At 66.7% G+C, this 54,275-nt stretch carries 61 protein-coding genes and 3 tRNA genes (2 of these 64 cut by a window edge); 28 read left to right on the top strand and 36 right to left on the bottom strand.

From position 1 onward, the window contains the following. The 4 genes from Q322_RS0102760 to Q322_RS0102745 all read right to left on the bottom strand — a co-directional run. Positions 1-608: the 5' portion of an AI-2E family transporter gene (locus tag Q322_RS0102760; RefSeq protein ID WP_029475708.1), read on the bottom strand. It extends 520 nt beyond the left edge of the window; only the first 608 of its 1,128 coding nucleotides appear in the window; the start codon lies at positions 606-608; its stop codon lies off the left edge, out of view. Positions 609-913: 305 nt separating this feature from the next. After that, complete coding sequence (locus Q322_RS0102755) at positions 914-2,059, bottom strand: RodZ domain-containing protein (RefSeq protein WP_051668051.1); 1,146 nt, start codon at positions 2,057-2,059, stop codon at positions 914-916. A gap of 18 nt (positions 2,060-2,077) precedes the next feature. Continuing rightward, the gene (locus tag Q322_RS0102750) at positions 2,078-2,992 is read right to left on the bottom strand and encodes an ABC transporter permease (protein ID WP_029475704.1); all 915 of its coding nucleotides are present in this window, start codon (positions 2,990-2,992) and stop codon (positions 2,078-2,080) included. After that, positions 2,992-4,971, bottom strand: coding sequence for an ABC transporter permease (locus tag Q322_RS0102745; RefSeq protein WP_029475702.1), 1,980 nt, complete (start codon positions 4,969-4,971; stop codon positions 2,992-2,994). The genes Q322_RS0102750 and Q322_RS0102745 overlap by 1 nt, the downstream gene beginning before the upstream one ends. 113 nt (positions 4,972-5,084) lie before the next feature. On the opposite strand from Q322_RS0102745, the gene ndk reads away from it, so the two are divergent. Both ndk and Q322_RS0102735 read left to right on the top strand, forming a co-directional pair. Beyond that, the gene (ndk, locus tag Q322_RS0102740; RefSeq protein WP_029475700.1) at positions 5,085-5,501 is read left to right on the top strand and encodes a nucleoside-diphosphate kinase; all 417 of its coding nucleotides are present in this window, start codon (positions 5,085-5,087) and stop codon (positions 5,499-5,501) included. Positions 5,502-5,943: 442 nt separating this feature from the next. Continuing rightward, positions 5,944-7,011 carry a GGDEF domain-containing protein gene (locus Q322_RS0102735; RefSeq protein WP_245593112.1) on the top strand — a complete coding sequence of 356 codons (1,068 nt, stop codon included), beginning with the start codon at positions 5,944-5,946 and terminating at the stop codon, positions 7,009-7,011. Here the strand turns inward: Q322_RS0102735 and Q322_RS0102730 are convergent, their stop codons facing one another. The 3 genes from Q322_RS0102730 to Q322_RS21495 all read right to left on the bottom strand — a co-directional run bounded on the left by Q322_RS0102730 (position 7,012) and on the right by Q322_RS21495 (position 11,090). Beyond that, positions 7,012-7,401, bottom strand: a complete 390-nt coding sequence (locus Q322_RS0102730) for a VOC family protein (RefSeq protein ID WP_029475695.1) — start codon at positions 7,399-7,401, stop codon at positions 7,012-7,014. Between the two features lie 285 nt (positions 7,402-7,686). Continuing rightward, positions 7,687-8,445, bottom strand: a complete 759-nt coding sequence (locus Q322_RS0102725; protein WP_029475693.1) for a delta-60 repeat domain-containing protein — start codon at positions 8,443-8,445, stop codon at positions 7,687-7,689. Between the two features lie 275 nt (positions 8,446-8,720). Then, the gene (locus tag Q322_RS21495; protein WP_051668049.1) at positions 8,721-11,090 is read right to left on the bottom strand and encodes an NPCBM/NEW2 domain-containing protein; all 2,370 of its coding nucleotides are present in this window, start codon (positions 11,088-11,090) and stop codon (positions 8,721-8,723) included. A 207-nt stretch (positions 11,091-11,297) separates the two neighbouring features. Here Q322_RS21495 and Q322_RS0102715 point away from each other — a divergent pair, with 207 nt between their 5' ends. Both Q322_RS0102715 and Q322_RS0102710 read left to right on the top strand, forming a co-directional pair. Next, a complete protein-coding gene (locus Q322_RS0102715) occupies positions 11,298-12,317 on the top strand; it encodes an aldo/keto reductase (RefSeq protein WP_029475689.1) in 1,020 nt (339 codons plus the stop codon). A 71-nt stretch (positions 12,318-12,388) separates the two neighbouring features. After that, entirely contained in the window at positions 12,389-13,135 is a 747-nt protein-coding gene (locus tag Q322_RS0102710) for a chlorite dismutase family protein (RefSeq protein WP_029475688.1), read from the top strand. Between the two features lie 9 nt (positions 13,136-13,144). On the opposite strand, the gene Q322_RS0102705 is transcribed toward Q322_RS0102710, so the two are convergent. The 12 genes from Q322_RS0102705 to Q322_RS0102650 form a co-directional block, all read right to left on the bottom strand. Continuing rightward, the gene (locus Q322_RS0102705) at positions 13,145-14,029 is read right to left on the bottom strand and encodes a DUF2268 domain-containing putative Zn-dependent protease (RefSeq protein WP_029475686.1); all 885 of its coding nucleotides are present in this window, start codon (positions 14,027-14,029) and stop codon (positions 13,145-13,147) included. Between the two features lie 9 nt (positions 14,030-14,038). Next, positions 14,039-14,707 carry a response regulator gene (locus Q322_RS0102700; RefSeq protein WP_029475684.1) on the bottom strand — a complete coding sequence of 223 codons (669 nt, stop codon included), beginning with the start codon at positions 14,705-14,707 and terminating at the stop codon, positions 14,039-14,041. A gap of 22 nt (positions 14,708-14,729) precedes the next feature. Beyond that, positions 14,730-15,752 carry a DUF4097 family beta strand repeat-containing protein gene (locus tag Q322_RS0102695; protein ID WP_029475682.1) on the bottom strand — a complete coding sequence of 341 codons (1,023 nt, stop codon included), beginning with the start codon at positions 15,750-15,752 and terminating at the stop codon, positions 14,730-14,732. Then, the gene (locus Q322_RS0102690; RefSeq protein WP_029475681.1) at positions 15,749-17,497 is read right to left on the bottom strand and encodes a sensor histidine kinase; all 1,749 of its coding nucleotides are present in this window, start codon (positions 17,495-17,497) and stop codon (positions 15,749-15,751) included. The genes Q322_RS0102695 and Q322_RS0102690 overlap by 4 nt, the downstream gene beginning before the upstream one ends. A gap of 59 nt (positions 17,498-17,556) precedes the next feature. Next, positions 17,557-18,246 (bottom strand): alpha/beta fold hydrolase, encoded by a 690-nt coding sequence (locus tag Q322_RS20540; protein ID WP_034417373.1) that lies wholly within the window; start codon positions 18,244-18,246, stop codon positions 17,557-17,559. Positions 18,247-18,283: 37 nt separating this feature from the next. Then, on the bottom strand, positions 18,284-19,021 hold the full coding sequence (gene lepB, locus Q322_RS0102680) for a signal peptidase I (protein ID WP_029475677.1): 738 nt from the start codon (positions 19,019-19,021) through the stop codon (positions 18,284-18,286). Next, positions 19,018-19,350: a hypothetical protein gene (locus Q322_RS0102675; RefSeq protein WP_156952848.1), complete on the bottom strand. Its 333-nt coding sequence runs from the start codon at positions 19,348-19,350 to the stop codon at positions 19,018-19,020. Before Q322_RS0102675 ends, lepB begins: the two co-directional genes overlap by 4 nt. 14 nt (positions 19,351-19,364) lie before the next feature. Next, positions 19,365-19,682 (bottom strand): PadR family transcriptional regulator, encoded by a 318-nt coding sequence (locus Q322_RS0102670; RefSeq protein WP_029475673.1) that lies wholly within the window; start codon positions 19,680-19,682, stop codon positions 19,365-19,367. Positions 19,683-19,784: 102 nt separating this feature from the next. Further along, positions 19,785-20,570 (bottom strand): BON domain-containing protein, encoded by a 786-nt coding sequence (locus tag Q322_RS0102665; RefSeq protein WP_029475671.1) that lies wholly within the window; start codon positions 20,568-20,570, stop codon positions 19,785-19,787. Positions 20,571-20,715: 145 nt separating this feature from the next. After that, entirely contained in the window at positions 20,716-21,438 is a 723-nt protein-coding gene (locus Q322_RS0102660) for a 2'-5' RNA ligase family protein (protein WP_034417368.1), read from the bottom strand. A 2-nt stretch (positions 21,439-21,440) separates the two neighbouring features. Next, positions 21,441-22,925 (bottom strand): aspartate aminotransferase family protein, encoded by a 1,485-nt coding sequence (locus Q322_RS0102655; protein ID WP_029475667.1) that lies wholly within the window; start codon positions 22,923-22,925, stop codon positions 21,441-21,443. 34 nt (positions 22,926-22,959) lie between these two features. Further along, positions 22,960-23,244, bottom strand: coding sequence for a rhodanese-like domain-containing protein (locus tag Q322_RS0102650; RefSeq protein ID WP_029475665.1), 285 nt, complete (start codon positions 23,242-23,244; stop codon positions 22,960-22,962). Between the two features lie 71 nt (positions 23,245-23,315). On the opposite strand from Q322_RS0102650, the gene Q322_RS0102645 reads away from it, so the two are divergent. Further along, entirely contained in the window at positions 23,316-23,645 is a 330-nt protein-coding gene (locus Q322_RS0102645; protein ID WP_245593111.1) for a rhodanese-like domain-containing protein, read from the top strand. A 14-nt stretch (positions 23,646-23,659) separates the two neighbouring features. Then, on the top strand, positions 23,660-24,022 hold the full coding sequence (locus Q322_RS0102640) for a metal-sulfur cluster assembly factor (protein ID WP_051668056.1): 363 nt from the start codon (positions 23,660-23,662) through the stop codon (positions 24,020-24,022). A gap of 425 nt (positions 24,023-24,447) precedes the next feature. On the opposite strand, the gene Q322_RS0102635 is transcribed toward Q322_RS0102640, so the two are convergent. Together Q322_RS0102635 and Q322_RS0102630 are read right to left on the bottom strand one after the other, a co-directional pair. Next, a complete protein-coding gene (locus Q322_RS0102635; protein ID WP_029475658.1) occupies positions 24,448-25,122 on the bottom strand; it encodes a zinc metallopeptidase in 675 nt (224 codons plus the stop codon). Between the two features lie 191 nt (positions 25,123-25,313). Beyond that, positions 25,314-25,589 carry a stage V sporulation protein S gene (locus Q322_RS0102630; RefSeq protein ID WP_029475655.1) on the bottom strand — a complete coding sequence of 92 codons (276 nt, stop codon included), beginning with the start codon at positions 25,587-25,589 and terminating at the stop codon, positions 25,314-25,316. Positions 25,590-25,760: 171 nt separating this feature from the next. Between Q322_RS0102630 and Q322_RS20535 the strand changes: the two genes are divergently transcribed. Continuing rightward, a complete protein-coding gene (locus Q322_RS20535) occupies positions 25,761-26,294 on the top strand; it encodes a hypothetical protein (protein ID WP_051668048.1) in 534 nt (177 codons plus the stop codon). Here the strand turns inward: Q322_RS20535 and Q322_RS0102620 are convergent. Together Q322_RS0102620 and map are read right to left on the bottom strand one after the other, a co-directional pair. After that, complete coding sequence (locus tag Q322_RS0102620) at positions 26,291-26,962, bottom strand: pentapeptide repeat-containing protein (RefSeq protein WP_156952846.1); 672 nt, start codon at positions 26,960-26,962, stop codon at positions 26,291-26,293. The genes Q322_RS20535 and Q322_RS0102620 overlap by 4 nt on opposite strands. Then, positions 26,959-27,720 carry a type I methionyl aminopeptidase gene (gene map / locus Q322_RS0102615; RefSeq protein WP_029475651.1) on the bottom strand — a complete coding sequence of 254 codons (762 nt, stop codon included), beginning with the start codon at positions 27,718-27,720 and terminating at the stop codon, positions 26,959-26,961. The genes Q322_RS0102620 and map overlap by 4 nt, the downstream gene beginning before the upstream one ends. A gap of 201 nt (positions 27,721-27,921) precedes the next feature. Between map and Q322_RS0102610 the strand changes: the two genes are divergently transcribed. Further along, positions 27,922-28,773: a M55 family metallopeptidase gene (locus tag Q322_RS0102610; RefSeq protein WP_029475649.1), complete on the top strand. Its 852-nt coding sequence runs from the start codon at positions 27,922-27,924 to the stop codon at positions 28,771-28,773. Positions 28,774-28,846: 73 nt separating this feature from the next. After that, positions 28,847-29,266: a hypothetical protein gene (locus Q322_RS0102605; RefSeq protein ID WP_029475647.1), complete on the top strand. Its 420-nt coding sequence runs from the start codon at positions 28,847-28,849 to the stop codon at positions 29,264-29,266. Positions 29,267-29,291: 25 nt separating this feature from the next. Here the strand turns inward: Q322_RS0102605 and Q322_RS0102600 are convergent, their stop codons facing one another. Then, entirely contained in the window at positions 29,292-30,239 is a 948-nt protein-coding gene (locus Q322_RS0102600) for a histone deacetylase family protein (RefSeq protein ID WP_034417361.1), read from the bottom strand. 25 nt (positions 30,240-30,264) lie between these two features. On the opposite strand from Q322_RS0102600, the gene Q322_RS0102595 reads away from it, so the two are divergent. Genes Q322_RS0102595 through Q322_RS0102585 form a run of 3 tightly spaced genes read left to right on the top strand, consistent with a single transcriptional unit; the run spans position 30,265 to position 32,690 of the window. After that, entirely contained in the window at positions 30,265-31,278 is a 1,014-nt protein-coding gene (locus Q322_RS0102595) for an NAD(P)H-dependent flavin oxidoreductase (protein WP_029475643.1), read from the top strand. Next, positions 31,275-31,781, top strand: coding sequence for a GNAT family N-acetyltransferase (locus Q322_RS0102590; protein WP_029475641.1), 507 nt, complete (start codon positions 31,275-31,277; stop codon positions 31,779-31,781). The genes Q322_RS0102595 and Q322_RS0102590 overlap by 4 nt, the downstream gene beginning before the upstream one ends. A 33-nt stretch (positions 31,782-31,814) precedes the next feature. Then, entirely contained in the window at positions 31,815-32,690 is an 876-nt protein-coding gene (locus Q322_RS0102585) for a glycoside hydrolase family 16 protein (RefSeq protein WP_034417356.1), read from the top strand. Here Q322_RS0102585 and Q322_RS0102580 read toward each other — a convergent pair. After that, a complete protein-coding gene (locus tag Q322_RS0102580; RefSeq protein ID WP_029475638.1) occupies positions 32,680-33,060 on the bottom strand; it encodes an ACT domain-containing protein in 381 nt (126 codons plus the stop codon). The two genes, Q322_RS0102585 and Q322_RS0102580, sit on opposite strands and share 11 nt — an antisense overlap. Before the next feature lie 269 nt (positions 33,061-33,329). On the opposite strand from Q322_RS0102580, the gene Q322_RS0102575 reads away from it, so the two are divergent. After that, positions 33,330-34,349, top strand: a complete 1,020-nt coding sequence (locus Q322_RS0102575) for a S1C family serine protease (RefSeq protein ID WP_245593110.1) — start codon at positions 33,330-33,332, stop codon at positions 34,347-34,349. Positions 34,350-34,417: 68 nt separating this feature from the next. Continuing rightward, a complete protein-coding gene (locus Q322_RS0102570; protein WP_029475634.1) occupies positions 34,418-35,002 on the top strand; it encodes a helix-turn-helix transcriptional regulator in 585 nt (194 codons plus the stop codon). Between the two features lie 75 nt (positions 35,003-35,077). Here the strand turns inward: Q322_RS0102570 and Q322_RS0102565 are convergent, their stop codons facing one another. Continuing rightward, positions 35,078-36,088, bottom strand: a complete 1,011-nt coding sequence (locus Q322_RS0102565; protein ID WP_029475632.1) for an aldo/keto reductase — start codon at positions 36,086-36,088, stop codon at positions 35,078-35,080. 78 nt (positions 36,089-36,166) lie between these two features. Here Q322_RS0102565 and Q322_RS0102560 point away from each other — a divergent pair, with 78 nt between their 5' ends. Beyond that, positions 36,167-36,892 carry a metallophosphoesterase family protein gene (locus Q322_RS0102560; protein ID WP_029475630.1) on the top strand — a complete coding sequence of 242 codons (726 nt, stop codon included), beginning with the start codon at positions 36,167-36,169 and terminating at the stop codon, positions 36,890-36,892. On the opposite strand, the gene Q322_RS0102555 is transcribed toward Q322_RS0102560, so the two are convergent. The 3 genes from Q322_RS0102555 to Q322_RS0102545 form a co-directional block, all read right to left on the bottom strand. Next, complete coding sequence (locus tag Q322_RS0102555; RefSeq protein WP_029475628.1) at positions 36,889-37,608, bottom strand: metallophosphoesterase; 720 nt, start codon at positions 37,606-37,608, stop codon at positions 36,889-36,891. The two genes, Q322_RS0102560 and Q322_RS0102555, sit on opposite strands and share 4 nt — an antisense overlap. Before the next feature lie 62 nt (positions 37,609-37,670). Next, a tRNA-Pro gene (locus tag Q322_RS0102550) sits at positions 37,671-37,747 on the bottom strand. A 112-nt stretch (positions 37,748-37,859) separates the two neighbouring features. Then, positions 37,860-38,408 carry a regulatory protein RecX gene (locus Q322_RS0102545; protein ID WP_029475626.1) on the bottom strand — a complete coding sequence of 183 codons (549 nt, stop codon included), beginning with the start codon at positions 38,406-38,408 and terminating at the stop codon, positions 37,860-37,862. A gap of 201 nt (positions 38,409-38,609) precedes the next feature. Between Q322_RS0102545 and rpsT the strand changes: the two genes are divergently transcribed. Continuing rightward, complete coding sequence (gene rpsT, locus Q322_RS0102540; RefSeq protein WP_029475624.1) at positions 38,610-38,897, top strand: 30S ribosomal protein S20; 288 nt, start codon at positions 38,610-38,612, stop codon at positions 38,895-38,897. A gap of 191 nt (positions 38,898-39,088) precedes the next feature. Here the strand turns inward: rpsT and Q322_RS0102535 are convergent, their stop codons facing one another. From Q322_RS0102535 to Q322_RS24370, 3 genes are all read right to left on the bottom strand, one after another. Then, complete coding sequence (locus Q322_RS0102535) at positions 39,089-39,454, bottom strand: hypothetical protein (RefSeq protein WP_029475622.1); 366 nt, start codon at positions 39,452-39,454, stop codon at positions 39,089-39,091. Between the two features lie 89 nt (positions 39,455-39,543). Next, on the bottom strand, positions 39,544-40,902 hold the full coding sequence (pdxR, locus tag Q322_RS0102530; RefSeq protein WP_342667651.1) for a MocR-like pyridoxine biosynthesis transcription factor PdxR: 1,359 nt from the start codon (positions 40,900-40,902) through the stop codon (positions 39,544-39,546). A 77-nt stretch (positions 40,903-40,979) separates the two neighbouring features. Continuing rightward, positions 40,980-41,306: a hypothetical protein gene (locus Q322_RS24370; protein WP_029475618.1), complete on the bottom strand. Its 327-nt coding sequence runs from the start codon at positions 41,304-41,306 to the stop codon at positions 40,980-40,982. A 134-nt stretch (positions 41,307-41,440) separates the two neighbouring features. On the opposite strand from Q322_RS24370, the gene Q322_RS0102520 reads away from it, so the two are divergent. The 9 genes from Q322_RS0102520 to Q322_RS0102480 all read left to right on the top strand — a co-directional run bounded on the left by Q322_RS0102520 (position 41,441) and on the right by Q322_RS0102480 (position 48,447). After that, the gene (locus Q322_RS0102520; protein ID WP_029475616.1) at positions 41,441-42,625 is read left to right on the top strand and encodes a class I SAM-dependent rRNA methyltransferase; all 1,185 of its coding nucleotides are present in this window, start codon (positions 41,441-41,443) and stop codon (positions 42,623-42,625) included. A 30-nt stretch (positions 42,626-42,655) separates the two neighbouring features. After that, positions 42,656-43,327, top strand: coding sequence for a TrmB family transcriptional regulator (locus Q322_RS0102515; protein ID WP_029475614.1), 672 nt, complete (start codon positions 42,656-42,658; stop codon positions 43,325-43,327). Positions 43,328-43,418: 91 nt separating this feature from the next. Beyond that, positions 43,419-43,494 (top strand) — tRNA-Ala (locus Q322_RS0102510). Positions 43,495-43,547: 53 nt separating this feature from the next. After that, a tRNA-Met gene (locus Q322_RS0102505) sits at positions 43,548-43,624 on the top strand. A 157-nt stretch (positions 43,625-43,781) separates the two neighbouring features. After that, positions 43,782-44,687, top strand: a complete 906-nt coding sequence (locus Q322_RS0102500; protein ID WP_029475612.1) for a tyrosine-type recombinase/integrase — start codon at positions 43,782-43,784, stop codon at positions 44,685-44,687. Beyond that, positions 44,684-45,124, top strand: a complete 441-nt coding sequence (locus Q322_RS0102495; RefSeq protein WP_029475610.1) for a hypothetical protein — start codon at positions 44,684-44,686, stop codon at positions 45,122-45,124. Before Q322_RS0102500 ends, Q322_RS0102495 begins: the two co-directional genes overlap by 4 nt. 44 nt (positions 45,125-45,168) lie before the next feature. Next, positions 45,169-45,585 carry a hypothetical protein gene (locus Q322_RS0102490; RefSeq protein ID WP_029475608.1) on the top strand — a complete coding sequence of 139 codons (417 nt, stop codon included), beginning with the start codon at positions 45,169-45,171 and terminating at the stop codon, positions 45,583-45,585. A gap of 417 nt (positions 45,586-46,002) precedes the next feature. Beyond that, positions 46,003-46,557, top strand: coding sequence for a PDDEXK-like family protein (locus Q322_RS20530; RefSeq protein ID WP_034417350.1), 555 nt, complete (start codon positions 46,003-46,005; stop codon positions 46,555-46,557). 786 nt (positions 46,558-47,343) lie between these two features. Beyond that, positions 47,344-48,447, top strand: a complete 1,104-nt coding sequence (locus Q322_RS0102480; RefSeq protein ID WP_084147742.1) for an AAA family ATPase — start codon at positions 47,344-47,346, stop codon at positions 48,445-48,447. Positions 48,448-48,872: 425 nt separating this feature from the next. On the opposite strand, the gene Q322_RS23010 is transcribed toward Q322_RS0102480, so the two are convergent. Beyond that, the gene (locus Q322_RS23010; RefSeq protein WP_156952844.1) at positions 48,873-49,442 is read right to left on the bottom strand and encodes a hypothetical protein; all 570 of its coding nucleotides are present in this window, start codon (positions 49,440-49,442) and stop codon (positions 48,873-48,875) included. Between the two features lie 82 nt (positions 49,443-49,524). Between Q322_RS23010 and Q322_RS0102465 the strand changes: the two genes are divergently transcribed. The 3 genes from Q322_RS0102465 (at position 49,525) to Q322_RS0102450 (ending at position 50,840) form a co-directional block, all read left to right on the top strand. Continuing rightward, positions 49,525-49,848, top strand: a complete 324-nt coding sequence (locus Q322_RS0102465) for a hypothetical protein (RefSeq protein WP_029475603.1) — start codon at positions 49,525-49,527, stop codon at positions 49,846-49,848. Between the two features lie 241 nt (positions 49,849-50,089). Then, positions 50,090-50,650, top strand: coding sequence for a hypothetical protein (locus Q322_RS0102455; RefSeq protein ID WP_029475601.1), 561 nt, complete (start codon positions 50,090-50,092; stop codon positions 50,648-50,650). Position 50,651: 1 nt separating this feature from the next. Further along, positions 50,652-50,840, top strand: a complete 189-nt coding sequence (locus Q322_RS0102450; protein ID WP_029475600.1) for a hypothetical protein — start codon at positions 50,652-50,654, stop codon at positions 50,838-50,840. A gap of 161 nt (positions 50,841-51,001) precedes the next feature. Here Q322_RS0102450 and Q322_RS0102445 read toward each other — a convergent pair whose 3' ends face one another. From Q322_RS0102445 to Q322_RS0102435, 3 genes are all read right to left on the bottom strand, one after another. Then, entirely contained in the window at positions 51,002-51,187 is a 186-nt protein-coding gene (locus tag Q322_RS0102445; protein ID WP_029475597.1) for a hypothetical protein, read from the bottom strand. A 120-nt stretch (positions 51,188-51,307) separates the two neighbouring features. Next, positions 51,308-51,754, bottom strand: coding sequence for a cupin domain-containing protein (locus Q322_RS0102440; protein ID WP_034417342.1), 447 nt, complete (start codon positions 51,752-51,754; stop codon positions 51,308-51,310). 1,061 nt (positions 51,755-52,815) lie between these two features. Beyond that, a protein-coding gene (locus Q322_RS0102435) for a hypothetical protein (protein WP_156952843.1) crosses the window boundary here: on the bottom strand, positions 52,816-54,275 show its 3' portion. Its footprint extends 619 nt past the window's final position; 1,460 of the gene's 2,079 nt are visible here — the last part of the coding sequence; its start codon lies beyond the right edge, outside the window; it ends in the stop codon at positions 52,816-52,818.

Raw genomic sequence — 54,275 nt, 5'->3', positions numbered from 1 at the left:
GCGTTGACCCGGCTGTAATCGGCCATCAGGTAGATGCTGAGCAGCAAGATCAGCAGGACCTGACCCACCACGCCGCCCACCTGTAACAGACTGCTGAACAGTGTTCCCGTCGAATTCAGGGCGTTGCGGAGCAGCGGGACCAGATTGTCGCCCAGGTTCTGGAAGTAGTCCTGCGCCGCCGTGATGATCTGCTCGCGGGCGTTGGCCAGGCCGCCCACGCCCCGGTCCGTGAGCCAGGCCGCCAGACGGTCCAGAATGTCGCCCAGCGTGCCAATCTGGTCCGGCAATCTCTGCACCAACATGATCAGTTGCCCCGATACGGTGACCAGCAGCAGTCCCACCAGCGCGAACAGCCCGAAAAAGAGGAGCACCACGAAGAACACGCCCAGCCCGCGCGCGACCCGCCCGCGTTGCAGCCAGTTGAGCAGCGGATTGGCCAGGTAGGCGATCAGAAAGGCCACCAGAAAATCCACGATCACGGTATGAATCTGTCCCGCCAGTCGGTACGCCAGGTAGGCCAGCAGCACGAAAGCAGCGGCCCGCACCCAGGGATAGCGCCACAGGTACTGGAAGGCATTGGGCGGCGGGGCGTGCGGCGGCGAATCGATTGGCCCGCTGATCGGCGGCACCGGCGCGGGCGGCGCGGCGGCGGGCGGGGCCGCGTCCTGACCCACGACAGGCGAGATCAGAACCGATGGTCCGCTTGCGGGCTGGCCAGGACCGGCAGGGTCAGGGGGAGGAGTGTTGGAATTCACTGCCATTCACTGTACGTTACCCGGCGCTTGAGCAGAACCCGCAAGGCTGGTCCCGCTCCAGGAGAACTGTCCCGTCAGCACCGGCACGTTAGCACTGGCCCGTTAGCTCTGGCCCATCAGAACTGGCCCCCCAGAACTGCCCCGTCAGCGATGTGGCGCTAGAACTGCCGGGTCACCACCTCCCCGGCCTCGCCCAGCGCCTGTTCCGGGCCGCCGCCCACGCTGACCCGCACCGCTCCCGCGTTTCCGGCCCGGACGCTCACGCTCGGCGGGTACTTCAGGACACTACCCACTGGGGGCAGGCCCTCGTACAGCACCTGTCCCTCCTTATCGGTCACTCGCACCCACGACTGCGCCGCGAAGCGGACAGCCACTTCATTGGCGGCGAAGGGCGTGGGAACGGCAGAAGCGGTGGGCGTGGCGGGCACGGCAGGGGGCAACGGCAACGGCGTCAGCGTCTTGACCCCGGTGTTCAGGTCCGTCAGGACGCTGGGCTGCCGGGTTCTGGGCTGCTGGGTTCCAGGCTGCCCGCTTCCAGACAGCGGAGCGCTGGCGGGCAGGGTGGCCCGCAGGTTGCGGCTCTGGCCCAGGTTGATGGTCTGGCGTAGGGGGGTGCGGCCCGCCGCCTCCACGCGCAGCTCGGCCCGGGCGCGGGCGTCCACCGGGAACGACCGCACCGGTGCCTGCCCCAGGTTGCGGTTGTCGAGATAAACCACCGCGCCGTTCGGCAGGCTCTTGACGCTCAGGCGCACGGTGCCCTGCAAGATGGTGCCCTGCGGGATGACCGGCGGGGGAACGGCGGGCGGTGTTGCCGAAGGTGTGGACACAGGCGCGGCTGGCGTGGCCACCGCCGGGGCCAGGCGGCGCAGCAGCAGCGCGGCGACCGCCACCAGCAACACCAGCAGGACCACGATCAATGTGGTGCGCACCGGCCCCAGCGTCGGCGCGTCCTCCTGCTCCCGGACTGCGGCGGGCGCGGCCCTGGGCAGCTGCCCAGGGCCGGGGCGGGCCAGGCGGTCAAACTCGGCCAGCAGCGGGGCGGGGTCCAGCCCCAGTTCGCGGGCGTAGGTCCGCAGATACGCCCGGGCGAAGGTGGCCTCGGGCAGGCCGCCGAGCTGGCCGTCTTCCAGGGGCTGACTGTCTTCCAGCGCCTGAAGGTAGTCGCGGCGGAGGGCGGTGGTCTGGGCCAGCTCGCGCAGGGTCAGCCCACGCGCCTCGCGTGCCAGGCGCAGGGCCGTGCCGAATGCGGCGCGTTCCCGGCCCGGCGGAGCGGCGCGGTCTGGCGGCAGGGCAGACAGGTCCATCCTCAAGCCCTATGGGTCCTACCCGTCATAGGGCCGCCCCAGCGCCCTGGGCGCGCGGCTGCGCCCGGTAAAGATCAGCGCCAGAATGGTGATCAGGTACGGCAGCGCCTGCACCAGCGTCGGCGGCAGCAGGTCACCGCCGCCCAGCGCGATGGACAGCGCCTGAAGAAAGCCGAACAGCACGGTTGCGCCCAGCACTCCCAGCGGCTTCCACTGCCCGAAGATCAGCGCGGCCAGCGCGATGAAGCCGCCCCCCGCGCTGATGTTGCGGACATAGGAATCCAGGTTGCCAATGCTCAGGAACACACCCGCCGTCCCCGCCAGCACGCCGGAGAGGATCACGGCGGTGTAGCGCATGCGCCTGACGTTGATGCCCATGCTGGCCGCCGCGCCGGGCTGCTCCCCGGTGGCGCGCAGGCGCAGGCCAAACGGCGTGCGGTACAGCACGTACCAGGTAACCGCCACCGCCAGGAACGCGAAATACACCGGGGGCGAGAAACGCAGCTCGCCCACGCCCCACAGCGGCAGCGCGTTGGCCACTTTGGGACTCTCGGTGGAGCTGTCATACAGCGCGGTCAGGATAACCGGGGGCACCCCGGCTGCCAGCAGGTTGATGGCCGTGCCGCTGATCACCTGATCGGCGCGGTACTTGATGCTGACCACCGCATGAATCCAGGCGATCAGCCCGCCGATCAGCGCCCCGCCCACCCAGCCCGCCCATGGCGCGGCGGATCCCAGCGCGGGTTGCAGCAGCAGGGTGGTCACCGCCCCGCCCAGCGCGCCAAAGATGATCAGCCCATCCAGCGCGATGTTCACCACGCCGCTGCGCTCGCTGAACAGCCCGCCCAGGGCCGTGAGCAGCAGCGGCACCAGGCTGCGAATAAAGGTGGCCAAAAAGGCCGCCGTGATCAGTTGCGCCAGCAGCCCGTCCATTATTTGCCCCCTTCGCGGGTGTTCTCTTCGCTGCTCTGTCCGACGTTGGGGTTGGGCGTCCCGGCCTGCTGCGCCGCTACGCCGGGCGAGAGCCTGCCGCCCTCGTCGGTCCCGGTTCTGTCGGTGGCGGCCACCAGTTGCGGCGGCGGCGGGTCCACCAGTCGTCGGCTCAGAAAGCCCCCAGCGGCGATGAACAGCACGATCAGTGCCTTGAGCACGGTCACAATGTCCTTGTTCACGGCCTCCAATTGCTGGTCCACGTCCACGCCGCCGGTGTCCACCGTCCCGAACAGCAGGCTGGCCAGCACCACCCCGGTGGGCGTGTTCTGCCCCATCAGGGCCACGGCGATGCCGTCGAAGCCCACGTTGACGGGCATGTTGCCCTTCAGGCGGTACTCGTCCAGCGCGCCGCCGTTGACGTAATGCGTGCCTGCCAGACCGGCGAACATCCCCGCCAGCGTCATGGCCAGGATGGTCCCACGCGCCACGCTGATGCCGCCGTATTCCGCGGCGCGGGGAGACAGGCCCACCGCCCGCAGCGCGTAGCCGGTGGCCGTGCGCCACATCAGCGTGCCGAACAGCGCCACGCAGACCAGCGCGATTAAAAAAGACGCGTTGAGCTGGCTGCCGTTCACGTTCGCCGGAAGTCCGATGCGCCACGTCAGCGCGCCCGCCACGACGGCGATCACGACGGCGATCAGCCCACCGTTCTTGACGGCTCTGAGCAGAAACCGCGCGATCAGCAGGGCGATCAGCGCCACCACGATCCCGATGCTCAGGACGTAGCCGCCGCCCACCGGGCCGACGTTGAACAGGTCCAGCAGGGTGGGGAGTTGGGCGGTGGGTTGCAGTTCCTGGCTCTTGGCCTCGAAGCCGGGGGCCTTGAAGGGCAGGGGGTACTCCTTGCCCAGAAACGCGAAGGTCTCACTGCCGATCATGAAGATGAACACCGCCGAGGCCACGTAATTGAGCATGATAGTGTTGATGACCTCGCTGGAGCCGAAGCGGGCTTTCAGCAGGCCCGGAATCGCGCCCCACAGCGCCCCCCCCGCCGCCGCCGCCAGCACCGACAGCGGCAGCAGCGCCCAGCCCAGGCTGGGGGGGCCGTACACGCCCATCAACATCGCGCCGATGGCCCCCATGGTCAGTTGCCCCGGCGCGCCGATGTTGAACAGCCCGGTGCGGAAGGCGAAGGCCACACTCAGGCCGGTAAAGATCAGCGGAGTGGCCAGCTTGAGACTGGACAGCAGCGGCGACAGGCGGGTGACCGGCGCAAACAGCGTGGAGTACACGAAATACACCACGTCGCTCTTGGCCAGCCAGCCCTGCCACAAAGTTAATGCTTGGTCCGTGGGATTCACGCTGGGCTGCACCATCAGCACCACCACCGCGCCCACCAGCACCGCCAGCGTGATGGCCGAGACCGGCACCAGCAGCCCGCGCAGACGGTTGAACCGGTCCATCACCCAGGGCCGCGCGCTCAGACCCGCTCCTGCCGCGATCAGCCCGGCCAGCAGGGGCAGAAACAACCCCAGGTTCATGCCGCCGCCGTCGTAGAAGTTGCGCAGTTGCCGCCGCGTTCCAGCGCGCAGGCTGGTGTCGGCGGCCACCCGCTCGATCTGGGCGGCCAGCCCATTGTCCAGCACCAGCACGGCGGTCACCGCCAGCACGGTGGCCAGCAGGCCAGTGATCCAGAACCAGCCCGCGCGCCGCACGGCCCCGATCAGGGTCACGGCGATCATGGCCAGCGTGGCCCAGCCCAGCGCCAGCGCGTTGCCGGGATCGGCCTGCGGGGCCTGCTGGTTGTTGGCGAGGTTCAGCACCGAGCCGCTCAGGTGCAGCAGCACGGCGTCGGCGCTGAAGCCCCGGCCCAGCGCGGCCAGCGGAAACAGCAGCATGCCAGCGGCGGCCACCGCGCACGCAATCAGCGCGACGCGCGACGCATCCCCGGATGGACGAGATTGGGTGTTGTGGGTCACGCGGGTATTGTACGGGCCAAAAACAGCTACGGGGTTCACGCCCCATGCCTGCCCGCGCCCGTAGAAACCGGAGCGCGGCGGACCCCCGCCTTTTTGCTATGCTCGCTGGCGCTATGGAACGGACTTTTGCAATGATCAAACCCGACGGCGTGCGCCGTGGCCTGACCCCCGAACTCCTCGCCCGCATCGCCCGCAAGGGCTACCGCGTGGTGGGCCTCAAGCAGATGGTGATCTCGCGCCAGACCGCCGAGACGCACTACAGCGAACACAGGGAGCGCCCCTTCTTCGGCGAACTGGTGGACTTCATCACCGGCGGCCCCGTGGTGGCCATGGCGCTGGAAGGCAACGAGGCCGTCGCGGGCTGGCGGGCCATGATGGGGGCCACCAACCCGGCCAACGCCGCCCCCGGCACCATCCGCGCCGACTTTGCCACCACCACCGGCGAGAACGTGACCCACGGCAGCGACAGCGCCGAGAGCGCTGAGCGCGAACTGGGCCTGTTCTTCGCGGCGGGCGAACTGCTGGACTGAGGTCAGGCCATCAGGAGAGCCGCCGGAACCACAGGCTTTCGGCGGCTCGATCTTTGTTTGATCCGGCTTGGCTCGATCCGGCTTGGCTCGATTCAGTCACGTCACTTTCGGCTCGGACCGCGCCAGGCAGCGCCAGAGGCGTTTCAGCCGAAGCAGCCAGACACTTTCTGCGTGTCGGACGCTCCAGCCAACTTCAGATCAACCCACCGGGCTGGGGGCCGTTCTGCCCTGGCCCGCGTGGTTGAACTGATTCAGGGCCGGGCCACAGCAGTCGCCTGCGACCGTGCCGATGGCCGCCCATCTGCTCACCCTGCCCGCCGCGCGCTGGGTATGGTCCGGCGTTCCTGACGGGCCGGGGCGACCACGCGGGCCACAGTGCCGCATAGGGGACAGGAAGCTGAGGCCAGAGCCACGCGCCGGCCCTGCAACCTTCTTGTTATGCTTGACCACACAAACTGCCCCCAGGGTCATGGTCAGCCGCGAAAGCACACTTCAACACCGTCTGCTCAGGAGTCAGCAGTACGCGCTGTACGCTGCCAGCCTGACCTACGTCGTGTACCTGCTGCTGGGGGCGCTGGTCGATCCGCCCGTCTCCCTTGCACAGGCTGTCCAGACGCCGAGGTTCGGGCTCACGCTGCTGACTGGCCTCGCCTGTCTGGCCGTGTGGCGGTGGCCGCAGGAGATCCGCACGGTATATCTGGTGGCCTACGGCGGCTGCCTGCTGGCCCTGGCCCTGGAAATCCCGCGCCTGCTGGACACCGATCTGAGCGTGCTGCAACTGTTCTTGTGGCAGAGCGTCAACGTGCTGGTCTCCTTTCTGCTGCTTGGATCGCGCTGGGGGCTGGGGGTCAACGTGCTGAGCCTGCTGACCATCCTGGTTTCGCTGACGCTGCGCGGACCGCTCACGGGGGCGCAACTGGCCGATTGGCTGACGGTCTGCATGATCCTGGCGATTACCGCCTACGTCTCGTATCTGGTCATGACCTTTATCGAGGGCAACCTGCTGACCCACGAGCAGGACCAGGGCAGGCTCCGGGCGGCCCGGCAGGACGCCCTGACTGCGGTCTACGGGCGCGGCGCAATCGAGGAGGAACTGGAACGGGCGATGGACGATTCCCGGAAAAATAACACCCCCATGAGCGTGATCGTGACCGATATTGACCACTTCAAGAGCGTCAACGATCAGCACGGCCACGCCACTGGCGACGACGTGCTGCGGGCAGTCGCCAAACGGCTCAGGCGCACGGTGGGCGGCGGCGGCCTGGTGGGCCGCTGGGGCGGCGAGGAATTTATCGTGCTGCTGCCGGAGCTGGCCAGACCCGAGGCCCTGATCATCGCCGAACGGCTGCGCCGGGAAATCAGCGATCAGCCGCTGGCGGACCTGAACATCACCGCCAGTTTCGGAGTGGCGTCCTACCAGGGCACTAACGACACCCCCAACCAACTGTTCGGGCGCGCCGATCAGGCAATGTACCAGGCCAAGAACGGGGGCCGCAACGCGGTGCGCTGATCAGCCCGTTCCAGGATCCAGCACGACGGTTTCCAGCAGTTCTACCTGCCGCCCGTCCGGGTCCAGCACAAAGGCCATGTCGCGCCCGCCGGGGCTGGGGGCCAGGTCCCGGCTGACCACCATCCCCGCCGCCCGCAACTGCGGCAGCAGGGCGCGCAGGCCCGTCACGTGCAGCGCGATATGTTCGGCCCAGTGGGGGTGCGGGCGCGGCGACTCGCCCGCAATCTGGAAAAACTGGAGGCGGCCCCCCCCACTTTCACCCAGGCGCACCACGCCGCGCCGGTGGCCTTCCGGGGTGGTCAGGTTCTTCTCGGTCACGCCGCCCAGCCGCCCGTAGAAGGCCAGTGCGGCGTCCAGATCGGCAGTGACGAACGACACATGCTTGAGCATGCGCGCAGCCTAGAGCAATCGAGACCAGAGAGGCGGACCGTTCAACCTGCCTCTCCACCCGAAAAGCGGGCCAGAACGTGCCAGACCAAAAAAATCCGCCCTCTCGGACGGTGATGGGCTAAATATAGCGTGGGATGCAGCGGGTGTCAAATCCTTGCATCGGGCGTTAAGAACAGCGTGTGGAACGTGGTAATTACCGCCGAGATCAGCGTCGAGAATGCATACAGCTCTGGTGGCGGCCCCTGTGGAATGGCCGCCACCCGAGCAAAACCGATCTTCGGAGCGTCAGGGGAACAGGCGCACGGTCCTCTCGCCCTCCACACCCGTAGGCGTGAACTGCGCCGTCGTGGCGATGATCTTGTGCCCGGCGTCCTGGGTCAGGGCGATCAGCGGGCCGGACCCGATCTGCACGTTGCCCTGCGGCGCGGCCCCGAAGGTCAGGTCCTGGCCCAGATCTGCACTGAAGCGCGCGACGTAGGTGGTGTCGCCCGCGTAGCTGCCCAGCACGACGCTGCCGTCCGGCTGGGGCAGCAGGCCGGTGATGACCGTCTGGTACAGTTGTGCGCCTTGCGGCACCCTGGGCTGAAACCGGACGCCTGCCCCAACCACGCCGTCCGGACTGAACCGCTGGAGCAGGGCACTGGCGAAAAAGCGCCCGGTGCCGCCGCCAAGAATGATGGTGCCGTCCCTCTCCAGGGCCACCGAGTGGAAGGTGCTGCGCTCTCCCAGGCCGCCCAGGCCGATTCCGCCCCGCGCGAAGGCCGGGTCCAGAGCGCCCGTCTCGAGGTAGCGCGCCACTACGGCACTGTAGCGGTTGGCGTCGTACTGGGCCTCACCGGCCACCACAATCTTGCCGTCCGGTTGCAAGGCCAGGCCGTACAGCTTGTCCGTGGAAGCGTCGCCGCCCGCCAACAGCGCATTCAGCGGGGTGGTGACGACGCCGCCGCTGCCGAAGGTGTGGTCCGGCGTGCCATTGCCCGGCGAATAGGCGACCAGCAACAGGGCAACGGGGCCGAGCAGCAGCGGAAAAAGGGAAATCGACATCAAGATTCTCCAGCCGAACGAGAAGGCGTGACAGCGCTACGCCGAGCTGTCAGGCGGACTTCCAGGTGCAGAATCGTATCTCCAGAAAAGATGAAGAAACAGCGATTAAAGTTGGAGACGCCTGAGCCTGGGGGCGGTCCACAGCCTGTAGAGGAACTGTTTTGAACAGCAAACGCATCGCCTCACTCTCGCCGGCTCATGACAGCAAAGAACCGTCCGGGAAAGCCACCCGGACGGTTCGTCAATGAAGCAATTTGTAAAGTCAATCCGGCGCGTCAGCGGAACAGACGGTAGGTGCCCTGGCCCTGCACGCCGTCAATGGTTCGTGAAGCGGTGGTCGCAACGATCTTGCCGTCGGCGCTCTTGATCAGCGAGATGATTGAGCCTGTGCCGACGCGGACATTGCCACCGGGAAAGAGGCCGAACGAGGTGTCCTGCACCAGTGCAGAGGAGAAACGGGCAATATAGGTGTTGGCGCTGTTCAGGCCAACAGAGTGGCCGCCCACGATCACGCCGCCGCCGTCCTGTAAAGCCAGGGTATCCACGATGGTCTGGGAGAACTCCGGCTCCTCGGCGGGGTTGAACTGGAATTTGACGCTCGGCCCACCGGTTCCATCCGAACTGAACTTCTGGAGGAACGGAGAGGTGAAAAACCGCGCGTCTGCCCCACCCGCGACGATCTGCCCGTCCGGCTGGACAGCGACAGTGCGGAAGACGGCGTACCCGCTGTCGCCGCCCAGCGCAATACCGTCGCCGGAAAACGAGGAGTCGAGCTGCCCGGTAGGCAGGTAGCGGGCCAGAATCGCGGGGCCGGAGCCGGCATTTTCGGACAGCCCCGCCGCCACGATCTTGCCGTCGGACTGAAGGGCAAGGCCGTAGATGTCGTCATTCTGGTAGGAAGAGGAGCTGAAAGCGGGCAGGGTCTCCAGCGCGGTGAAGACCTTGCCGCCTTGCCCGAACCCAGAGTCAGGCACCCCGCTGCTTTGCAAACGGACCAATGCAAAGTCCAGGGCCGTGGACTGCGAGACAGGGGAGGCAAACGACCGCACAGCGTACCCTCCCAGCACAATCTTGCCGTCCGGTTGAACCACCACGTCCCTGGCTGCCGAGCCAGTCTCCGGGCTGGAGGGTGAGCCGGCCTCGCTCAGCGGCAACCAGACCACGCCGCCCACGCCGAAACTGGGGTCTAGCGTCAGGTTGGGCAGGTAGCGCGCGGCGGCCATCTCGCCGCTGATCTGGCCCACCACGACCAGCCTGCCGTCGGCCTGCCGGGCCAGGGCATGGGCGACGCCGTTCGGCATCCCCGCACCCTGGGCCAGCACCGCGCCGGAGGGCGACAGACGCGTGATCTTGAAATTGCTGTCCAGCACGGCCACCGCGCCGCCGTCCTCGGCCACCACGTCCACGCCGCCCGCGTTGGCACGGCCCCCGCTGCCGAAGCTGGGATCAAGGGTGCCGGGCTGCCTGTCCTGCGCGGGCAGGATGCAGGTCAACTGGGGATCGGCCCAGTCGGCGTGATCGAAGTTCATGTTGTCGCCCGCGTCGCTGACTTGCAACCTGAGTATCCTGACGTCCTTCACATTGACCGTGATGCTCCTGGCCGCCTCGCCGCCGCGCACCACGCCGCTGTTGTACAGTTCCCGGCCATCCAGAAATTGTGGATCGTCTTCCAGCACCCGGAACACCACGCTGCCCCGCTTTCCTACCTCGTCGTCGATGCCCACTTTGGCCGTGAGGGTGACGCATTTGCCGTCCAGGTCATATTTAATTTCAGAGCGGGTGGTGGACGAGGAATGCACGCCCAGCCCCCTGGCAAAGACCTGCCCGCCGATGGTCAGCGGCCTGCCGTCGAACTGGCTCTGCTCGCCGTTACTCTTATCAAACTCCACCGGACCCCAGCCGTTGCGGGCCGAGACGTAGGGCAGGTCGCTCAGGAACACGTTGCCCACCGGCTGGGCCGCCGCGCAGTACACCGCCGCCTCGCCCCAGTCGGCGTGATCGTAATAGTTGTTGTCGCCGCCTGAGACCGACAATCTCAATTCCCTGACTCCGGCCACGCTGACGTCCACCGGAAGGCTCAGGTCAGAGCCGCGCCGCACCCCGCTGTCAAACAGCAGCCTGCCGTCCCCGAAGACCTTGAACTGCGCGCTGCCCAGCTTGCGGACCTCCTCATCGATGCCTACGAACGCGCTGAAGGTGTTGCATTGCCCACCCAGCGCGTACCTGATCTCGGAGTTGGCGTGGACGCCCAGCCCCTTGGCAAAGACGCGCCCGCCGACCCTGAGTGTGGTGCCGTCCCGGACATCCTGCTCGCCGTTGCTGCGGTCCCGCTCCACCGGCCCCCAGCCATTGGTGGCCGAGGTCCATTGCAGGTCCGACAGGTAGTTCTGGCCAGCGTTCAGCGCCTGTGCGTTCAGACCGGACGCGGCGCTGGGCGAGGCCCAGTCGTAGGTGCGCCCGTCTGCGTAGGGATTGGCACCGGGGGCGTCCAGCCGATCACTCCAGGGGTACTGCTGGCCGTTCGCGTAAGGGCTGCCAGCGGGCAGATTCTCGCTGCTGCCCTGCGTGGGGGCGGGCGTCTGCGAGCAGGCGGCCAGCAGGAGGGCGGTGCAGCCCAGCGTCAAGGGAAAGAACTTTCCAGTCATAGGTCTCCAGGTCAAGCGGGCGATATACGAAATTTCCAAACATGGATGCGAAGTAGATGCCGCAGTATGACACCGCTCTTACATTTAGAATGATTAAACATAAAGCTGATGTTCATGAGACTGGCCCTGAAGTTCGTGCGCCCTCGCCCGGCCTGACCGCTCGTTCGGGGTCATCCTTCCCCCGCACACAGTGGAAGAGTGCAGGGCATGGAATACCGCGAGTTAAAAGGAACGAACCTGACGGTCAGCGCTGTGGGCTTTGGCGTGTGGACGGTGGGCACGACGTGGTGGGGCGTCAAGGACGAGGGCGTGGGCAAGCGGCTGCTGCGCGAGGCCTACGACTCGGGCGTGACCTTTTTCGACAATGCCGACACCTACGCCTCGGGCCGCGCCGAGGAAATGCAGCGCGAAGCCCTGGGCGACGTGCGCGAGAAGATCGTGATCGGAACCAAGTTCGGCTACGACATCTATAACAATCCGGACCGTCCGGGGCAGCAGGAACGCCCACACGACTGGTCTCCCGCCTACCTCCGCAGGGCGCTGGAGGGCAGCCTGAAACGGCTGGGGACCGACTACATCGACTTCTACCAGCTCCACAATCCGCGCGTGGACGCCATTCAGAACGATGACCTGTGGGCCGAGCTGGATAAATTGAAAGGCGAGGGCCTGATCCGCGCTTACGGCACGGCGCTGGGGCCAGCTTTAAACGAGCGGCAGATCGAAGAAGGGATCGCCACCGTGCGGGACCGCCGTGCGCCCACCCAGATCATCTACAACCTGCTGGAACAGGTGCTGGGCGAGGCGATTCTGCCGGTGGCCGGGGAGGCGGGCGTGAGCATCGTGGCCCGCGTGCCGCACGCCTCCGGGCTGCTGGAGGGTTACATGACCAAAGACACCGAGTTCGAGCCGGGCGATCACCGCAACTGGCGCATGACCACCAACGCGAAGAAAAAGGCGTGGATGGAAGACGGCCTCAAGAAGGTGGAGGACTTGCAGCAGTTTGTCGGTGGCCGCACCATCGGTCAACTCGCCATTCAGTTCGCGCTGCACTCGAAGGTGATGGCAAGCATCCTGCCCAACATTTACGACGAAAAGGGACTGAAAGAATATGTCGCTGCCTTCGATGCCAGACCGCTGGGGAACGACGAATACGACGCCATCCAGACCCTCTACCGCGACAACTTTGGCCTGACCCACGACTTGCGCGGGCAGGAGGTGGCAAGGTGAGCGAGCAAAAGCCCGAGCAGACGCCTGCCACGCCGCCCACCGGACGCCCCGCAGCCAGTGGCCGCCCCAAGATGATGGTAGACCTGGACCCCAGCGGGCAGGTCACCGGGCGCGAGGGGGACCGCAGCAACCGCCAGTTCATGAATTACGCCTTCTTCAAGCTGGACCCAGCGTTTCGCCGATTGCCGCAGGCCGAGCGCGACGAGATCCGGGCCGAGTTTCAGGCCGCCGCCGAGGGCTGGGTCAGTGACGCCCCCGCCGAGAAGGGCCTGATCCTGCGCCCGTACTCCCTCGTGGGCGTGCGCGGCGACGTGGATTTCATGCTGTGGCGCATCGCCTTCGACGTGCGCGACTTTCAGGAAGCGCAGGCCCGCCTCAACCGCACCCGCCTGATGGGCTACCTGACGCAGCCGTACAACTTCGTGTCCATGAACAAGCGCAGCCAGTACGTTAACCGCGTGGAGGGCAGCGGCCACGGCCTGGAAGTGCTGCCGGGGCAGGGGCAGTTTCTGTTCATCTACCCCTTCATGAAAACGCGGGCGTGGTACGACCTGACGCCGCACAGCCGTCAGGGCATGATGGACGAGCATATCCACGCCTCCGCGCCGTTCAAGGGCGTGCGGATCAACACTTCTTACAGCTACGGCATCGACGATCAGGAATTCGTGGTCAGTTTCGACAGCGACTACCCGCAGGAATTCGTCGATCTGGTCCACCGCCTGCGCTACACCGAGGCCAGCATGTACACCTTGCAGGACACGCCGATGTTTACGTGCGTGAAAAAGGAACTGGCGGGGGTTCTCGGGGATTTGGGGTAAAAACCATCCTCAGTCGAAGTAGCCGCTCAGACGCGTAAACTCCTCGGGTTCCCGCAGGGCGAAATCGAGCAAATCGTAGATTAAATCGGGCTTGTCGCGGTGCTGCTCGTGATAAGCACGCATGATCCGCCCACCGATGAAATAGCCCAGGTCGGCGGGTTCGTCTTTGGCTTGGTTGCCTTGATAGAGCCAGCCCTCTGGCCCGACACTCGAAGCGATATCACACAGGAAACGCGCTTTCAGCTCTTCCTCATAGGCCAAGCCGTACCCACAGATTCGGCGGTTGATGACCTCACCGCTGACCAGTTCGCCCAGGTATTCCGCCGCCCCTTCAGCCAGGCAGTACAGCAGCAAAGTGCGCCTGTGTTCCGGCACCGAGTCATGGGGCTGAAACGTGTGGATCAGTTCATGGGCGGCAATGGCGGGCAAAATATCTGGAGGCATCAGAACTGAACGCTCCCAGGCGTTCAGTTCGGTGGTTGCAGTTTTTGGGCCAGCGCAGAAAAACTCCAGGCCGATTACAGCGAATGTCCGCCCCTCTTCGTGGCCCATCGTGCCGCCGCTGTTCAGCGCCCCGATCACGACAAAAATGTCGTTGCTTAGATAGCCTGGAAGCACTTCGGCCAGCCGCTCCGAAAGATGTTCCAGCCGGGAATGCAGAGCGCCAGCCGTTGCCAGTGAGCATTCACGGATGCTGGCGTAAAAAGCCCGGCGCGAGCGCAACACGGCGAGAAGCTCGGCGGCGGAAGCAATCCGCTCCAGTACAAAGGCGCGTAAGCCTGGGCTGCCTGGGTCCAGATAGAGGCGTTGAATTTGCGCCTCAGCATCTGGCGCGTCAATCTGGTCAAATGCCTGCCAGAATCGAGGAACGTCTTCGGTAATGAGCGACGACATATCTCCAGATTAGCCCTCCACACCATCCAGCCTGGCAATTCTATGCTTCAGGGCATACAGCGCCGCCTGCGTCCGGCTCTCCAGTGCCAGCTTACTCAGCAACCGGGACACATGCGTCTTCACGGTGGCCTCGCTGACGCCCTGATCGGCGGCGATGTCGCGGTTGCTGTGGCCGCGCGCAATCAGTTGCAGCACGATGGTTTCCTTGGGGGTCAGGGTCTCGCGCATCTCCGCGCTGCGGAAGTCGCGGACCAGGCGGCGGGCGGCCTCGGGGTGCAGCCGGACTTCCCCGCGTGCAGCGGCGTGGATGGCGTCGGCCAGGGTATCGCTGGAGGCGTCCTTGAGCATGTAGGAAATCGCCCCGGCCTCGATTGCGCCGTTGACCTTGTGTTCCTCCAGCGTGCTGGTCAGGGCAATGACTTCCGTATCGGGCAGGGCGCGGCGCAGCGCTTTGGTGGCGGTGATGCCGTCCATCACGGGCATCATCAGGTCCATGACCACCACGTCGGGGGTCAGGCGCTGCGCCTCGGCCAGGGCCTCCTCGCCGTTGCCCGCCTCGCCCACCACCTCGATATTGGGGTCCAGGCCCAGGAACAGGCGCAGGCCCTGGCGCACGACGGCGTGGTCATCGACGAGCAGAACGCGGACGCTGGGGTGGGCTGGAGTGGGGTTGGACATGGGTGGGCCTCCTGGGGGCAGGTTACTCAGAGAGAAATTCGAGGGCGAAATTGTCGCCCGGCGCGTCGATGAACACGTCCAGCTCGGGGGCATCGGCGGATGGCTGACCGGCGGGGAGGGTCAGGGTGTCGCGGTCCGTGAACCGGACCCGCAATTTGAGGCCGGGGGCGGCGCGCAACGTCACCTCGCCGCTCTGGGTGCGGATGTCCAGGTTGCCGCGCGTGCCCGCTGGGGCCGTGGCCGTCACTTCGCCGCTGGCCGTGGTCAAGGTGCCCCGCGAGAAGGTGGCGGGCAGGGTCAGAGTCACGTTGCCGCCCGTGGTCCCGGCTCCCAGCGTGCCGGTCCTGGCCCCGGCCAGATTCAGTCTCAGGTCACCGCTGACCGTGTTGACGCGCACGGCCTCGGGGGCCGCGCCGGGTGGGGCGGTCACGGCGATGTCGCCAGAGGTACTGACCAGGGCAAACGGTCCACCGGCCCGTGCGGGCAGCGTGACACTCAGATCACCGCTGACGCTGCGGACATTCAGCGCCCGCAGGCGCAGCGGTGAGAGGTCCAGCGTCTGGTTGCCGCCCACCGTGCGCGCGCTCAGGGTCAGGGGAATGCTGCGGGTGGCCTTCAGGTCAATGACGTGCTGCACCGGTTCGGGGTAGGCGACGGTGACGCCGGGCCGCTCCAGCGACTGCACCCGCAGGGTCAGGCCAAAGTCAAGCTGGTTGCCCGCACGGCTGACGCTGACCTGCACCGGATTGCGCAGGCGGTGCGTGACCTGTCCCCCCACCGCCAAGGCGCTTCCGGCGGGCAGCGGCCCCAGAGTCAGGTTGGTGCGGTCCCCGTCGATCTTCAGAGTAGCGCTGCGTGCCAGATCGCCCGGCTGTGGGCCGTCGAGCGCCACGCGGACCGGCGTGGTCTCGGCTCCCATGCCGGGCGTCGGCCTGACCGTCGCCCCTTGCCAGGTCAGCAGCGCGCCAGCAGCAGCGATCAGCAGACCCAGCGCCATCCGCGACAGCACCGAGGTCAGGGGCCGGCTGCCGGGGCTGACGGTCACGCCTCCACCCTGGCAGATTTGGCAAGCGAGGGCCGCGCGGCGGGCAGGCACAGGGTGACGGCGGTTCCCTCTCCGGCAGAGCTACGGACCTCCAGCGTGCCGCCCGCCCCCGCTGCCCGCTCGCGCATGCTGCGCTGGCCCAGCGTGCCGCGCCCGGCTGCCGCCGTGTCGAAGCCGCGCCCGTCGTCGCGGATGGTCACGGTCACGGCTGGCCCGTCCTGCGCTACCTCCAGCCAGACGTTGCGGGCGCGGGCGTGCTTGACAATGTTGTGCAGCGCCTCCTGGGCCACGCGGTAGGCGGCAGCCTGGGCGTCAGGCGTCAGCAGTGGCTCGTGGTCCAGACGGGCGTGAACGCTCAGACCGTGACGGGCCTCCAGCGCGTGGGCGTGCTGAGCCAGGGCGGCCACCAGTCCGCCCTCCTCCAGCGCGTCGGGGCGCAGGCTGAACAGCAGGGCCTTCATCTCCGAGACGCCGCCCTCGGCCAGCCGGATGGTGTAGTCCAGGCTGGCGCGGGTGCGCTCGGTGTCCTTTTCCAGGGTGGCGCGGGCGGTCTTTGCGCCCAGTGAAATGCCGTACAGCGCCTGGGCCACGCTGTCATGCAGCTCGCGGGCCAGGCGGGCGCGTTCCTGCTCTCCGGCCCGCGCCCCGGCTCGCTCGATCAGTTGCGCGGCGTGCTGGGCGGTCCCGGCGTGATCGGCGATGCTCAGGAGAAAGGCCAGCTCGTCCGCGCCGGGGCGCACCCCTGCCGGATACAGGGCGCGCAGGGTGCCGCCCTGAAGCTGCCCGCCCTCCAGCGCCCCCGCCGAGGCAGGCAGCGTGACGGGCAGCGTTGCCAGCGCGCCCCCGCCCTGAATGATCCGCACGTCCGCCTCGCCCTGGGACGGCAGGCGGTCCAGCGGGCCAGACAGCCCTGGACCCTGTGGGCCGCTCAGCGCGCGCAGACTTCCGTCCGGCGCGGTCAGCGCCACCGAGCGCGCCGTGCTGGCGGCCCGCGCCTGGGCGGTCAGGTCCGCCAGCGTCGCCTCCAGATCGTCGCCCAGGGCCACCCGTCCGGCGGCGCGGCGCAGGGCCACCACCTCGCGCCGCGCGGCCTCGTAACCGGGATCGCGCGACAGCAGGGCCACGGTCAGGCGGGTCCACATCCGGCCCATCAGGTTCAGCACACCCGCCAGGATCAGCAGGCCGCCCAGTCCCAGGCCTACCAGGCCCACCACGGCCAGCGGGCCGGGCAGCAGCGTCAGTTCGCCCCAGACCACCGGGAACATATCGGGATACTGCGCCCACACCGGCGACAGCAGGCCCAGCACGGTCAGCCCCAGCAGCGTGCCCAGCACCAGCCAGCAGATCAGCGCCAGCGGCAACTGGATCACATGGAACAGCAGCGTACGATAGGTCATGGGGTCGGCCAGCGTGCCGCGCAGCCACGCCAGCGTGCCCCGGTACACGGGCGGCAGGGGCGGCGGCGCGTAAGTCACGCCCAGCACCCCGGCCAGCGCCCGCTGCACGTCGCCCAGGCCGCCCACCAGCCACAGCGAACCCAGCAAAAAGGCCGCGCCCACCAGAAAGGCCAGCGTGAGCAAGCCGCCCAGCACACCGCCGGTGATCAGCCCCGCCGTGAATGCGCCCATCGGCAGCGCCAGCAGGATGTACAGCGCCGCGCGGTAGGTGTGGGGGTCCAGCAGATCGGACAGCACGCCCCCGCGCCGTCCACCCTGAATTCGCTGTGGCCTCATCCGCACCATCATGCGACGAGGGTACGCCGGGCGGGCCACAAGGGCGTCCGCCGAAAGGGGGAAGCACCCGGTCAGAACGTCAGAATTCCCCGCAGCGCCTGTTCCAGCTCCGGCGCGTGCGTCAGCCAGGCGTGGTGTGGTGCGCCGGGCAACTCGCGCCATTCGGCAGCGGGCAGCAGCGAGGCCAGTTGCGCGGCAGGCCAGCCAGGGCGGATGTCGGCCCCAGAGTGCAGGAACGTCGTCTTTACCGGCAGCCGCAAGAGATGGAGCAGCAGATCGGGCAACTTGATCCAGCGCCGCCAGTCGGCCAGCAGGGCGCGGTGGACTTCGGGACTGTATGGAATGTCCAGCGGCAGCTCTGCATCCTTGCTGGCCTCGTAGGCAGCCTTCCAGTCCTGGTCATGCTGAATGCCGGTTCCAGCGAAACTGATCAAGTGGGAAACTCGTTCAGGGTGCGCCAGCGCGTAGGCCAACCCCAGGGCCGCGCCCCAGGAATGGCCCAGCACGCCCCACTGCTCCAGGCCCAGCGCCTCACGCACGGTTTCCAGATCGGCAATGGCCGCATCCAGACCATGCGCGCCGCCTCCGCTCTGTCCGGTTCCCCGCGCGGCCAGCAACAGGCCCTCAACATCGGGCAGCAGCTTCGCCACTGGCTTCAGATAAGGGTCATACCCTGGCCCGCCAGACAGCAGCAACAGCGGCGGCCCCGCGTTCAGGCGGGTCAGGTGAAGGGGGATGCCGTCGGCAGCGGGGATGAACATGATTGCAGCATGAGGCAGAGCGCCGAGACTGGATGGTTCAGGGCAGCAGCAAACGCGGATTCCATTCCTTCGGGCCGCCAAATTTCACGCGCTGTTCGGGACGCGGTCCAGAGTCGCAGGGTGGGATAGAATCCGTGTGGCGAATCAGCGGCCAGACGCTTGCCACCGCGCGGGCCGAGATGTCCTGCACGTCCACCGGCCCGAACACGCGGCTGTCCAGGCTGCCGCCAGGGCTGCGGTTGTCGCCCATCACGAAGTAGTGATTCGGCGGGACCATCACCTCGGTCAGATCTGTCCGAGACGGTGAGGCCGCGACGCTGGTGGCGAGGGAGCTGTCGGTGTCGGGGCAAAAAGCATTCCAGTAGGTGTGGGTGGCCGTCTCTGCCAGCGGCTGGCCGTTGACCCGGACCTGTCCGGCGCGGACGCTGACCGTATCGCCCGGCACGCCCACCACACGCTTGACCAGAGACGGGCGGTAGCGCCACGGCAGCGGTAGCCCCCGGTAGGTGTTGCGCCATTCGTACGCCGCCTCGCGCGGCGGTTTGAAGACCACGATGTCGCCCCGGCGGTATTCACCCAGACCCAGCCAACGCAGCCCCAGCCGGTGCGCCCAGCCCTCGGCGGTGGGCAACAGCAGGCGTTCGCCGTGGCGCAGCGCGGGCAGCATGCTGGCCCCGTCCACCCCCACCGAACTCGCGCCAAACTGTGTGATCAGCAGCGCAAAGACGGCGGGCGAACCCCACCCGCGCCACAGCCCCAGCAGCCGGGTGTTCATGGCCGCAGCTCCTGAGCGCTGGACGTGGCGTGCGTTTCCGCGCCCACTGCGTAGGCCACCCCGCCCAGCGCCAGACCGACGAGCAGGAGGCGGAGCGCCGCTCCCAGCGTGTATACCCGCGCCAGATTCAGGGCCAGCCACCACGGCGAACCCTGTGCGCGCAGGGCGGCGGCCCAGGCGTCCGCCTCCACTAGACCGTCCAGGTGGGCATCGAGCATGGTCTGGTACAGGTTGGCATGCAGTTCGGCCCGCACGGTCCGGCGTACCTGTCGGGGCAGCAGGCAAACAGCGTGGTCCAGGTAAGTTTCAACGGAACGCGGCGTCTTCACCACAGCGTCCTGATTTACCACAGCGTCCTGAGCGCGCGGTCAAACGCGGCGTAGCCCTCGCGGCGGCGGATCAACTCGGCGCGGCCCGCCTCGGTCAGCAGGTAGGTCCTGACCGGCGGCCCGCCGCGCGCGGGCTGGGTCCCTGCCGCACTCAGGAATCCGGCGCGTTCCAGACGGTGCAAAGCCGGGTACAGGCTCCCGGCGTTCAGCCGAATCTGCCCCCCGGTCAGCGCGTCCACCCGCTTGGCGATGTCCTGCCCGTAGCCGCCATCGCGCTCCAGCACGCTCAGCAGGATCAGCTCCAGGTTGCCCTTGAAGAGATTCACGTCCATCACTCCACCTCCACTCTCAGTCTCTGATATCAGGAAATGATAATGATGGGAAAAAAGAATGGCCGCCCCCGGTTCAGGGGCGGCCTCCTGTGCGAGCGCGGCTCAGCCGGGAATGCGAATCTGCTGGCCCACCTTGATCAGATCGGGGTCGCTGATGTTGTTGTAGTGGGCGATTTTCTTGTACTCGGTCACGTCGCCGTAATACTTCTGGGCAATCGCGCCCAGGGTGTCGCCGGGCTTGACGGTGTACACGGTGTCGCCGGTGGACTGGTCCTTTTCCTGGCTCAGTTCCTTGGCCCCCGCCGCCACGCGCAGGCCGCTGATGTCCACCCCGGACACGCCGTCCACCTCGCGGGCCAGCTTCTCGGCCAGACGCTGCTCGTGGTCGCTGTCCACCACGCCGCGCAGGATCACGCTCTTGCCGCTTTGCAGCACGTCGATGGGATCGTCCTTCAGCTCGCCGTTGCTGCGGATGGCCTTGTGAACGGCCTTGGCGATCTTGCTGCGGTCCTCCATCTCCTTGATTTCCGCCTCAAGGCCCGGTGCGGCGGACGCAGGCTTGCCCCCCGGGCTGGCCGGAATCTCTGCGGTGCCGCTGGCCGGGCCTGAGGTAAACGAGTTGTCCGAGGCACTGGGGCCAGCGTCCTGGGGAGCCGCCTGCTGGGGCGCTTCCTGGGCGATCAGACCGCCCGTGTCCACCGACTTGACGCCGTTGATCCCCTCGGCGACCACCTTGACCAGGCTGCCATACCGGTCATTGGGGACCATGCCGGTGACCGTGACGTTGCCACCCTTTTCCTGAACTTGCAAGCCCAGGTCTTTCAGGCGGGGCTGCTCGCTCAGGGCGTCCTTGACTCTATCCGCTGTACTTTTTCCAAAAGGCCACATGGCAGGACCCTAGCGCGGGTTACACTTCTGGTGTTAACAGCCACACCTCCCTAAAGGATTGCTCAGGATTTCGGTGGGAGGAGGCCGCGAGATGAACGGCGGAATTTGATGCGCCAGCACGCTTTAAGGCTATGTCATTCTACGTTCACCGCATGAGGTCAAACCCGGCCAGCGGGATACATTCGACGCCGGACTGACTGCGCCGGTACCTCACCAGACTCAGGCGGGAGAGGCGGGCCGAACCGGTGGACAACGTGCGCCGTTCAGCCAGCCAGTCGGAGACCGCCCCGGACTGCCCCAGTGGACCGCCGAACACCACCAGACTGCTGTGTGTGGTGCGCCGCACTTCCTCAGCTTCCGGGCCGTGGTGAAGTCCTTTTTCGGCGAGCTGACGGTGAAGTTCACGGCGGAACTCACGCAGACCGCCCATGGCGTACCCCTGCGCGATGATGCCCGTGTGGTTGCCGTTCAGGCCCGCGTAAGTCACCTCAAACGGCCCGGAGCGTCGGCACAGTTGGCCTAGCAGGTCTCGGTAGACCCCCACGCGGGCACCATGCTCGCCCACCTCGGCCCTGTAGAACTCGCAGGCGCGAATGGTGGTGTGCAGATTGCTGGCGTCATAGAAGGTGTGGTTCTCGCCGCATAGAGGCCGTACCTCATCCACGAGCGCCAGCAAGCTGGACGCAAAATCAGCATCGAAGCCGGCGATGACGCTGATGCCCCAGCGGGTGCTGCCCGCGTCCGCATCAGGCACGGGATCGGCCACCACACCATTGCGCGCGATCTCCGGCTGACCGGTGGCCCACATCCGGTCATAGCCCGCCTGAACAGCTTCAAAGTCGGGCGCTTGGACGGGCAGCGCATTCATGTTCACCCGTCGCTGGGCGTGCGTTTCTTGGGCTTGCTGGCGGCAAATTTGGCGAGTTTGGCGATCAATACGGGCGGCGTGCCGGTCAGCAGTTCCCGCGACACCGGGCGGCGCTTTGCGAAGGCGTCCACCCGGTCAAACATGGTGCCGAACAGGTCACGGGGCATGTCCAGCGCGGGGGTCAGGCGCACCGTGCGCTTGCTGCTCAGGCTCAGGTTTGCCATCACGCCGCCCCTGTGCAGCTCACGCAGGGCCAGCAGGGCGGTGGCCTCGAAGACCAGTTCCTTGAGGACGCCGGGCAGCGGCACACCCAGCAGCGGCTGGAACTGCATCGCCAGCAGCAAGCCCTGGCCGCGCACCTCTTGCAGCAGGCGGGGATACTGGAGCTGGGTGGCGCGCAGCCGTTCCAGCCCCACCCGGCCCAGTTCCAGACTGCGGGCGGGCAGGTCATTCTCGATCAGGTATTCCAGCGACTTTAATCCCACCGCCATCGCCAGCGCGCCGCCGCCGAAGGTGTTGCTGTGGCGCTTGCTGCTCAGGCCGCCCAGCATCTTTTTGTAGATGTCGTGACGGGCAATCGTCGCGCCCACCGCCGTCAGGCCGCCGCCCAGCGGCTTGGCCAGGGTGATGATGTCGGGGTCCAGCCCCTGAGATGCCGATTCGAACCAGTGGCCGGTGCGCCCCAGCCCGGTCTGAATCTCGTCCGCGATGACCACGATGCCGTGCCCCCGGCAGTATTCGCCCAGACCGCTCAGGAAACCTGGCGGGGGAATATTGACGCCGCCCTCGCCCTGAATGGGTTCCACGATCACGCAGGTGATCTTGTCCGGGCCGACACGCCGGACCAGCGCCTTGAGCGCGTCCAGATCGCCGTATGGCACGGTCAGCGCCCCCGGCACCAGCGGGCGGAAGATGTCCTGGTATTCCGGGTTGGGCGTCAGGCTCAGGCTGCCCAGTGTCTTGCCGTGATAGGCGCTGCCGAAGGAGATCTGGAACTGGGAGGCGGGCCGGAACGCCTTGGCAAACTTGAGCGCGCCCTCCACCGCCTCGGTGCCGCTGGAGCAGAAAAAGACCTGGGAATCGGCGTGGCTGGGCAATTCGCGGGCCACCAGGCGAATCAGGTTGGCTTCCAGGGCCGCGCGCCACGGGGCGCTGGACTGCTGCGGCAGGCCCATCGAACGGTTGTGATCGAGGAACTCGTGCAGAAACCCGGTCAACACCGGGGGCATCTCGCCAAAGGGGGTGGCGGCGTACCCGCTGGCGTTGATGCGGCGCACGCCGTCCTCGTCCTCCAGCTCCCAGGGCGTCACCCGCGCAAACGGCCCGGCCACGCCCAGGATGCCCAGTCCGTACAGCAGCTCGGCATTGCCGTATTCCAGCTCCAGCCGCCGGGTGTCCAGGGCGCTCAGGCGGTCGTGCAACACATCGTCGGCAGAGATGAAACCGGGGGGCAGTTGATGGGACTGGGTTGGAGAGGGCGCAGACATGGAAGTCAGTGTAGAGGGTGAGCGGGAAGGACACTCAACCGCTTCCCACTTCCCGCAGCAGGGCCGGAACACCGCCCGGATAGGCTTCAACTGCCAGCCCATCGGCCCGCAGATACTTCGCCGCCAGCCCGGAGCGCACGCCGCGTTCGCAGATCACCAGCAGCGGCCCAGTCTCCGTCGTCAGGCCGTGTACGCCGTCCTCGATCTGCTGGAGAGAAACGGCCAGGACGGGTAGCGCCGTCAGCTTCTCCAGCGGTTGGGCAAAGCGCAGTTCGGCGGGGCGCAGGTCCAGGACGGTCACGCCTTCGGGCAGGGGCATGGGCGCAGAATAGGCCAACGGTTCCGGCGAGGGGCACATTCCGCCCACAGGACTCGGCTATGCTGCTATGCATGGAAGAAGTGACCCCGCAGGAAGGACAGCAGCGCATGCAGCAGGGCGCGCTGCTGGTGGATGTCCGCGAGCAGAATGAATACGACGACCTGCACGCCCAGGGCGCGACGTTGCTGCCCCTCAGCGAACTGGAAGGCCGCTTCTCGGAACTGCCTAAAGACCAAGAACTGGTGATGATCTGCCGCAGCGGCGCGCGCAGCGCCCAAGCGGGCGAGTACCTAATGCAGAACGGTTACCGTCAGGTGGTCAACCTGGGCGGCGGCACGATGGCCTGGGCCGAGGCGGGCCTGCCCACCGAAGGAACTGCGTCTCAAGGAGAGCTGAGCTGATGGACACCGAAGCGATGGACACCGAACAGAACGTACCGGCCACCGCTGCCCCCGCTGGCGGCCTGCCCAGCGCAGAGCAGGTGCGCGAGGCCCTGAAGGTCGTCAAGGACCCCGAGATCCCGGTGAACGTCGTGGACCTGGGCCTGATCTACGGCGTGGACGTGCAGGAAGGCGGTCTGGTGGACATCACCATGACCCTGACCAGCGTGGGCTGCCCGGTGCAGGACCTGATCCGCGCCGACGCCGAGATGGCCGTGGCCCGCCTGGACGGCGTGACCGACGTGAACGTGGAATTCGTGTGGACGCCGCCGTGGGGACCGGACAAGATGACCGAAGATGGCAAGCGCCAGATGCGGATGTTTGGGTTTAACGTTTAAGGCTGGATGACAACAGAAACATCTCCAGTTGAAGATCGAGACCCTTCGCCTACACTCTTCTGCAAAGCTTTGTAAGTCGAAGTGACTTATCTTTCCTGTCACTTGCATCAGCGGATGTTTTCTAACAGCGCCCTGGGACGATGAACAACCACGACGGGAATCCCATTGATGACGGGCAGCGGATACTCAATCAGGCTAAAGTCATAGGCGAAAGCTGCACTATACAATCTGATCTAATATATTTAGAGGATAGATATTATATACTTCCAGCGTTTGAGAAGTATGTCTGCGAAATAAGTAAGGACGATGCCATTGAGATGTATCCAGACTCATTTGACGCCGCTAGAAATCCAATCATTGTATAAATCTGAGAAAGAGGCGGCCCCATCTGGAGGCCGCCTCTTCTTTCTACTGAACTTTAACCGTTACCGGCGGGCAATCCCCAGGATGTTCAGGAACTGCACCAGCGCCATCGCAAATCCAGCCACGTAGGTCAGGGCGGCGGCGGTCAACACGTTCTTCGCGCCGTTCTGGCCTTCCACCGTGCCGTTCAGGCCCCGGCTGTCCAGGTAGGCCAGCGCGCGGCGGCTGGCGTCGAATTCCACCGGCAGCGTGACCAGATGAAAGATCAGCGCCGCGCCGAACAGGATCACGCCTACCCATAACAGACCAGGCTGAATCAGGACAATACCCGCCAGCAGCAGCCACGGTGCCAGGTTCATGCCCAGACTGAGCGGCACGGCCATCTTGCCGCGCAGCACCAGCGCGGGCATCCGCACCTTGTCCTGCATGGCGTGGCCGACCTCGTGGGCGGCCACCGCCATCGCGCCGACGCTGGCGACGCCGTAGACGCTCTCGCTGAGGTTGACGGTCTTCTTGCCCGGATCGTAGTGATCGCTCAGGTTGCCAGGCACGGCGACGATTTTTACGTCGGGCAGGCCGCCGTCGTCCAGCATCATGCGGGCCACGTCCGCGCCGGTCAGGCCACGGGCGTTGCGGACCTGGCCCCACTTTCTGTAGGTGCGGCTCAGGTAGCCCTGGATGAGCATAGACGCCACGAACACGATGATGATTGGAATGGTGTAGGGGCCTAGAAACATGGGGGGACTTCCTCCGGGAAGTGGGGCGCGGCCCTGAGACGGGTCCGGCCAGTTATGCGTAGTTAAAGAGAAAGCGAACCCCGGTTAGAGATTTCGCTTCTGATATCTTAGCGTCCCCCACTCAGATTTCATGAGAGCAGAAGGCAGGAGAATTTACGCGCAGTTGACCTTGTTTTACGCGCGGAGGCCGCCTACACGGTGGCCAGGGGTTGCGCCAGCACGTTGAATTTCAGCGCGGTGCGTTCCTCGTTCTGCACGTCCAGCTTGACGAATTCCGGCTGGGCGCACAGGTCCAGGCCGTCGTTCACCAGATAGCCGCGCGCAATTGCCAGCGCCTTGACCGTCTGGTTGACGGCGGCGGGGCCGATGGCCTGAATTTCCACGCGCCCCTGGGACCGCAGCAGGGCAGCGATGGCCCCGGCGATGGCGTTGGGACGGGAAGTGGCAGAGACGCGCAGGGTTTCCAAGGGCGAGGTTCCTCCAGGAACTGAAACGCCCAGAGTCTAGGCGACAGCGGCACAGCGGGCAATTCCCCCAGCGGGTGCCTGGTGTGGTGGCCTGCCCGCCTCCGCCTTTGGGGGGATGCCGGGCCGCCCACGGGCGCTTATGGTCAGCCCCAGCAATCGGAGGTTTGAACCGTGGAAGAAGTCCTGATCCCCATTTTTTTCTTTGGCAGCCTGTTCGCCTTTCCCCTGCTGCGCCGCCAGATGATCCACCGGCACCGGCTGGAACTTCTGCGACAGCAGGAGGCCGCTGCCCCCGCCGCGCCTGCCGCTGCCACCGATAGCGCCGCCACCGACAGCGCCGCCGAACTGGCGCTGCGCCTGCCGGAACCACACCGCCTGTACGCACTGGCGCTGCTGTGCCGCCTTCAGGACGCTCTGAACAGAGAAGCGTTGGACGCCCACAGCGCCTTCGTGATCCGGCAGGCCCGTTCCGAGTACCTGCCCGCCACCCTGCGCGCCTACCTGAATCTGACCCCCGCCTCCCGCAGTCGCCTGAGCGCTCAGGGACAGGACGCCGAAAAAATGTTGCGCGAGCAACTGGAGTTGATCAGCGGCGGCGTGGCCGATGCGCTGGGTCAGGACTACGCCCCGGCAGACCGGTTGCTGACACAGGGGCATTTTCTGGGCGAACGCTTCGAGGCGCAGGCCGTGCGGGTACGGGCCTAAGCCTCTTCTGCCAGCTCCTCCACCCGCACGCCCAGCAGGTGCGCCAGATCAAGGAGCTGCACGGGTTCGACAGTCACACCTGCCAGTTCGCGCAGCCCCAGGCGAATTCCCTGAACATCAGAGCCGCGCAGGTCCGCGCCGTCCAGCTCCGCGCCGTGAAACTCGGTCTTGCCCAGCGCGCAGCCCCTGAACACCGCGCCGGGCAGTCTGGCGTCCATGAACACGGCCTCGGTTAAGTCGCAGCCTTCGAGCCACAGGTGTTTGGATTCAACTTCTGGCCACAGCGACAGCGGGGCGTGCGCGCAGGTCAGGCGAACGTGACGCAACACCGCTTCCGGCAATTGCAGGCCGGTCAGGCGACAATCAGTGAACTGCACGCGCTCCAGCGCCGCCTCGGTCCATTTCGCGGCGCTCAGGTCACAGCCCTCGAAACGCACGTCTTTCAGGCGGATCAGGTTCCATTCCACGCCGCTCAGGTTCACCTCGCGGAACACCACGCCCTCCAAGGACACGGTTTGCAGCGTGCCCGCCTCCAGCGAACAGACCTCCATGACACCGCCCCGGTAGACCGATTCATCCTCCAGATCGGACGGCGCTAGAGTCCGCAGCCCACCGCGCGGGAACTTCGGCGGGCTGGGCGCTTTGATTTTTAGGGGCGGAGGGTTCACAGGGTCAGGATTTCATGGCCTCTGGGCGTGACCACCAGCGTGTGTTCAAACTGGGCGCTGGGCTGCTTGTCTTCGGTGATCACCGTCCAGCCGTCGGCCAGCAGACGGGTTTCGGGCCGTCCCAGGTTGACCATCGGCTCGATGGTAAAGACCATGCCGGGCTGGAGTTTGAGGCCGGTGTAACGCGCGCCCGTGGGGTAGATGGTGGGTTCCTCGTGCAGACGCTTGCCGATGCCGTGACCGGTGTATTCGCGCACCACGCCGTAGCCCCGGCCCTCGGCCAGTGATTGGATGGCGTGGCCGATGTCGCCCACGCGGGCGTTCGGGCGCACCACTTCCAGGCCAGCGTTCAGGGAGTCTCGGGCGGCGTCCACCAGGCCCTGAACCTCCGGGCTGACCGTGCCCACCGTGTAGGTGTGGCAGGCGTCGCCGTACATGCCGCCCAGCAGCACGCCGATGTCCACGCCGATGATGTCGCCCTCTTTCAATTCGCGCCCGTCGGGGATGCCGTGGCAGATCACCTCGTTGACGCTGGCGCAGATGGTGCCGGGAAAGGGATTGTTGCGCGGGCCGTAGCCCAGGTAGGCAGGAACGGCCCCGGCCTTGCGGATATGTTCCTCCGCGATGCGGTCCAGTTCGGCCAGGGTCACGCCGGGTTTGACGAAGGGATCGAGGATTCGGAAGGTTTCGGCCACCAGCGCCCCCGCGCGGCGCATGGTCTCAATTTCGCGGGCGGATTTCAGGGGAACGCGGCTCATAGCGAAAGAGGCTAGCACGGGGTGCCAGCAGGATTCGGGGCTGGAAATCACGGTGGAGACTTGTGGCGTTTGAGCAGAAACCTGGGCACATTGCCGCCCGATTTCTCCCTCTTACACACGGTCCAACCACTCAGACCTCCCGGCCTTCAGACCATCTCCACGCCCCACCTCCCCTACACTGCGCCACATGAGGCAACACCTGTGAAAGTGGTGATCAGCGTGGATATGGAGGGCGTGTGCGGGGTGGCGTCGTGGGTGCAGGTCAGCCCGCCGGAATTCGGGGGCCTGGTGAGCGGCACGGAATATCAGGTGGCCCGCGAGCGCATGACCCGTGAGGCCGCCGCCGCTGCCGAGGGCGCGATCATGGGCGGGGCCACCGGCGTGCTGATCAACGACAGCCACGACACCATGCGCAATCTGATCCCCGAACTGCTGCCCCCCCAGGTGCGCTTGACCAGCGGCAACGACAAACCGCTGAGCATGGTGCAGGGCGTGCAGGAAGAAGGCGTGGGCGCGCTGCTGTTCGTGGGCTATCACGCCCGCGCCGGAAGCCCGCGCGGCCCACTGGCGCACACCTGGAACGGCTTTATCCGCAATGTGCGAATCGGTGGTATCGATACCGGGGAATATGGGCTGAACGCGCTGCTGGCCGGACACTACGATGTGCCCGTGGTCTTTGCCTGCGGCGACGACGTGGCGATGGGCGAGATCAGCGCCGAACTGGGCGCAGCGGTGGTGACCGTGGCAGTCAAGGAAGGGCTGAGCAGTTTTGCCGCCATTCACCTGCACCCCGCCGAGGCACAGAAACGCATCCGCGAGGGGGCCGAACAGGCCGTGCGGGCCGCCAAGACTGCCCAGCCCTACACCACCCGCTGGCCCGCGCCTTGCCAGGTGTCCTTTGACCACCAGGCCCGCGCCGACGCCTGCGCGCGCGTTCCGGGCGTGACGCGGGTGGACGCCGTGACGGTGGGCTGGAGCAGCGAGAATGCCTATCACCTGTTCCAGACCTTCCGCATGCTGGCGACGGTGGCGGGCGTGCGGCTGAACGGCTGAGTGAGAGATGGGCTGGGTCTCTCCCTATTACGCGGCAACCACCACGCTCATTCCCGCCGGTTAACCTGAACCCATGAACCCCCGCACCCTGCTGACCCTCGCCGCCCTCGCCCTGCCTTGCAGCGCCTCGGCGGCCACCGCCTGGGCCGGGGTGGACGCCACGACGAAGGGGTACGGCCTGCACGCGGGCCTCTCGGTCTTGCGGGTACCGGTTCTGGGAACGCTGGGGATCGAGGGCGCGGCGGAGAAAGCCTGGCGCAAGGAAAATGCCAACCGGTTCGCGGTGGGCGCAACCCTGCGCGACATCAACCTGCCGATCACGCGGGTGGACGCCTTTGCCAGCGCGGGCGCGGAGTACGCGGGCCGCTTCGGCGTATACGGCGAGGGCGGGTTGCGCGGGCCGCTGCTGGGGCCAGCCGGATGGCGGGCCTACGTGCGGAGTGGCACCGCTTCAGGCTTCGGCGCGGGCGTGGGCCTAGAGCTGCGGTTCTGAGGGGGAATTGGAGCGGCTTAACTGGTCATCGGCTTTCTGCTGCCTGCGCCCGCCTCTTCCCGAACGCCTCCAGAGCCGCCTCCACCGTGCCCAGCCGCGCCGCGATAAGCTGCTGCGGATCGCGGTTGTAGCCTCCGGCCATCACGGTCACGAGGGGAATTCTGGCGCGGGCGGCCCACCTGAACACGCGCTCGTCACGCTGACGCACCCCATCCAGGCTCAGGGCCAGCTTGCCCAGTTGATCGCCCGCCAGCACATCCGCACCCGCAAGGTAAATGGCGAAATCCGGGCGGAAGGCGGCCATGGCGGGGGCCACCTGAGAGTCCAGCGCCGCCAGATACGCCGCGTCATCGGTGCCGTCGGGCAGGGCGATGTTGAAGCCTGCCGCCTCCTTCTGAAAGGGGTAATTGTTCGCGCCGTGCATGCTGACCGTCAGCGCCCGCGCCTCGTGCGCCAGCATGGCCGCCGTGCCGTTGCCCTGATGCACGTCCAGATCGAGGGTCAGGATGCGGCGGGCCTGTCCGCTGTCCAGCAACCACCGGGCGCTGATGACCACATCGTTTAAGAAGGAAAAGCCCTCGGCGTGATCAGTGTAGGCGTGGTGGGTGCCGCCGCCGAAGTTAAGGCCCAGCCCCCAGCTCAGGGCGTCGCGGGTGGCCGCCAGGGTTGCGCCGCTGCTGCCCAGGCCGCGTTCCACCACGGCGGGGGTCCACGCGAAGCCCAGCGCGCGTTCCTCGGCACGCGTCACGTCACCACCTTTCCAGCGGGCCAGGTACGCCGGGTCATGCACCTGCTCGGCCAGCGCCCAGGGCAAATCGGGGGCCTCTTCTAACGGGAGCAGTTCACCCACCCTTTCCAGCAGTTCCAGCATCGCCTCCCGCGCCATGAACTGCCGCCGGGGCGCGGGCTGCCCGGCATAGGCGGCGCGGCGATAGGCGGTAAAGGCGCGGAAGGGATGGGAAAAGGCGGCCACGGTCCCGGCAGGCTACAGTCTGGGTATGCCTTCCCTCACGCAGCGCCTGGGCCTGCGCCTGCCCATCGTCCTCGCGCCGATGGCGGGCGGGATCAGCACGCCGGAACTGGTGGCCGCCGTGGGCAACGCGGGCGGGCTGGGCAGTCTGGGCGCGGCCTACCTGACGCCCGCGCAGATCGGGGAAGCGGGCGCGGCGGTGCGGCGGCTGACGCAGGAGCCGTTCGCCGTCAATCTATTCGCGCCGCAATCCACCTCAGAGCCGACAGCACCGCAGGTGGAGCGGGCCGTGGCCGAACTCGCGCCCTTTCACGCCGATCTGGGCCTGCCCCCGCCTGCCTTGCCCCCGCAGACCTCCGGTGATTTTGAGGCGCAGCTCGACGCGGCGCTGGAGGTGTGCCCCGCCGTCCTCTCGTTCACCTTCGGACGGCTGGAGACGCGGCATCTGGAGGCCTTGAGGGTGCGCGGGATTCTGGCCATAGGCACGGCGACAGGGCTGGAGGAGGCGCGGCAGTTGGAGGCCGACGGCGTGGACAGCATCGTGTTGCAGGGCGGCGCGGCGGGGGGCCACCGGGGCGGCTGGTCAGAGGATGAACTGGCCGACACGCTGGCGCTGACCCGCGCGGCAGCGCAAAGCGTCCGCGTTCCCCTGATCGCGGCGGGCGGCCTGATGACGGCGGCAGACGTGCGCGCCGTGCTGGACGCCGGGGCCAGCCTCACGCAGTGTGGGACGGCCTTTTTGCGGGCGACGGAGGCCGGAACCTCCGCGCCGTACCGGGCGGCGCTGGCGGCGGCAAAGCCAGGCGACACCGTATTGACCCGTGCCTTCAGCGGGCGGACGGCGCGGGGGCTGAGAAATGCCGTGACGGCGGGAATCGGACATCCTCTTCCCTATCCGCAGCAGAACGCCCTGACGCGACAGATGCGCGCGGCGGGGGCAGCAGCGGGCCGCGCGGACGTGCTGAGCCTGTGGGCCGGGGAGGGGGTAGCGCAGGGCCGGGAGGGAACGGCGGCGGAGATCCTGGCCGGATTGTGGCCGTGACCGATCTTCGCCTGCGCCCGCTGCGCCCCGGCGACGAGGAAAGCGCCGTGCGCTGGGGCGCGGACGAGGAATTCTGTCTGGCCATCGACTGGGATGTGGGCCTGCCGCCAGAGCAGATTCGCCGCCACTGGCAGGGCATCATCACCGCGTCCGAACCGGACTTTCTGCGGCTGGGGATCGAGTCAGGCAAGACACTGGTGGGCTATACCGATCTGGCACAAATCACGTCCAGCGACGCCGAATTTGGCATCGCCATCGGGGAAACGGGGCGCTGGGGCCGGGGACTGGGCCAGCAAGCCGGGCGGCTGACGCTGGCGCACGCCTTCGGCGAACTGGGCCTCCAGACCGTGACCGCCGAGGTTCACGCTCCCAACGGGCGTTCGCGGGCGCTGATGCGGCGGCTGGGCTTCGTGGAAGTCGGGCGGGGCCGCCCAGAGGAATACCGGGGCGAGGTGGTGCCGGTGATCCGCTTTGCGCTGGAGCGCGCGAAATTTGAGGGTTGAACACGCCTCACCACTTTCTGGAAAAGTAGGGGCATGAATAACCTGGAACGAGGAAAGACCGCTGTGACGTGGGGGCTGATCTGCACCCTCTCGCTGTCGTGTGCGGCACGGGCCTCTCGAACATTGCCCCTCCCGGCCACGCCACCTGACCCCGCCTGGACGCTGATCTGGCAGGACGACTTCGGCGGCGCGGCAGGCACGCAGCCGGACGGGCGCATCTGGAATTACGACTATGGCAACGCCGCCGCGAACGGCTGGGGCAACGAGGAACTCCAGTTCTACACGCGCGACACAGCCAATGTGCGGCTGGACGGGCAGGGACATCTTGAAATCCGCGCGCTGAGGAACGCCGCAGACCTTCCGTGCTGGCACGGCGATTCGTGCGCCTACACCTCGGCGCGGCTGACCACCAGAAATAAGGTGACGTTCACCAACGGCAGGATCGAGGCGCGCATTCAGGTGCCGCCCGGAGCCGGATTCTGGCCCGCCTTCTGGAGCCTGGGCCAGAGCGGCAGGTGGCCGGAGGGCGGCGAGATCGACATTATGGAATGGCTGGGCCGCGAGCCGAACACGGTCTACGGCACCCTCCACGGCCCCGGCTATTCCGGCGCGAAGGGGATCAGTGCCAGCAAATCACTCGGCCAGGCTGTTTCGGACGGCTACCACACCTTCGGCGTCATCAAACGGCCACGGGAGATCGTGTGGCTGCTGGACGGCCAGCCGTACCACCGCGTCACGCCGGACGATGTACCAGCGGACCGCCAATGGGTCTTCGAACAGCCGTTTTACCTGCTGCTGAATCTGGCGGTGGGCGGCCAGTGGCCCGGCCCGCCGAACGCCAGCACGGTCTTTCCCGGCGTGATGAAAGTCGATTACGTGCGGATCTGGAGGGAGAATCCTAGTCCATGACCGTATGCCCCGACGCGCGCAACACCGTGACAGCCTCCGGCAGCCGCGATTGCGCCACCAGCACGTAATCGGTATCGAAGGTGGACAGGACGAAGATGCCCACGCCCGCGTCCCGCAGCGGGTTCAGCACGCTGGCCAGGATGCCGGTCAGCGTGAACTCGAAGGGGCCGTGAAGGCGCAGCGCCGCCCACTCCTTTTCGGCCCGCACGTCATCTGGCACATTGGCCGCCGCACACACCACCGACAGCTCGCCTGGGGCGCGGGTCACGCTCCAGAACTCGCCTGCAAAGGCCCAGGCGGGTGGGGCGGCGTCTTCTGGAAGCTGACACACGGCGTAGGTATCACCTAGAAAGGAGAGGATCAGGGACATGGCGAAGATGTTAGCGGTCTGAGGTTTTTAGCTGCTCCCACGGCCTAACCCCTCTGCTCCGCAGCTCTACAAGTCCGCCCCATCGAGACCCCATCCCTCGAGGGAAGTTAAATTCGTTCTCGGCTCCCCTTGAGAAGAGCTGGCTGCGAAGCAGGCTGAGGGGTTTGCCTTCCGACTTTGCGCAATTCTCCCCCTCCCCCATTCGGCCAGGGGCACGCCCCCACCGTTCGCCCGGCGCGCATTGCTGGCCCGAAGCGCAGCATATGGGCATGACGAACTTTTCTGATTTATCGAACACTATGGCGGACGCGGTTGAGGCCGTGTCCAAGAGCATCGTTTCTGTCCGGGCCGAGCGGCCCATCAGCGGCACGGTGGTCGGCGACGGCCTGGTCCTGACGGTGGCCCATGTGCTGCACGGCGATGAGGTCACGGTCATGACCCACGATGGGCGCGAAATGAGCGCCACGGTGGCGGGCCGCGACCCGTCCAGCGATCTGGCGCTGCTCAAGGTGGATGGGCTGAAGCTGTCTGCCCTGAGCGCCAGCGAGGGCCTGCGGGTGGGTGAACTGCTGCTGGCGGTGGGCCGTCCACAGCACGGGGTCCAGGCCACGCTGGGTATGATGGAGAGGCAGGCCACAGCCAATCCAGCAGAGGGTGACGCTCCAGAACGTGGGCAGCGCTCCAGCGGCTGGTTGCCCAGCGGCGCGGCTCCGTTCCGGGGGGTCAGCGGTGGGGCGCTAATAGATGCGCGGGGCGGCCTGGTGGGCGTGCTGAATGCCGGCGTGTCGCGCGGCGAACTGCTGGCCGTGCCTGCCGGGCGCGCCATGAAGGTGGCCGACCTACTGGGCCGCACCGGGCGCGTGCCACGCGGCTATCTGGGGATTGCTACCCAGCCCGTGATGTTCCCCGCCAAGGAGAAAGAAGAGGCCAGTACCGAAACGCAGCCCCCGCGCGGAGGCCGGAGCCAGGGCCGGGAGGGCCGGGGCCGTGAGGGCTGGGGCGGCGGACGTGGACGCGGCGGCTGGGAACGTGGAACCTGGGGAGGCCGGGGCCGCTGGGATCAGGGCGGCAGAGTCGGCCTGACCGTCGTGAGTGTAGAAGAGGGCAGTCCCGCCGCGCAGGCCGGATTACTGGTGGGCGACGTGTTGCTGTCGCTGGACCATGAAGCCGTGCGCCGTCCGCCGGAGTTGCTGTGGCGTATCCGCGAACGCGCTGGGCAGAGCCTCAGCGCCCGCATCCTGCGCGGCGGTCAGGAACAGGACGTGACGCTGGTGGTGGGCGAGCGCTGAGCATCAGCAAGGGCAACTCGGCCCAGGCAGACAGGGGCAGGGGACCGTCTGCCCCTTTAGCATGGCGCATGACTGCGCCCCTGATCGCCCTTCCCAGCGTGCGAATTGCGGTGGGGAACGCGGTGATGGCGGCTGGCCTGGCCACGCTGCTGGCGTCAGCAGGATTCCCGGTCACGCACCAGGCCGAGGAAGACGTGCTGATCGTGGACGACGCCTGGCTGGCCGATCCCGAAGCGCTGGCCGACGCGCCCGCCGTGGTGGCGCTGGGATCGCCCGAATGGGCCGCCATCCTGCCCGAACTCGCCCAGAGAGGCTGGGCGACGTTGCCTGCCGACGCCACCCCGGCGGAACTGCTGGCGGGCGTCCTGGGCGCGGCGGCGGGGCTGGCGGTGCTGCCTCCCGCTCAGGTGGGTCTTGCCGAGGATGGAGACCCGGAAGACCTTCCCCTTTCAGACATTGCCCTGACCCCGCGTGAACTGGACGTACTGAACCTGCTGGCCCTGGGCCTGAGCAACAAGCGCGCCGCCCGCGAACTGGGCGTGTCCGAGAGCACGGTCAAGTTTCACGTCGCCTCGCTGTATTCCAAGCTGGGCGTCCAGAGCCGCGCCGGGGCGGTGGCGCGGGGCATCGGGCTGGGCCTGGTGAGCGTGTAGACCGCGTTTGCGGCCTGCCCGCCCGTCTTGCTCACTTCGCCGCCTCCCTCTTTCGCAGAGCAGTCAGGGGCAACTCTACTTGCTGGCCACCTGCGGCTGCGCGTACCGTCCGCCCGTCGCCACACCCGGCGGAAAGGCGGCGTCGATGCGGGCCAGATCATCCGGCGTCAGTACCACGTTCAGCGCCCCCAGATTCTCTTCCAGATACTTCACGCGTTTGGTGCCGGGAATGGGCACGATGTGTTGCCCCTGCGCCAGTACCCACGCCAGCGCCAGTTGCGCGGACGTGCAGCCCTTGTCCCGCGCCATGTCCTGGACCTCGGCCACCAGATCGAGATTCTTCTGGAAGTTCTCGCCCTGAAAGCGCGGGCTGTTGCGGCGGAAGTCGTCGGGGCCGAAGTCGTCCGGGGACTTGAGCTGCCCGGTCAGAAAGCCGCGTCCCAGCGGACTGTACGGCACCAGGCCCACACCCAGGCCAAGGCAGGCGGCCAGCACACTCTCCCCGGATTCGGCGTCTTCCGGGTCACGGGTCCACAGCGAATATTCGCTTTGCAGGGCGGTGATCGGGTGGGTGGCGTCGGCGCGGCGCAGGGTCGCGGCATCCACTTCCGAGAGGCCCAGATAGCGCACCAGACCGCGTTCCACCAGCTCGCCCATCGCGCCCACGGTGTCCTCGATGGGCGTTTCGGGATCGGGGCGGTGCAGGTAATACAGGTCCACATGATCGGTCTTGAGGCGCTTCAGGCTGGCCTCGATGGATTTGCGCACGTAGTCGGGCCGCCCGGACAGGCTGCGCTGCATGGGATAGCCCGGCTCGCGCACGATCCCGAATTTGGTGGCCAGCACCACGCGGTCCAGCTTGCCCCTGAGCCAGCGGCCCAGCAGTTCCTCGTTGGTGTGCGGGCCGTAGATGTCGGCAGTATCAAAAAACGTGACGCCCAGGTCCAGCGCGCGGTCCAGGGTGCGGATATTCTCGGCTTCATCGGCGTCGCCGTAGAACTCGCTCATGCCCATGCAGCCCAGGCCCAGGGCGGACACGCTCAGATCGCGGAGTTTGCGGGCGGGGAGGTCAGTGGAAGGGGTCATGGGTTCTCCTTTTGAAACGGGATTGGACGGTGAAACGGACAGGCTCAACTCTAACCCTCCCTTCCGTATGCTGCGGTCATGCGGCTGGCAATCTTCGGTGATGTCCACGGCAACCTGCCCGCGCTGACGGCGGCCCTGGCCGATATAGACGCGCATTCTCCTGACGTGCTGGTCTGCCTGGGCGACGTGGCGATGGACGGCGCGTGGCCGCGCGAGTGCCTTCAGTTGGTGGCCGCGCTGGACTGCCCGGTGGTGCGCGGCAATGCGGACCGGGAGACGCTCGAAGCTCCCCGGCCCCTCAAGACGCGCGGATTGCCCGACGAGCAGGAGATTCACGACGTCGGTCAATGGAGCGCGGCCCAGTTGACGGGGGCCGAGCACGACATCCTCCGAACCCTTGTTCCGACGGTGGCGCTGGATGACCTGCTGTGCTTCCACGGCAGCCCTGAAAAAGACGACGAGGTGCTGGACGCCGCAACACCGGCAGAGCGGTTGCAAGAGTTGCGCGCCGGGTACGGACAGCAGTCCATTTGGATCGGCGGCCACACGCACCAGCCATTGCTGCGGACGCTGGACGGCTGGCGACTGCTCAACCCCGGCAGCGTGGGTCTGCCCTTCGAGAAGCGGGGCGAGCGATACGTCAATCTGGCCCACGCCGAATACCTGCTGCTGGACCGTGTGGATCAGAGCTGGAGCGTGACGTTCCGCCGCGTGGCCTACGATCTGGCCACGCTCAAAGGGGGCATCCTCGGCTCGGACATGCCGCATGCCCGCTGGCTGGCGGACGAATGGGTGGAGGGTTAGTCGCCGGTATCCAGCAGCAGCTTCGGCGTGAATTTCAGGCCGTCCGCCGCCACCAGATGCGCGGGAATGCCGTTCACATGCCGCATGGATTTCTCGACAGGAACGCCGTGCAGGTGGCCGTAGACGATCAGTTCGGGCCGCGCCGCCTCGATCACGGCGGTCAGTGGATTGGGCGGGTACGGGGCCGAGGCGGGCGGATAGTGCAGCATCATCAAAAAATGATCGCCCGGCTGCCGCAGCTTCCCCGCCGCCTCCACGCTGAGGGTCAGCCGCTGCGCCTCGCGGTCCAGCAGGCGCGCGTCCTCGGCGTTCAGCGCCTCGTAGCCCGGCGTGGTCCAGCCGCGCGAGCCGCAGACCACCACTCCCACACCCTTTGAATCGGCCACGCGCACAGCGTCGTTGTGAACCGCCAGCATGCCGGGGGGCAGCGCCGCGCGCAGCTTGGACGGCGTGGGCCACCAGTAGTCGTGGTTGCCGCGCAGCAGCACTTTGGTGCCGGGCAGCCCGGCCACCCCCGCCAGATCGGTCATGGCGTCGGGCAGGCGCATGGCCCACGACAGGTCGCCGGGCAGCAGCACCAGATCGCCGGGGCGCACGGTCTCGCGCCAGCGGTCATAGATGGCCCCCGGATGCCCGGCCCACTGCGGCCCGAAGACCGTCATGGGCTTGGGGGTCACGTAGGCCAGATGCAGATCGGCGATGGCAAAGACGCGCATGGAATGCTCCAGAGAGAGGGCCAAAAGAAAACCTCCCACAGCGGGGAGGTCACTTCTCTGCGTGGTCGGGGCGAAAGGATTCGAACCTTCGACCCCGTCGTCCCGAACGACGTGCGCTACCAAGCTGCGCTACGCCCCGCCACGGCTCCTGCGGCGCTGGGACCACGGAGGGCCACACAGCGTTTCAAGTGCGTCCGGCAGTTTATCCGCCGCTCTGTGGGGTGTCAAGGCAAGGTGCCGGACGCGGCGGATCACTCCTCCTGCACCTCAGAGTCTTCCTCCTCTGCCGTTCGCCCGCTCAATTCGCGAATGGCGGGCCAGATGGCGTCCCCGCCGTAACCCCGGCGGGCCAGGAATGCGTAGGCACTGGCCTTCGGGTCCTTCTTACGGGCCAGGGCGGGCCAGCGGCGTTCCAGGATTTCCAGCGCCTCAGCGCGCTCCTGATCGGGGTCACGGGCTTCCAGGGTGTCCTGAATCAACTCCTCGGTGACGCCCCGGCGCTTGAGGGTCTGGCGCACCCGGAAGCCGCCCACGCCGCGCCGCTTACCCTCGATCTGGGCCACCTGTTCATCGTTCTGATAGCCCAGCTCCTGCACGCGCTTCAGCACCTCCTCGATCAGTTCGGGGTTGTCGCTGCGGCGTTCCAGCTTGCCGCGCAACTCGGCCCCGGTTAGCGCGCGGCCTCCCAGCGCGCGGAAGGCGTAGGCCAGCAGGGCGTCGCGCTGTTCCTGGGGCGTTTTGGGCCGGACCTCGCGCGTGGGCTGATCGCCTTCGGGTGGGCGGGGGCGGCGGCTTCGCATCCAACTAGTTTAAGGCTTGCCCAGCGCCCCCGGAGCGCGTATAGTCACGAGGTTGTCTTTAACAGGAGGCAGCCCGGCGGAGATGGTCCAGCGTGACCTCGCCCCGGTGCGTGCAGCAGGTTCAGAGCCTTCTGAACGCCACGAGTTCCCCACACCGGGGAACCGCCCCGCAGAACACGCGGGAGAACAAGGAGCAAGAACATGGCATTACGTCACAAGTCCGCTCAGAAGCGCCACCGCCAGAGCCTCAAGAGGCGCATGATCAACCGCAGCCGCAAGAGCACCATCAAGACCTTTACCAAAAAGGCGCTGGCCGCCGTGAACGGCACCGACGACCTGGCCGCCGCCCAGAGCAAGGCTGAGAGCCTAATCGACAAGGCCGCCAAGGGCAGCACCCTGCACAAGAACACCGCCGCGCGCAAGAAGAGCCGCCTGGCCAAGGCCATCAACAAGGCCAGAGCCGCCCAGGAAGGCGCGCAGCAGGGCTGAAGCTCCTACACTTTCCAGAACCCAGATCGGCAGGCCATTCAAGTGGCCTGCCGGTCTTTTTGCATCCTAGAGCATTTGTCCGAATTACAGCATCGGGAAAAGAGACTCCCAATGCTTCCATTCTCCCAAATGCTCGGCAGAATTCACTCACTCCGTTCGGTCAAAAGTGAAGAACTCTTTTGACAAATGCCCTACTTGCGCGCCTCTTCAATGTCGATGGTGCCGCTGAACTTCTCCAGGTCGGTGGTCAGTGTGTAGTTGCCACCGTCGCCCGCTCCCAGCACGTTCAGGCCCCACTGGCCCTGGGGGCAGACCTGAACGGCACTCTGGGTGCCCTTGGGATCGGTCGGGCGGAAGGTGGCCCTGCCGCTGCTGACCTTGCAGGAGCCGCGCACGCCCACCGCCTGATCCGGGTCATAGGCGCGCAGGGTGTACCTGTTCTCGCCGGTGGCGTTGAACATGGAGGTGGGCGTCAGGGTCACGTATCCCAGGCGCAGGCCAGAGGTCAACGGCAACGCGGCCAGCCCCAGCCCCAGCCCCACGACGAGCAAACGCATCGGCGCACTGTAAACGTCAATCCCGAACGTCAATCCCGGCAGCTTTGACAGGGAAATCACACTCCGCCGGGGGGAGCCTGCTGGGGGGGTCACGGCGAGGACGCCAGCCGCCGGATGCCTTGCCGGATGGTGTCGGGCGACAGGTGGGCAAAGGCCAGCAGCACGGCGGCCTGTGCCCCCAGCGCCGAGAGGGGCGTCACGGGCGAGAGCGCCACCCCGCGCCGCGCCGCCGCCCCCACCGCCTGCGCCCCGGTCAGCCCTTCCGGCAGGTGGACATAGACGTGCAGCCCGGAGGCCACGCCCCACGGGGTCCAGTCGGGCAACCACTCACCCAGCACCTGGAGCAGCACCTCCTGCCGGTGGGCCAGAAGCTGCCGCGCCCGGCGCAGGTGCCGCCCGTAGGCCCCGGAGTCCAGCACATCGGCCAGGGCCAGGGCGTCCAGCGTGCCGGGGGCGCGGTCTGTGAGCGGGCGGGTGCGGGCCAGCACGCGCAGCACCGGGGGCGGGGCCGCCAGAAAACCGCTGCGGGTGGCCGGGGCCAAGCTCTTGCTGAAGCTGCCCAGCAAGATCACGCGGTCCGGGGCCAGGCCCTGCATGACGGGCAGCGGGCGGCCCGTGTGGTGCAGGTCGGCGGCGTAGTCGTCTTCCAGAATAAAGGCGTTGCCGCGCCGCGCCCAGGCCACGAGTTCGGCGCGGCGGACGGCCCCCAGGGTCACGCCGGTGGGATACTGGCAGCCGGGGGTCAGATACAGCAGCGTGGCCTGCGGGGGCAAAAGCCGGGGCTGAAGTCCGTCACGGTCCACCGCCACCGGGACCACCGCCGCCCCGGTGGCCGCCAGCGCCGCCCGCGCGCCGGGGTAGGTGGGATCCTCCACCGCCGCCACCCGCCCGGACTCCAGAAACACGCGGGCCAGGGCGTCCAGCGCGGACTGCGTGCCGCCCGTGAGCATCACCATCTCGGGCGTGACCCGCGCGCCACGCGCCGCATTCAGGTAGGCCGACAGGGCGCGGCGGGTCTCCAGCGGTCCCAGCGGGTCCGAGACTTGGCCGCCCTCCGTCCGCCTGCCGAGTCGCCCCGCCTGCCGGGCCAGCGCCGCCGTCCAGGCCGCTTCCGGGTACAGCTCCGGCACCGGCTGGCCCACGCGGAAGTCCACGGCATACTCGCCCTCCGCGTCATGCACGCCGCCTGCCAGCGCGCGGGTGGCCCAGGCACTGAGGGGCAGGTCCGTCAGCGGCTGCGGGGCTTCGGGAAGCGGGGTGGGCAGGCAGACCACCGTGCCGCTGCGGCCCTGCACACGCAGGTAGCCCTCGGCTTGCAGGCCCGCCACAGCGTCCACCAGCGTATTGCGCGAGACGCCCAGCGCCCCGGCCAGGCGGCGGTGACCGGGCAGGCGCGTGCCTTCGGGGAGCAAGCCGCCCGTCACGGCGTCGCGCAGGGTGCGGGCCACCCGGGCGTGCAGCGCCTCGCCGGGCAGCGGCGCAGTCAGGGCCAGATCACTCCAGCCCCCAGACGGCCCGCGCCCGCTCAGCGCCCGAACTCCCGTTCCAGCCAGCGGCGGTCCCCGCCCTCGGCCTCCAGCGCCTGCCCGGCCAGCTCCAGAAAACGGTCCCGCGCGGCCTGGGCTTCGGGCAGGGTCAGGCCGTGCGCCGCCGGATCGGCCAGCAGTTCGCGGATCAGCGGGTAGACGGGCTGCTCGGGGTAGAGCTTTCCCTTGACCATGAGGCTGGCAGGCCATTTCAGCAGGTAATCCAGCGCGAAGGGGCCGGGTTCCAGCACGCAGCCGCCGGGGTAGGGAATGCGCCGGGGCGCGGGGAAAGTCACGGCGGGGTCAGGCACGGCGGGGTCAGGCATGGGCACAGGCTAGCGCGGAGGGGATGGGCGGGAACGGCCCTCGCACCCAGGGCGAGGGGGAGCAAACGTTCAAATTCCCGCCCCGCTTCCCCGCCGCCCATTGGTCCTCTCCCGCATCCGTTAGCCTGACCCCCATGAAGAAGTCCGCCTCCGTCACCCTTCAGCCCACCGCCGTCCGGCGTATTGCGGGCCGCTACCCCTTTGGACATTCGGGCGATATCGCCGACGCCGACGCCGGAATCGCACCCGGCGAGGTGGTGGACGTCAAAGGCCCCGGCGGCAAGGTGATCGCGCGCGGCTACTTCAACCCGGACGGCGCGACGCCGCTGCGCCTGCTGACCTGGCAGCGGGAAGAGGTGGACCTGAAGTTCTACCGGGCCCGCGTGAGGGCCGCCCTGATCCGCCGCGAGGGCCGCGTCCTGAACACCAACGCCGTGCGCGCCGTCTACGCCGAGGCCGACGGGCTGCCGGGGGTGGTGGCCGATCAGTTCGGGGATGTGCTGGCCGTCCAGCTCCGCAACGCCGGGGCCGAGCGTCACCGTGACCTGATCCTGAAAGCCCTGCGCGAGGTCACCGGGGCCGCCAGCGCCTATGAGCGCAGCGACACCGGCGAGCGGCGGCGGGAGGGGCTGGGCATGGTGGCCGGGCCGCTGTGGGGCGAGGTGCTGGAGCGCGTCGAATTCCACGAGGATGACCTGGCCCTGCATTTTGCGCCGATGGATGCCCAGAAGACCGGCTTCTTTCTGGACCAGCGCGACAACCGCCGCCTGATGCGCTCCCTGGTGCGGCCCGGCGCAGGATTTCTGGACGTGTACTCGTACACCGGGGGCTTCAGCCTGCACGCGGCGAAGGCTGGCGCAAAGAGCGTGGCGGTGGACAGGGATCAGGTGGCCCTGGCCGCGCTGGAGGGGGCCGCGCGGGGCAACGGCGTCAACAGCAACGTGGGCGTGCGCTGGGGCGACGCGCTGGAAGTGCTGGCCGCGCTGGAGCGCGAGAAACGCACCTTCGGGGCCGCCGTGCTGGACCCGCCCACCCTGGCCAAGCGGCGCGACGACGTGCCGCGCGCCAAGCGCATCTTCACCGACGGCGCGGCCCACGCCCTGCGGATGCTGGAAACTGGCGGCCACCTGATGGTCAGCACCTGCGCCCATTATATCCGGGTGGATGACCTGTTGGACGCCGCCCGCGTGGCCGCCGCCGAGGCCGATTGCGACGCCGAGGTGGTGGCCGTGACCTACCAGCCCGCCGATCACCCGCAGTTGCTGAGCGTGCCCGAAAGTTTGTACCTGAAAAGTATTTTGCTGCGAAAGCAAGCGTGAGCGGCGTTTTTCCCGTATGCTGATCCGTACATGAGCGCCGTGATTCACCTGCAAGCGCTGGGCCTGACCGAATATGAGGCCCGCGCGTATACCGCCCTGCTGGCGCTGGGCCGCGCAGTTCCCGCCCGCGTGGCGCGGCAGGCTGGGATTCCGCGCCCCAAGATTTACGAGACCCTGGAACGGCTTGAAGGCCGGGGCCTGGCCGCCAAGATGGGCCAGAACCCGCTGGAATACGCGCCCCTCAGCGCCCGCGAGTACCTGGCCCGGGCGAGGCGCAGCTTCGATGACCGGCTGGGCGCGCTGGACCGTGACCTGTCGCGCCTGGCCCCCGATCCCGCGCCCGAGGCGGTGTATCACCTGTACGGCGAGGCCGCCATCCGCAGCCTGTGCGAGGACCTGACCCTGAATGCCCGGCGCAGCCTGTATATGGCCGGGGAGGCCAGCTTCGCTCTGGAGCTGGAGCGCCTGACCCCGCGCGGTGTGGAACTGCGCCGCACCCACCTGACGGGCCTGCCCAGCATCGCCGCCGGGGGCCAGCGCGCCTTCCTGCTGACCCGCGACGGCGAGGCTGCTTTAATCGCCCATTTCATCGACGAGGACGGTGTGGGGCAGGCACACGGCGTTCACACCCACAACCCGGTGATCATCCACCTGATCGAGGGCTACGTGAACCTGGCCTCGCGGCAGTCGGCCCCCGGCTAGGCCATGTGCCGGGCGGACCACGCTGCCCGTTGACAAGCCGGAGGGCCGCTGTTAATCTTGCTGAGCCTTGAAAGAGGCGAGCAAGAGAGACGGGGCTGTGGCGCAGTTGGGAGCGCGTCTGAATGGCATTCAGAAGGTCAGCGGTTCGAACCCGCTCAGCTCCACCACCAAAAAAGCCCCCGCCAGCGTGCGGGGCTGCTTTTTTCCTGAAACACGACAAGGCGATGTAGCTCAGCTGGTTAGAGCGAACGACTCATAATCGTTAGGTCCGCGGTTCAAGTCCGCGCATCGCCACCACCGACAGAAAACCCCGTCCAGTACGGGGCTTTTTTGTTTTGTACCGCAGACATGATCGAGATGAGAAATGACGGATCGTGTGCTGTCCAGCACCAGGTTGTGGAGCACACGATTCGCAGAACTGACCAGCAAAGGCTTCCCGTCAAAGGAGCCCACCATGCACCTCGACGAACTCTGGGAACGCCACACCCGTCACCTCAAGCTGCGCCGCCGCAGCCCCTACACGCTGACGTACTACGCGGCCACGGCTCGCACCCTCTCGGCCTACCTGACGGCCCAGGGCCACAGCCTCCAGGCGGGCGCGGTGACCGTCGGCGACCTGCGCGACTTCATGGAACATCTGGAGCGGGGCGGCCTGGGCACAGGCGGCATCGACGCCCACTACCGCGCCCTCAAGGGATTCTTCGGCTGGGCCATCAAGGACGAGTGGCTCAGCCTCAACCCCACGGCCCGGCTGGAGCGCATCAAGCCATCACAGCGCCTGATGCTCACGCTGACCGCCGACGAGTACAGCCGCATCCTGGCCGTCGCCCGCAAGGCGGCGCTACGGGACCGCGAGACCGCCCTGATCCTCGTGCTGTTCGACACCGGCCTGCGACTCGCGGAGATCACGGGCCTGAGCTTGGACAACGTCCGCTTCACCGAGGGCCACCTGCGCGTCACCGGCAAGGGCGACAAGGAGCGGTTCGTGCCGCTGGGCCAGCGTTCCTCCGGGGCGCTCGACCGCTACATCCACAAGGGCCGCAAGGCGCAGCACGCGGGCGTCACCCAGGTCTTCGTGAGCCGCACGGGTACGCCGCTGACCCGCTCTGGCGTATCGCAGGTGCTGGCCGATCTGGCGGAGCAGGCTGGCGTTCCCAGGGCGCACGCCGCCCCCCACGCCTTCCGGCGGGCCTTCGCGCTGAACTACCTGCGCAACGGCGGGGACGTGTTCACCTTGCAGCGGGTGATGGGCCACACCACCCTGGACATGACCCGGCGCTACGTCCAGTTGCTGCCCGAGGACCTGGCGCGGGTCCACGCGCAGGTGTCGCCCGCCGACCGCATGGGAGCGCCGTCATGAAGGAACCCGCCTGGCAACGGCAGGGCATGCTCTGCACGATGATCAACTGGGAGGCGAACCATCTGTGCCACCCGCTGAGCCACGCTCTGCACCGCCGGGGCCAGCGGGCCGTGACCTGCCTGGTGTCCAGGTCCACCAGTCCGCTGGATGCCCACTACGTCGATCCGTTCAATCCACCGGGCCTGGGCGAGCTGTGGGTACCGGAGACAGAGCTGAACACCGCCATACGGATGGCGCGGGCGGCATGGCTTGACCACCTGATCTGCACGCGCCTGGAGGAGCACTTCGGTCCCTCCTTTCCCCAGCAAGTCACCATCGACGCCACGGGCCGCCACCACACCGATCTGATCAACGAACTGGTAGAGCTGGTGGAATGGAACCGCCGTCTTCAACGCCTACTGCTGTGGGTGCAGGTCACGGGCGAGTTTGAGAGGTAGGGGGTCCTGCTGTTCAGCCGGGTGGGGGGTCAAGAACTGCGGTGATGACCCAACTCACCTTCTTCGGCCCTGAGGCCACTCCTTTCATCCCCTCGCTTGCCTACCACCTGGCGTGTTTGGACCACCGCGTGACGGTCTTATACGTGGGGCCGGATCACGCCCAGGTTCCCATCGACGCAACCCACCTGACGGGCATCCGGCTCGGCCAACTGCATGTCCGTCCAGAGAACTTTGAGCAGGCTGTCCAGGCCGTGAGCAGTGCGGGCTTCGGTCACGCGCTGGTGATCTGGTCAGGGCCTGCCCAGCCTCCGCACCTGCTTCTGACCACAGCGCGCATCAAGACCGCACACCTCACCCTCCAGGAACTCGCGGTGTCGCTGGCCCATCGGATCGAGCGGTCGCGACTGGCCGGGACAGGGCCGCTTGGGCTGACGGTCACGGACATACCCCCACTCCACTGACTTGGAACCGTGAGCTTCGACAAGGCAGTCGGAGGGGGGGGTTGACACGGCATCTAAGCTAAGGACGTCTCCCTTCAAGGCTGATTGAATCCGCACGCCCCTGCCGTCCTGGTGGGGGCGCGTACTTTGGTGGTCATCCAGCCTCCGCCCTCTCAACCCATCTCAACTGAGGAGAACCCATGCCCTGATCTCTCGATCTCTCTGCTCGCTTAAAGTTCCAAAACTTTTTGGAAAAAGTCGTGTGGTACTTTTTTGATAAGGACAGCACGCGCAGTCCACCCAACATCCAGAAACGCAACATCAAGCGGCTTCCAGGTTCCTTCCTGGAGCCGCTTTTCCGTACCATGACACCCTCCCAACATCCTCTGAACATCCCGTTCTTGCCCGGCCTTGCCGGATGCGCGTTCAGGAGGCCGTATGGCCATCACAGCACTTCAGGTTCAGCAGATCAAAGACGCCCACACCGCAGGCATGCTCGACCCCGCCATCGCCCAGCACGCTGGGGTGTCCCTCGCCACCGTCAAGCGTTACCGGGACCGGCTGGGCCTGTCCACCCACTGCGTCACGGCCCAGCGTGGCAAGCTGGGGGAGCAACTGGTGGCCGCCGAGGCAGACCGGCTGGGCTTCACGGTGGACTGGCACGCGCGGGAGCGCGACGGCCATGACCTGCTTATCAGCGGCCAGCGCGTCGATGCCAAGGCGGCCATGCAGCTCACGGACGGCTTATGGCGCTTCAGGACGCACCGCACAAGGGTGAGCTTCTTTGGGCGGTATGTCTACCGCAAGAACTACACCGAGGACTCCGAGGTCATCGCGCTCGTGGCCCTCTACCCCGATGAGACCCCGCCCGACTTCTACCTGCTGAGCAGCCTCACCCTGCCCGAGGACATCCGCATCCGCCGGGGCGGCCCCTTCGAGCCAGCGCGTGAGGATTGGGGACTGCTTGCTCCCACTGCCACTATCCAAGCCTGAGTCCACAAACCAGCACCATTCGCCTGCCAGCCTCCGACACACCGTTGGGGGCGGCCTTTTCAGGTCCTGTACGAGCCGCCAGGAGAAATGGTGACCTGCGTCATTCAGACTGCCCTGCTCTCCTCTCGCACTTTCGGCCACCCTCGGGCCCAAGTCCGGCCACCAGAACGCTTTCGTGGCGGCCTGGGGCACATTTCCAGAACGGGACGGCGTGAACAGGCGGAAGGCGCGGGAGCCACGATCAGCACCCTGTTCCCTGCACGTGCGGATGGATGTAAACCGTCGCCCAGAAATGCGGGTGGATGTAAAGCAACCCGTCTGCGCAGATGAGGGCAAGGGGCCACGTCCAGTTTCTTGCTCCGGGGCACCCACACGATCGGTCCTGTGCTTGTCCACTCCGCGCATGTGGGAAAGGTCGTCAACGTTTCTACGAGATCGCTCAACCTGCTGCGTTCATTTGATGCATCTCACCCAGTTTGGCTTGGGGCCTGTGATCCACTGGAGAAGTCGAACGCGCCGACTTGACCAGTCCTGCGCCAAAGCGAGTTCCTCACGGCAACGCCCAGCAGATCCGCTCGGGCGACTTTTCATGCTGCGCAGAGGACCGTCCTTGCTCAGCTTTGCTGACGGCACCCTGGAGATCTTATGGAACGCTGCTGAGCTTGATGCCGGATACCGGTTCTCAGGCTCCACCCCTCAAGCCAACTTTTCCTCGCTGACGCTGGCCTGTTTTCTCTTGGGCGGCGCTTCCTTCTTTCCAGGCGAACTACCGCCACAAGGAGCCTTATGGATCTGTCGCTCGTCTCTCTGCCCTCCTTAAGCTTTACCTCGCACCCACTGCCACTTCACTCGCCGCACAACGTGTTCGGCAGCGAGTCCGAGACTGTCCACCCTTTCAAACCGCGCCACACGAAGCCGCCACCCCGTAGAACTGGGCTGAACCGGGAGTACCGCCGCCGAGTCGCAAAGTTCTTTAAGCAGCGCTGGGAAGATCGTCCAGCGCCTGAACCGGCGGACTACCTGGTGGACGGCCTGGTTCCCACCGGAGCGCTCACTGTTCTTTACAGCGAGTCGGGCCTGGGCAAGACCCGGCTGATCCTGCAAGCCGCGAATGCTGTGGCCAATGGCCAGATCTTTCATGATCGGCCCACGACCCAGAGCAGGGTCCTCTATCTCGACTACGAGATGGGCGCGGCGCAACTGGCTCGGTATGGACAGGAACTCGGCCTCCAGGGCTACATCAGTCCCTATCACGACATTCCGCTGGAGGAAATTGCCGCTCTGATCCGCTCGGCGGTGGAAGACGGCTGCGGACTGGTCATCATCGACAGTTACGCCTCGCTAGCCAACCAGACCGGCATCGAGGGCGCGGTCAACAGCAACTCTGTGGCCGAGCGAATCCTGAAGCCCCTGGTTGACCTGGCCCACAGCCTCGGCGTCGCCATCATTGTCCTCCACCACAGCAACAAGGGTGGGGTTGTCTACGACGGTTCACAGCGCATCAAGGGCCTGTCAGACATGCTCCTCAAGCTCAGTCTGTCTCGCAGCTCTGGCGAGATGAAGCTGACGGCGGAGAAGGCCCGGTACGACTTCACGCCCCTAGTTTGGGACGCCAGCGATCACCCCAACTTGCGGGGCCGAAGCGACGATCACGAAGATGAGGGCACCCAGGACAAGCCGCTGGAGTGGCTGTTAGCACAGCTCGCCTCCGGCCCGGCGTTCATCGATGACCTCAAAGAATCCTTCCGCACGGCATTCGGCTTGCACGAGAAAACCCTTGAGCGGGCGGCCAACCGTGGCGCTGAGATGGGCTTGCTGAGCAAGGAGAAGATCGGGCGCAAGAACCAATTCCAGATGGTCGAGCCAGGTTCGATCTCCGAATTGATCTAGCTTCCGACGCAGACAGACAGACATCCCCCCCTACAACCCCCCCGTGTCCGTCTGGGTCGTCGGGACACCGATCAGCTGGAGGCTGTCGGTGATCCCGTCGATCCGGCGCGGGTCCGTGGGTGTCGCCGCCCATCCCGCATCCCAGGGCAAGGGCCTTCTTGTTGTGTCCAGGAGCAGCCACCATGTTGATGACCCAAACGAATGTCCGTACCCGTACCTCCCGCCCTCTACGCGTGCTGCCCGACTACGCTGCCAGGTTCAGACGTGGCTTGGCGGCATTTGAATCCCACCCTGCCCTCTGCGCTTTGCGGAGCAAGCTCGCCCGGAGCTGGGCGCTTCGCCTTCGCCGTAAGATCGCGCGGCTGCTGGGCTGCCCGGCAGCGCAACTGCCCAACCGGATCAGTGCGCCTGCATTCGGGGCTTTGTTAGGCCAGCGTCAGCGGGTTCTGCTGCGCACACCCCACGCCCGCACCGGACGGTACGGTTTTCTCCTGAACCGAAGCCCACACGTTGACGCGCAGGACTTCGCGCTTGTTTGCCTCGATCAAAGAACCGGTCTGGCCCATGTCCTGCTGGTGCCCGTTCGGGACGCGCCCAGTTACGTTGGCTTCACGGCGGTAGAGGCGCGGCGGCAGGCGGTCATCAGTTTCCGGTACGGCTTCTGAGCTGCTTCGGCAGTACGGGTGTGCATCCTGTACCGCCGAGGCATCCCGCCTGATTTCTAGCTGATCTACTCTCAACTTCAACCCGCACTCCCGCTCATTGCCGTTTCCAGGTTGGACACTCCAGCCCGGCCAGGCAGCTACTCGGTAGGTGCGGGAGTTCTTGAGGTCGGGGATTCTTGGATTCTCGAACGGTCCGGCGAACTTCGCGGTGTACCCTACAGCGGTCCATCCGTCCGGGTGTTCGGCGCCCACACCGGACGCTGGATCACTCCATTGCAGCACTTTAACGAGCGTGGCGTCAGAAATCTGATTGACTTCCAGCCCGACCATGTTCTGAAGGCCGCCAGACACATCGTCGCGGGCTGGCGTCCTACATCTTTCAGGCCCCAGCGGCCACATCAAGGAGCACACCATGAAGAACACCCAGCAGCAAGCTCAGCAGGCCCTTCGAGCCATCCAGACCCGCCAGGAGCAGGCGGCCAGCGTGTTCCAGACGACGACCGACGCAAACATTGCGGAGGTCAAAGCCATTCACGAACAGGTGCAGGCCCATGTCACAAAACTAAGCGACCAGATGTCGAACCTGGACAATGTTCCCGAACACCTTGAAGACGAGCATGATGCACTGGATTCACTCGGAAGCGAGGTTGAGGCGCTGATCGGAGAGTTGGAGGAGTTGCGTGATGCCAAAGTCGACTTCTCGGGTGTTATCGGCGAAGAATTGCTCGTTCACTGACTGCGTGCCCACCTTTGGTGGTGATGACAGCTCATGTTCCAGGCATGGGCCACGCTCGCGCTGCAACTCCAGCGACTGGCCACTGATCTGGGCGAGCTGGCTCCGTGGCGCAAGCCGGGTGCGGTGCTGGCGGCGCGGCTGCGGCCCGCCTGATCCGGCTGAGCTGAGCGTGTCACACTCCCCCATGAATCCGCCGCGCTAGCCCGTGGTGGCCGTCCTGTGGCCTCGATAGGATGAGCGCATGACCACCGACACCAACTTGACCCCCGACAAGGTGATGGCCCCCTTCGATCCGGTCAAGCACGGCCCCGCCGTGTGGAAGCTCCAGGGCATCAGATGGAACGACACCGAACTCGGGAACGCGCGCATCTTTGACAAGTGGCCCGCCGACAGACTCGCGGCGGTGCTGGGCCTGTCGGTGCGGGACGTGCAGGCCATTGTCTGCCCTGTCCCCGAGGGTGGGCACTCGCCGTGGGCTGCTGGCCCCTCTCAAGGGCTGCCAGCGCTGAGCCGGGCCGGGACGCCCCCGCCCGCTGGCCTCGAGTTGCGGACCCGCCCCCTGATGTGCATCTTCCCGCATCCGCGCGGCGGCTATACCACCGTCCAGGCCGAGGCGGCGCGCGCCGAGCATCACCCCGTCGTGACCGGCTGCGCGGCCTACCTGGTCACGGCGACGGCGACGCATGTGCTGGTGCGCCTCTCGGCATACGCCTTGGGCGACTACCACGCGGACCGGCTGGTCATGGTCCCCCTGCCCCGTTTTCTCCGCTACTTCACCGTCCTGCCCGGACAGGCGGGCTGACATGCTGACCAGCACCGAGGCTGTGAGGCGGGCGCTGAACACCCTTACGCCGCTCCTGCGCAATGAGAACGAGCAGCGTCCCGGCCTGCACGCGCTCGCGCTACAACTGCAACGGCTGGCCACCGATCTGGGCGAGCTGGCCCCCTGGCGCAAGCCGGGCGCGGTGCTGGCGGCCCGTCTGCGGACCTGAGAGCTGGACGCTCACTCCGGCTCGTCCGGTAGGGCGGCCACTGTCACCTGCATCAGCAGGCCCAGACTGCCCGTGTGCATGTAGCGGTTCAGTCCCGCGAAGTACCTGGGGCGGTCCGCGTAGCGCGGCGCGGGCAGGCCGTAGCTCCAGAGGGCTTGCCGTCAGTTCCGGTATGTCCCACTGCGCTCCCGCAGGTCTTGAAGCTGCTTAGGCGTGATCTCGAAGCCCTCGATGCGCAGGCTGGACACGGCGTGGTCCACCATCTCCAGGCGCAACTCGCGGCTGGGTTCGCCCACCGGACGCCGCACGGCAGTCGCGCTGAGATCACGGGGCGCGGTCTTGGTCATGGCCTCAGTATCGGTCCAGGCGTGGCGCGGTGCAAGCAGCCCCCTGTCATCTGGGCTTTGTCAAGCTTGTCACCACCCTGATCATCCGGCAAAAGCTGGCTCAGCCCTCCAAGTAAGAGCTTAATCAGAGGGCGGGAGAAACCTGACACCATGTCGGGCGCAGATCTCAGCCACCCGCTGCATGTCTGGAGGCCCGGCGGGCAGGGCGCTGAGTTCCTGCCACATTTTTTCCGCTCCAGCCGGAAAGACTGAAAGCAGTGTCCTCGCAGGCGTCTCCCCGACAACCATCCAGTTGTGAGGGATCTTCCTGGGCAAGAACACGGTGGTCCCCGCCGTGGCCGTCGTGGTTTGGGTTCCGACTGTGAATTTCATCTGTCCGTCGATGATATGGAAGAGTTCATCTTCATTCTCATGCAGATGCATGGGGATGCCCGTACCCGGCTCGTTGGTCTGCTCGACCAGCGTGAAGCGGCCCCCTGTCTCCTCTCCAGTGAGCCTCACCGTCATGTGATCGCCAAGAACGTTGAGGGGGTGTCCATTACCAGGAATGAGAAACTTCGGCTCCATAAGGTCTCCTTTCTCTGTGAGATTTGCTCCTATTACTCTCCTCATCTGCGCAGATGTCAAGAGGCACCCACTCCCTGGGGATGATGTTCAGGCCACGACGTGACCCAGCCTCACTGGATGAAGACCTCAACCGAATTCCTTAACGCAGGTTTTGGTTCCAAGTCGATTCCGTTGGTAAAATCGACAGTTCCGCGAGAGAGGCTTCGCTTTGGAAAGGCTGCATGACCCGCCGAACAGACTGGTCTGGGACTCCACTCAGGTGTTCTAGGCGTCATGGGCTCCATTTTGCGAGTTTTCAGGAACTGCGACTGACTTTACCAACGGAATCCAAGTCTCAGGTCACCCCGGGTTGACGAGCAACCCCCTTCGCAAGCCGATGCAGCGGACCGTTGCGTGTGCGCGTGGCTGTGTCCTCCCGCGCCTTCGGCTTGGGTGCCGCGCGTGCGGCGCGCACGCAGCAGCGGCAGGTTGGGGATGATGGCCCGAGGCTTCCTTGGGCGACTCACTCGACAAGGCCGCAGGCCGCACCTAGGGCAGACCCGTGTGAGTTCCGAGGAGTTCGGGACTGCTTGGCTGCTTCTGTGCGCGCTGCTGCTCTCCGTCTTCCCACTCCCACCGGCCCTGGGACATGCCTGGGGCGTCCGGGTGCAACACGGCAAGAACTTCAGTGACATCGCGGTGGCCTGGCATCTTCCTGCCTTTCTGCCCCAGAACGCTGCCCTGTGTTACGCACTCCATCCCCACGTCACGACCTTGATCGCCCTGAAAAAGCGGCCAGGAGCGACAACCGCGCCTCTGGCCTCCTCGCTGTGGTGGTGGGCGGGGGGACTCGAACCCTCCTGTGGCCGGCAGCAACCTACTCGCGCGCCCGTTGATGGAGGGGTGGGCACTCTCCCCTGATCTGCCGCACCGATCAGATCGCGTCAGATGATGTCCCATCCCTGTCAGCCCCTCGTGCGCTGGGCCAGCGTCTTTGCCTTCGGGGGTGTCCATGTGGGTGGCGCTGCTCAGGAAGGTGGGTGCTGCCGTGCGTCTCATCCATTCGCTGGGCATCCGGTTCACTACGGGAGTTGACCAGCAACCCCCTTCGTCTGGTGCGCCTTCACGAACTCTGCGCAGTCGTGCGAGACCTGCTCCTTCGTCGCGCCGGGCTTCAGGTACACCTTGGGCTTGCCCGCAACCTTCGTCAGTCCCACGGCGGCCATCGCGTCGTCGAGCATCCCGTCGTCACTGGAAGCACCGCCGTTCATGACGTCGTCGTACTGCCAGCTTCCCGAGTCGTGGTAGGCGCTGTGAAGGTGGCTGCCGACGGGGCAAGTCCTGGTAAACTTCAACAGTGCAGACCACGCCTTGAGACTCCCCGCCGAGGACGAGCCGTTCTTGGGCAGCCCCTTGAGCAGCGTGGCAGTCAGCCCGTTCGGGAAGTGGCCCGAGTCCAGCAACTCCCCGGCGAGCGCCGCCGTCATGTCGCGCCAGCGGGCGTTGTGGCTGCGACGCGTGAACAGCAAACTGGGCGCGTAGTCCCGCAGCGCTACTCGACTGATCAGTGGTCCCAGCAACTCGCGGACGTCCTCCTGGCTCTGCCCCACGACGATCCGGGGGCGGACGAGCGGCGGTGCGTACCTGGGCTGGCGGCCTCGGTTGAGCATCTGGAGCAGCTCGCTGCCCTCGGCGTGGACGTGCAGCCGCTTACGCTCAAGGGGCTGATCCGGGAAGACAGCCGAGAGGGTGTGGTGCCGATGCATGCGGCTCAGCCGTCCCGCGTTCAGCGCGTACACGTCGCGCCCGGCGTAGGTGTTCAGGCCGCGCCCAGCGTGCCAGTGCATGCGTTTGGGTTCGGGCTTGCCCACGCGGTGATAGGCCACCTCGACCAGACCGCACCACCTCAGCAGGCTGCGCGCCTTCCAGAACTTCTTGCTGGCGATCATGAGCTGTGGCCGTCCAGTGGGTGCCGCCTGCCTAGCCAGTTCCTCGGCGATCTGTGTGCGGTTCTCGAGCGCTTTGATGGTGCTCTCGTGCATCGGATCGAGTGCCAGGCCCTGAAAGCACTCGACATCGAGCAGGAGACCGGGATCGTACCCGTGGAACGTGACGGACTGCTCGGCGAACAGGGTGGTGTAGTACGCCTCGTCGGCGTAGCCATCAAGAACGACGACGGGCAGGTTGAAGTTCAGCGGGCGTCGCAGGTTGTACCTCAGCAGGGCAGGTCCGGTGAGATCCGTCTTGCCAGGCCACAGCACGCCGAAGCGCAGGCGCTCAGGACCACCCGCAGCGGCGCGCGCGGCGTCCTCGGTCAGCGCCACGGCGATCAGGACGGCCTCCTCGGGGCGGACGTGGACGGCCACCAGCGCGCCCTCCAGACCGGAGGTGTTGACGGGATGCAACCGGGCCAGCTCCGGCCACAGCAGCGTGCCGGTCAGACCGTGGGCGCTGGCGTAGTTGTTGGGCGAGGCGAAGGTGGTGACTGCGCCGCTCACTGTGCCGCTGGCCGCGCTGCTGATCGCGCTGATCGCCGCCCGGT

This window comes from Deinococcus frigens DSM 12807, assembly GCF_000701425.1.
Taxonomy (GTDB): Bacteria; Deinococcota; Deinococci; order Deinococcales; family Deinococcaceae; genus Deinococcus; species Deinococcus frigens.
Note: the sequence above shows the minus strand (reverse complement) of the source record. Positions and strands in the feature narration are given on the sequence as shown.

Coding starts and splice junctions, on each gene's coding strand:
- Q322_RS0102755 (WP_051668051.1), bottom strand. CDS start 2,059: ATGGACCTGTCTGCCCTGCCGCCAGACCGCGCCGCTCCGCCGGGCCGG.
- Q322_RS0102750 (WP_029475704.1), bottom strand. CDS start 2,992: ATGGACGGGCTGCTGGCGCAACTGATCACGGCGGCCTTTTTGGCCACC.
- ndk (WP_029475700.1), top strand. CDS start 5,085: ATGGAACGGACTTTTGCAATGATCAAACCCGACGGCGTGCGCCGTGGC.
- Q322_RS0102730 (WP_029475695.1), bottom strand. CDS start 7,401: ATGCTCAAGCATGTGTCGTTCGTCACTGCCGATCTGGACGCCGCACTG.
- Q322_RS0102725 (WP_029475693.1), bottom strand. CDS start 8,445: ATGTCGATTTCCCTTTTTCCGCTGCTGCTCGGCCCCGTTGCCCTGTTG.
- Q322_RS21495 (WP_051668049.1), bottom strand. CDS start 11,090: ATGACTGGAAAGTTCTTTCCCTTGACGCTGGGCTGCACCGCCCTCCTG.
- Q322_RS0102715 (WP_029475689.1), top strand. CDS start 11,298: ATGGAATACCGCGAGTTAAAAGGAACGAACCTGACGGTCAGCGCTGTG.
- Q322_RS0102710 (WP_029475688.1), top strand. CDS start 12,389: ATGATGGTAGACCTGGACCCCAGCGGGCAGGTCACCGGGCGCGAGGGG.
- Q322_RS0102705 (WP_029475686.1), bottom strand. CDS start 14,029: ATGTCGTCGCTCATTACCGAAGACGTTCCTCGATTCTGGCAGGCATTT.
- Q322_RS0102700 (WP_029475684.1), bottom strand. CDS start 14,707: ATGTCCAACCCCACTCCAGCCCACCCCAGCGTCCGCGTTCTGCTCGTC.
- Q322_RS0102690 (WP_029475681.1), bottom strand. CDS start 17,497: ATGATGGTGCGGATGAGGCCACAGCGAATTCAGGGTGGACGGCGCGGG.
- Q322_RS20540 (WP_034417373.1), bottom strand. CDS start 18,246: ATGTTCATCCCCGCTGCCGACGGCATCCCCCTTCACCTGACCCGCCTG.
- lepB (WP_029475677.1), bottom strand. CDS start 19,021: ATGAACACCCGGCTGCTGGGGCTGTGGCGCGGGTGGGGTTCGCCCGCC.
- Q322_RS0102670 (WP_029475673.1), bottom strand. CDS start 19,682: ATGGACGTGAATCTCTTCAAGGGCAACCTGGAGCTGATCCTGCTGAGC.
- Q322_RS0102665 (WP_029475671.1), bottom strand. CDS start 20,570: ATGTGGCCTTTTGGAAAAAGTACAGCGGATAGAGTCAAGGACGCCCTG.
- Q322_RS0102660 (WP_034417368.1), bottom strand. CDS start 21,438: ATGAATGCGCTGCCCGTCCAAGCGCCCGACTTTGAAGCTGTTCAGGCG.
- Q322_RS0102655 (WP_029475667.1), bottom strand. CDS start 22,925: ATGTCTGCGCCCTCTCCAACCCAGTCCCATCAACTGCCCCCCGGTTTC.
- Q322_RS0102650 (WP_029475665.1), bottom strand. CDS start 23,244: ATGCCCCTGCCCGAAGGCGTGACCGTCCTGGACCTGCGCCCCGCCGAA.
- Q322_RS0102645 (WP_245593111.1), top strand. CDS start 23,316: ATGGAAGAAGTGACCCCGCAGGAAGGACAGCAGCGCATGCAGCAGGGC.
- Q322_RS0102640 (WP_051668056.1), top strand. CDS start 23,660: ATGGACACCGAACAGAACGTACCGGCCACCGCTGCCCCCGCTGGCGGC.
- Q322_RS0102635 (WP_029475658.1), bottom strand. CDS start 25,122: ATGTTTCTAGGCCCCTACACCATTCCAATCATCATCGTGTTCGTGGCG.
- map (WP_029475651.1), bottom strand. CDS start 27,720: ATGAGCCGCGTTCCCCTGAAATCCGCCCGCGAAATTGAGACCATGCGC.
- Q322_RS0102605 (WP_029475647.1), top strand. CDS start 28,847: ATGAACCCCCGCACCCTGCTGACCCTCGCCGCCCTCGCCCTGCCTTGC.
- Q322_RS0102595 (WP_029475643.1), top strand. CDS start 30,265: ATGCCTTCCCTCACGCAGCGCCTGGGCCTGCGCCTGCCCATCGTCCTC.
- Q322_RS0102585 (WP_034417356.1), top strand. CDS start 31,815: ATGAATAACCTGGAACGAGGAAAGACCGCTGTGACGTGGGGGCTGATC.
- Q322_RS0102580 (WP_029475638.1), bottom strand. CDS start 33,060: ATGTCCCTGATCCTCTCCTTTCTAGGTGATACCTACGCCGTGTGTCAG.
- Q322_RS0102575 (WP_245593110.1), top strand. CDS start 33,330: ATGACGAACTTTTCTGATTTATCGAACACTATGGCGGACGCGGTTGAG.
- Q322_RS0102570 (WP_029475634.1), top strand. CDS start 34,418: ATGACTGCGCCCCTGATCGCCCTTCCCAGCGTGCGAATTGCGGTGGGG.
- Q322_RS0102565 (WP_029475632.1), bottom strand. CDS start 36,088: ATGACCCCTTCCACTGACCTCCCCGCCCGCAAACTCCGCGATCTGAGC.
- Q322_RS0102560 (WP_029475630.1), top strand. CDS start 36,167: ATGCGGCTGGCAATCTTCGGTGATGTCCACGGCAACCTGCCCGCGCTG.
- Q322_RS0102555 (WP_029475628.1), bottom strand. CDS start 37,608: ATGCGCGTCTTTGCCATCGCCGATCTGCATCTGGCCTACGTGACCCCC.
- Q322_RS0102545 (WP_029475626.1), bottom strand. CDS start 38,408: ATGCGAAGCCGCCGCCCCCGCCCACCCGAAGGCGATCAGCCCACGCGC.
- rpsT (WP_029475624.1), top strand. CDS start 38,610: ATGGCATTACGTCACAAGTCCGCTCAGAAGCGCCACCGCCAGAGCCTC.
- Q322_RS0102535 (WP_029475622.1), bottom strand. CDS start 39,454: ATGCGTTTGCTCGTCGTGGGGCTGGGGCTGGGGCTGGCCGCGTTGCCG.
- Q322_RS24370 (WP_029475618.1), bottom strand. CDS start 41,306: ATGCCTGACCCCGCCGTGCCTGACCCCGCCGTGACTTTCCCCGCGCCC.
- Q322_RS0102520 (WP_029475616.1), top strand. CDS start 41,441: ATGAAGAAGTCCGCCTCCGTCACCCTTCAGCCCACCGCCGTCCGGCGT.
- Q322_RS0102515 (WP_029475614.1), top strand. CDS start 42,656: ATGAGCGCCGTGATTCACCTGCAAGCGCTGGGCCTGACCGAATATGAG.
- Q322_RS0102500 (WP_029475612.1), top strand. CDS start 43,782: ATGCACCTCGACGAACTCTGGGAACGCCACACCCGTCACCTCAAGCTG.
- Q322_RS0102495 (WP_029475610.1), top strand. CDS start 44,684: ATGAAGGAACCCGCCTGGCAACGGCAGGGCATGCTCTGCACGATGATC.
- Q322_RS0102490 (WP_029475608.1), top strand. CDS start 45,169: ATGACCCAACTCACCTTCTTCGGCCCTGAGGCCACTCCTTTCATCCCC.
- Q322_RS20530 (WP_034417350.1), top strand. CDS start 46,003: ATGGCCATCACAGCACTTCAGGTTCAGCAGATCAAAGACGCCCACACC.
- Q322_RS0102480 (WP_084147742.1), top strand. CDS start 47,344: ATGGATCTGTCGCTCGTCTCTCTGCCCTCCTTAAGCTTTACCTCGCAC.
- Q322_RS23010 (WP_156952844.1), bottom strand. CDS start 49,442: ATGGTCGGGCTGGAAGTCAATCAGATTTCTGACGCCACGCTCGTTAAA.
- Q322_RS0102465 (WP_029475603.1), top strand. CDS start 49,525: ATGAAGAACACCCAGCAGCAAGCTCAGCAGGCCCTTCGAGCCATCCAG.
- Q322_RS0102455 (WP_029475601.1), top strand. CDS start 50,090: ATGACCACCGACACCAACTTGACCCCCGACAAGGTGATGGCCCCCTTC.
- Q322_RS0102450 (WP_029475600.1), top strand. CDS start 50,652: ATGCTGACCAGCACCGAGGCTGTGAGGCGGGCGCTGAACACCCTTACG.
- Q322_RS0102445 (WP_029475597.1), bottom strand. CDS start 51,187: ATGACCAAGACCGCGCCCCGTGATCTCAGCGCGACTGCCGTGCGGCGT.
- Q322_RS0102440 (WP_034417342.1), bottom strand. CDS start 51,754: ATGGAGCCGAAGTTTCTCATTCCTGGTAATGGACACCCCCTCAACGTT.